This window comes from Paraprevotella clara YIT 11840 (assembly GCF_000233955.1).
Lineage (GTDB): Bacteria > Bacteroidota > Bacteroidia > Bacteroidales > Bacteroidaceae > Paraprevotella > Paraprevotella clara.
On record NZ_JH376661.1, the window covers coordinates 115,343 to 170,078 of the forward strand.

41 protein-coding genes and 5 tRNA genes (1 of these 46 only partly in view) are annotated in these 54,736 nt (G+C 49.9%); 12 read left to right on the forward strand and 34 right to left on the reverse strand.

What is annotated here, in order from left to right; genetic code table 11:
- The 18 genes from rpoC to HMPREF9441_RS16795 form a co-directional block, all read right to left on the reverse strand.
- On the reverse strand, positions 1 to 2,715 hold the 5' portion of the coding sequence (gene rpoC / locus HMPREF9441_RS16710; RefSeq protein WP_008623167.1) for a DNA-directed RNA polymerase subunit beta'. The gene continues 1,563 nt to the left of window position 1, outside the view; only the first 2,715 of its 4,278 coding nucleotides appear in the window; its start codon is at positions 2,713 to 2,715; the stop codon falls past the left edge of the window.
- Between the two features lie 29 nt (positions 2,716 to 2,744).
- Positions 2,745 to 6,560 carry a DNA-directed RNA polymerase subunit beta gene (gene rpoB / locus HMPREF9441_RS16715; protein ID WP_008623168.1) on the reverse strand — a complete coding sequence of 1,272 codons (3,816 nt, stop codon included), beginning with the start codon at positions 6,558 to 6,560 and terminating at the stop codon, positions 2,745 to 2,747.
- A 106-nt stretch (positions 6,561 to 6,666) separates the two neighbouring features.
- Positions 6,667 to 7,044, reverse strand: a complete 378-nt coding sequence (gene rplL / locus HMPREF9441_RS16720) for a 50S ribosomal protein L7/L12 (RefSeq protein WP_008623169.1) — start codon at positions 7,042 to 7,044, stop codon at positions 6,667 to 6,669.
- 38 nt (positions 7,045 to 7,082) lie between these two features.
- A complete protein-coding gene (gene rplJ / locus HMPREF9441_RS16725; RefSeq protein WP_008623170.1) occupies positions 7,083 to 7,601 on the reverse strand; it encodes a 50S ribosomal protein L10 in 519 nt (172 codons plus the stop codon).
- Positions 7,602 to 7,615: 14 nt separating this feature from the next.
- A complete protein-coding gene (gene rplA, locus HMPREF9441_RS16730) occupies positions 7,616 to 8,314 on the reverse strand; it encodes a 50S ribosomal protein L1 (protein ID WP_008623171.1) in 699 nt (232 codons plus the stop codon).
- Between the two features lie 21 nt (positions 8,315 to 8,335).
- A complete protein-coding gene (rplK, locus tag HMPREF9441_RS16735; RefSeq protein ID WP_008623172.1) occupies positions 8,336 to 8,773 on the reverse strand; it encodes a 50S ribosomal protein L11 in 438 nt (145 codons plus the stop codon).
- 55 nt (positions 8,774 to 8,828) lie between these two features.
- The gene (gene nusG / locus HMPREF9441_RS16740; RefSeq protein ID WP_008623174.1) at positions 8,829 to 9,374 is read right to left on the reverse strand and encodes a transcription termination/antitermination protein NusG; all 546 of its coding nucleotides are present in this window, start codon (positions 9,372 to 9,374) and stop codon (positions 8,829 to 8,831) included.
- Between the two features lie 8 nt (positions 9,375 to 9,382).
- Positions 9,383 to 9,574, reverse strand: a complete 192-nt coding sequence (gene secE / locus HMPREF9441_RS18145) for a preprotein translocase subunit SecE (RefSeq protein ID WP_008623176.1) — start codon at positions 9,572 to 9,574, stop codon at positions 9,383 to 9,385.
- 15 nt (positions 9,575 to 9,589) lie between these two features.
- Positions 9,590 to 9,662, reverse strand: a tRNA-Trp gene (locus tag HMPREF9441_RS16750).
- Between the two features lie 43 nt (positions 9,663 to 9,705).
- Complete coding sequence (gene tuf, locus HMPREF9441_RS16755; RefSeq protein ID WP_008623178.1) at positions 9,706 to 10,887, reverse strand: elongation factor Tu; 1,182 nt, start codon at positions 10,885 to 10,887, stop codon at positions 9,706 to 9,708.
- A 47-nt stretch (positions 10,888 to 10,934) separates the two neighbouring features.
- Positions 10,935 to 11,006, reverse strand: a tRNA-Thr gene (locus HMPREF9441_RS16760).
- A 10-nt stretch (positions 11,007 to 11,016) separates the two neighbouring features.
- A tRNA-Gly gene (locus HMPREF9441_RS16765) sits at positions 11,017 to 11,089 on the reverse strand.
- Positions 11,090 to 11,128: 39 nt separating this feature from the next.
- Positions 11,129 to 11,211: transfer RNA gene (locus HMPREF9441_RS16770), tRNA-Tyr, on the reverse strand.
- Positions 11,212 to 11,234: 23 nt separating this feature from the next.
- A tRNA-Thr gene (locus tag HMPREF9441_RS16775) sits at positions 11,235 to 11,308 on the reverse strand.
- An 89-nt stretch (positions 11,309 to 11,397) separates the two neighbouring features.
- Complete coding sequence (gene hpf / locus HMPREF9441_RS16780; RefSeq protein ID WP_008623179.1) at positions 11,398 to 11,697, reverse strand: ribosome hibernation-promoting factor, HPF/YfiA family; 300 nt, start codon at positions 11,695 to 11,697, stop codon at positions 11,398 to 11,400.
- A 12-nt stretch (positions 11,698 to 11,709) separates the two neighbouring features.
- The gene (locus HMPREF9441_RS16785) at positions 11,710 to 12,591 is read right to left on the reverse strand and encodes a tyrosine recombinase XerC (RefSeq protein WP_008623181.1); all 882 of its coding nucleotides are present in this window, start codon (positions 12,589 to 12,591) and stop codon (positions 11,710 to 11,712) included.
- Between the two features lie 66 nt (positions 12,592 to 12,657).
- Complete coding sequence (gene rpsU / locus HMPREF9441_RS16790; RefSeq protein WP_008623183.1) at positions 12,658 to 12,849, reverse strand: 30S ribosomal protein S21; 192 nt, start codon at positions 12,847 to 12,849, stop codon at positions 12,658 to 12,660.
- Between the two features lie 175 nt (positions 12,850 to 13,024).
- Entirely contained in the window at positions 13,025 to 14,017 is a 993-nt protein-coding gene (locus tag HMPREF9441_RS16795) for a malate dehydrogenase (protein WP_008623188.1), read from the reverse strand.
- Positions 14,018 to 14,147: 130 nt separating this feature from the next.
- Between HMPREF9441_RS16795 and HMPREF9441_RS16800 the strand changes: the two genes are divergently transcribed.
- The 5 genes from HMPREF9441_RS16800 (at position 14,148) to HMPREF9441_RS16820 (ending at position 20,255) form a co-directional block, all read left to right on the forward strand.
- Positions 14,148 to 15,980 carry an aminopeptidase P family protein gene (locus HMPREF9441_RS16800; protein ID WP_008623189.1) on the forward strand — a complete coding sequence of 611 codons (1,833 nt, stop codon included), beginning with the start codon at positions 14,148 to 14,150 and terminating at the stop codon, positions 15,978 to 15,980.
- Between the two features lie 3 nt (positions 15,981 to 15,983).
- Positions 15,984 to 16,568 carry a gamma carbonic anhydrase family protein gene (locus HMPREF9441_RS16805; RefSeq protein WP_008623190.1) on the forward strand — a complete coding sequence of 195 codons (585 nt, stop codon included), beginning with the start codon at positions 15,984 to 15,986 and terminating at the stop codon, positions 16,566 to 16,568.
- 19 nt (positions 16,569 to 16,587) lie between these two features.
- On the forward strand, positions 16,588 to 17,097 hold the full coding sequence (locus HMPREF9441_RS16810; protein ID WP_008623191.1) for a PH domain-containing protein: 510 nt from the start codon (positions 16,588 to 16,590) through the stop codon (positions 17,095 to 17,097).
- Between the two features lie 296 nt (positions 17,098 to 17,393).
- Positions 17,394 to 20,042, forward strand: coding sequence for a hypothetical protein (locus HMPREF9441_RS16815; RefSeq protein ID WP_008623193.1), 2,649 nt, complete (start codon positions 17,394 to 17,396; stop codon positions 20,040 to 20,042).
- Positions 20,043 to 20,069: 27 nt separating this feature from the next.
- Positions 20,070 to 20,255 carry a hypothetical protein gene (locus HMPREF9441_RS16820; RefSeq protein WP_008623194.1) on the forward strand — a complete coding sequence of 62 codons (186 nt, stop codon included), beginning with the start codon at positions 20,070 to 20,072 and terminating at the stop codon, positions 20,253 to 20,255.
- A 644-nt stretch (positions 20,256 to 20,899) separates the two neighbouring features.
- On the opposite strand, the gene HMPREF9441_RS16830 is transcribed toward HMPREF9441_RS16820, so the two are convergent.
- Positions 20,900 to 22,120, reverse strand: coding sequence for a 3-deoxy-D-manno-octulosonic acid transferase (locus HMPREF9441_RS16830; RefSeq protein ID WP_008623200.1), 1,221 nt, complete (start codon positions 22,118 to 22,120; stop codon positions 20,900 to 20,902).
- Entirely contained in the window at positions 22,117 to 23,634 is a 1,518-nt protein-coding gene (gltX, locus tag HMPREF9441_RS16835) for a glutamate--tRNA ligase (protein WP_008623202.1), read from the reverse strand. Before gltX ends, HMPREF9441_RS16830 begins: the two co-directional genes overlap by 4 nt.
- 97 nt (positions 23,635 to 23,731) lie before the next feature.
- Here gltX and HMPREF9441_RS16840 point away from each other — a divergent pair, with 97 nt between their 5' ends.
- Positions 23,732 to 25,795, forward strand: a complete 2,064-nt coding sequence (locus HMPREF9441_RS16840) for an HD family phosphohydrolase (RefSeq protein ID WP_008623204.1) — start codon at positions 23,732 to 23,734, stop codon at positions 25,793 to 25,795.
- A 10-nt stretch (positions 25,796 to 25,805) separates the two neighbouring features.
- On the opposite strand, the gene priA is transcribed toward HMPREF9441_RS16840, so the two are convergent.
- The 10 genes from priA to HMPREF9441_RS19130 form a co-directional block, all read right to left on the reverse strand.
- Positions 25,806 to 28,283 carry a replication restart helicase PriA gene (priA, locus tag HMPREF9441_RS16845; RefSeq protein WP_008623206.1) on the reverse strand — a complete coding sequence of 826 codons (2,478 nt, stop codon included), beginning with the start codon at positions 28,281 to 28,283 and terminating at the stop codon, positions 25,806 to 25,808.
- 115 nt (positions 28,284 to 28,398) lie between these two features.
- Positions 28,399 to 29,037 carry a porin family protein gene (locus HMPREF9441_RS16850; RefSeq protein WP_008623208.1) on the reverse strand — a complete coding sequence of 213 codons (639 nt, stop codon included), beginning with the start codon at positions 29,035 to 29,037 and terminating at the stop codon, positions 28,399 to 28,401.
- Between the two features lie 90 nt (positions 29,038 to 29,127).
- Entirely contained in the window at positions 29,128 to 30,195 is a 1,068-nt protein-coding gene (gene porN, locus HMPREF9441_RS16855) for a type IX secretion system ring subunit PorN/GldN (protein ID WP_021980219.1), read from the reverse strand.
- 43 nt (positions 30,196 to 30,238) lie between these two features.
- Positions 30,239 to 31,801 carry a type IX secretion system motor protein PorM/GldM gene (porM, locus tag HMPREF9441_RS16860; RefSeq protein ID WP_008623211.1) on the reverse strand — a complete coding sequence of 521 codons (1,563 nt, stop codon included), beginning with the start codon at positions 31,799 to 31,801 and terminating at the stop codon, positions 30,239 to 30,241.
- Between the two features lie 26 nt (positions 31,802 to 31,827).
- Positions 31,828 to 32,763, reverse strand: a complete 936-nt coding sequence (porL, locus tag HMPREF9441_RS16865) for a type IX secretion system motor protein PorL/GldL (protein ID WP_008623213.1) — start codon at positions 32,761 to 32,763, stop codon at positions 31,828 to 31,830.
- Between the two features lie 21 nt (positions 32,764 to 32,784).
- Positions 32,785 to 34,221, reverse strand: a complete 1,437-nt coding sequence (porK, locus tag HMPREF9441_RS16870) for a T9SS ring complex lipoprotein PorK/GldK (protein ID WP_008623215.1) — start codon at positions 34,219 to 34,221, stop codon at positions 32,785 to 32,787.
- 2 nt (positions 34,222 to 34,223) lie between these two features.
- Entirely contained in the window at positions 34,224 to 35,174 is a 951-nt protein-coding gene (locus HMPREF9441_RS16875; RefSeq protein WP_008623217.1) for a PorP/SprF family type IX secretion system membrane protein, read from the reverse strand.
- A 163-nt stretch (positions 35,175 to 35,337) separates the two neighbouring features.
- Positions 35,338 to 35,559 carry a DUF2795 domain-containing protein gene (locus HMPREF9441_RS16880; RefSeq protein ID WP_008623219.1) on the reverse strand — a complete coding sequence of 74 codons (222 nt, stop codon included), beginning with the start codon at positions 35,557 to 35,559 and terminating at the stop codon, positions 35,338 to 35,340.
- Between the two features lie 69 nt (positions 35,560 to 35,628).
- A complete protein-coding gene (locus HMPREF9441_RS16885; protein ID WP_008623221.1) occupies positions 35,629 to 36,186 on the reverse strand; it encodes a cob(I)yrinic acid a,c-diamide adenosyltransferase in 558 nt (185 codons plus the stop codon).
- 12 nt (positions 36,187 to 36,198) lie between these two features.
- Entirely contained in the window at positions 36,199 to 36,804 is a 606-nt protein-coding gene (locus tag HMPREF9441_RS19130; protein WP_244949826.1) for a hypothetical protein, read from the reverse strand.
- A gap of 613 nt (positions 36,805 to 37,417) precedes the next feature.
- On the opposite strand from HMPREF9441_RS19130, the gene HMPREF9441_RS18165 reads away from it, so the two are divergent.
- Positions 37,418 to 39,424 carry a DUF4954 family protein gene (locus tag HMPREF9441_RS18165; protein ID WP_087943221.1) on the forward strand — a complete coding sequence of 669 codons (2,007 nt, stop codon included), beginning with the start codon at positions 37,418 to 37,420 and terminating at the stop codon, positions 39,422 to 39,424.
- A gap of 12 nt (positions 39,425 to 39,436) precedes the next feature.
- Positions 39,437 to 40,522 carry an OPA3 family protein gene (locus HMPREF9441_RS16900; RefSeq protein WP_244949827.1) on the forward strand — a complete coding sequence of 362 codons (1,086 nt, stop codon included), beginning with the start codon at positions 39,437 to 39,439 and terminating at the stop codon, positions 40,520 to 40,522.
- A 30-nt stretch (positions 40,523 to 40,552) separates the two neighbouring features.
- Here the strand turns inward: HMPREF9441_RS16900 and HMPREF9441_RS16905 are convergent, their stop codons facing one another.
- Together HMPREF9441_RS16905 and glmM are read right to left on the reverse strand one after the other, a co-directional pair.
- Complete coding sequence (locus tag HMPREF9441_RS16905) at positions 40,553 to 43,060, reverse strand: DUF4982 domain-containing protein (RefSeq protein ID WP_009392382.1); 2,508 nt, start codon at positions 43,058 to 43,060, stop codon at positions 40,553 to 40,555.
- Positions 43,061 to 43,089: 29 nt separating this feature from the next.
- Positions 43,090 to 44,475: a phosphoglucosamine mutase gene (gene glmM / locus HMPREF9441_RS16910; protein ID WP_008623233.1), complete on the reverse strand. Its 1,386-nt coding sequence runs from the start codon at positions 44,473 to 44,475 to the stop codon at positions 43,090 to 43,092.
- A gap of 117 nt (positions 44,476 to 44,592) precedes the next feature.
- Here glmM and HMPREF9441_RS16915 point away from each other — a divergent pair, with 117 nt between their 5' ends.
- The 4 genes from HMPREF9441_RS16915 to HMPREF9441_RS16930 all read left to right on the forward strand — a co-directional run bounded on the left by HMPREF9441_RS16915 (position 44,593) and on the right by HMPREF9441_RS16930 (position 50,954).
- Entirely contained in the window at positions 44,593 to 47,535 is a 2,943-nt protein-coding gene (locus HMPREF9441_RS16915) for a hypothetical protein (protein WP_008623234.1), read from the forward strand.
- Between the two features lie 30 nt (positions 47,536 to 47,565).
- Positions 47,566 to 48,933 carry a Na+/H+ antiporter NhaA gene (gene nhaA, locus HMPREF9441_RS16920; RefSeq protein WP_008623235.1) on the forward strand — a complete coding sequence of 456 codons (1,368 nt, stop codon included), beginning with the start codon at positions 47,566 to 47,568 and terminating at the stop codon, positions 48,931 to 48,933.
- A gap of 143 nt (positions 48,934 to 49,076) precedes the next feature.
- Positions 49,077 to 49,595 carry an RNA polymerase sigma factor gene (locus tag HMPREF9441_RS16925; protein ID WP_008623237.1) on the forward strand — a complete coding sequence of 173 codons (519 nt, stop codon included), beginning with the start codon at positions 49,077 to 49,079 and terminating at the stop codon, positions 49,593 to 49,595.
- Positions 49,596 to 49,622: 27 nt separating this feature from the next.
- Entirely contained in the window at positions 49,623 to 50,954 is a 1,332-nt protein-coding gene (locus tag HMPREF9441_RS16930) for an anti-sigma factor family protein (protein WP_008623238.1), read from the forward strand.
- A gap of 79 nt (positions 50,955 to 51,033) precedes the next feature.
- On the opposite strand, the gene metG is transcribed toward HMPREF9441_RS16930, so the two are convergent.
- On the reverse strand, positions 51,034 to 53,073 hold the full coding sequence (gene metG, locus HMPREF9441_RS16935; protein ID WP_008623239.1) for a methionine--tRNA ligase: 2,040 nt from the start codon (positions 53,071 to 53,073) through the stop codon (positions 51,034 to 51,036).
- A gap of 833 nt (positions 53,074 to 53,906) precedes the next feature.
- Positions 53,907 to 54,736 (reverse strand): BF3164 family lipoprotein (locus tag HMPREF9441_RS18175; RefSeq protein ID WP_008623253.1); only part of this gene is annotated, 830 nt, incomplete at its 5' end.

Consider the following 54,736-nt stretch of genomic DNA (forward strand, 5'->3'; position numbering starts at 1 on the left):
AGCCAAGTTGCGGCCATAGCACTTCATGCAGACTCCCTTACGGCTCTCGCAAGTCAATACGGAACGGATTTCCACACTCTCGATCGGAGAGTCTTCGATTTCCTGTGCCTTGTCTTCCGTGATTTCCTCCCCGGCGGAAACAATCAACTTACCCGTCGTAGGATTGATAATATCATGCACGGACACACGTCCTAGAATACGTTCGTAAAGTGAAGAAATGACTTCATCGCCGTTCTTCAAAGCCGTACATACCAGACCGCGCAACGTACCGCAATCCTCTTCCGTGATAATCACGTCGTGGGATACGTCTACAAGACGACGCGTCAAGTAACCGGCATCGGCTGTCTTCAAGGCCGTATCGGCCAAACCCTTACGGGCACCGTGGGTAGAAATGAAGTACTCCAACACGCTCATGCCTTCCTTGAAGTTGGAAAGAATCGGGTTTTCGATAATCTGGGCACCTTCGGCTCCGGCTTTCTGGGGCTTGGCCATCAAACCACGCATACCGGAAAGCTGGCTGATCTGTCCGGCAGAACCACGGGCTCCGGAATCCAACATCATATATACGGCATTGAAACCCTGGTCGGCTTCTTTCATGGTCTTCATCAAGACCTTGGAAAGGTCATTGTTGACGTGTGTCCAAGTATCGATGACCTGGTTATAACGTTCGTTGTCCGTGATGAAACCCATACCATAATCATTGGCAATGCGTTCCACTTCTTCGTTTCCGCGACGAACCAGTTCCTCTTTTTCTTCCGGAATGATAATATCACCCAAGTTGAACGACAAACCGCCCACGTATGCCATACGATAACCCAGATTCTTGATACCGTCCAGGAATTCGCAGGCACGAGCCACACCTACCGTCTTGATCACGTCGGTGATGATGCCGCGCAAAGTCTTTTTGGAAATGATGTCATTGAAATAACCGACTTCTTCCGGTATGATTTCGTTGACAATCACACGGCCTACGGACGTTTCCACCATCTTCTTTTCCAGCTCGCCATTCGCATTCAGGTCCTTTACCACAACTTTAATAGGCGCATGAATGTCTACACGCTTCTCATTGTAAGCAATGATAGCCTCTTCGGGACCATAGAATGTCAAACCTTCGCCCTTAGAACCGGGACGGAGCTTGGTAATATAGTACAAGCCCAACACCATATCCTGAGAAGGCACCGTAATCGGCGCACCGTTTGCCGGATTCAGGATATTATGAGACTGCAACATCAGAATCTGAGCTTCCAGAATCGCTTCGTTGCTCAAAGGCAAATGCACAGCCATCTGGTCACCGTCGAAGTCGGCATTGAACGCCGTACAAGCCAACGGATGCAACTGGATAGCCTTACCTTCTATCATCTTGGGTTGGAAAGCCTGGATACCCAAGCGGTGCAATGTCGGAGCACGGTTCAACAACACCGGGTGTCCTTTCATCACGTATTCCAAAATATCCCAAATCACAGGCTCCTTGCGGTCTACAATCTTCTTGGCAGACTTCACGGTCTTCACGATACCGCGTTCTATAAGCTTACGGATGATGAACGGCTTATAAAGTTCTGCGGCCATCAATTTAGGCAGACCACATTCTCCCATCTTCAACTCCGGTCCTACAACGATAACCGAACGGGCTGAATAGTCCACACGCTTACCCAACAGGTTCTGACGGAAACGGCCTTGCTTACCTTTCAACGAATCGGAAAGGGACTTCAAAGGACGGTTGGCATCCGTCTTTACCGCACTGGACTTGCGGGAGTTGTCGAACAAGCTGTCCACGGCCTCTTGCAACATACGTTTCTCATTACGCAAAATCACCTCGGGAGCTTTGATTTCAATCAGTCGCTTCAGACGGTTGTTACGGATAATGACACGACGATACAAGTCGTTCAAGTCGGAAGTGGCAAAACGGCCGCCATCCAACGGAACCAACGGACGCAGTTCGGGCGGAATCACCGGAAGGATTTTCATAATCATCCATTCGGGCTTATTGCGTCCCCGACTGGCACGGAAAGACTCAACCACCTGCAACCGCTTCAGGGCTTCGGTCTTACGCTGCTGGGCCGTATCGGCATTGGCACTGTCACGCAATTCGTATGACAATTTATCCAAATCCAAACGGAGCAAAAGGTCATAAATGGCCTCTGCACCCATCTTGGCTATGAACTTATTAGGATCCGAATCATCCAAATACTGGTTCTCTTTGGGAAGTTTCTCCAGATAATCCAAATATTCATCTTCGGTCAACAAGTCATTGGCTGCGATTCCTTCTTCGGCCAGCACGCCCGGCTGAATGACTATATAACGTTCGTAGTAAATGACTGCATCCAGCTTCTTTGTCGGTATTCCCAACAGATAACCGATTTTGTTCGGTAACGAACGAAAATACCAGATATGAGCCACAGGCACCACCAATGCAATGTGTCCTGAACGTTCGCGACGTACCTTCTTTTCTGTTACTTCCACGCCACAACGGTCGCAGACAATACCCTTATAACGAATCCGTTTATACTTTCCGCAATGGCATTCATAATCCTTCGTCGGACCAAAAATACGCTCGCAGAACAAACCGTCACGTTCGGGTTTATAGGTACGATAGTTAATGGTTTCGGGTTTCAAAACCTCACCATACGAATTTTCCAGGATTTCTTCGGGCGAAGCCAATCCGATGGTTATCTTCGTAAAGTTACTCTTTATTTTAGATTCTTTTCTAAAAGCCATATTCTGTTATTAATAAAAGAGTTCAACTGTTATTCAAGCGTAATGCTCAACCCCAAGCCTCTCAGCTCGTGGAGCAACACATTCAGTGATTCCGGAATACCCGGAGTTGGCATCGGCTCGCCCTTGACAATCGCTTCGTATGCTTTCGAACGGCCTACCACATCGTCCGACTTGATAGTCAAAATTTCCTGTAGCACATGAGATGCACCGAACGCCTCGATGGCCCAGACTTCCATTTCTCCGAAACGCTGCCCACCGAACTGCGCCTTACCTCCGAGCGGCTGTTGGGTAATCAATGAATACGGACCGATGGAACGGGCGTGCATCTTGTCTTCTACCATATGACCTAACTTCAGCATATAAGCAATACCGACAGTGGCCAACTGGTCGAACTTCTCACCGGTCTCACCGTCATACAACTGCGTAGAGCAATAGCGCGGTAAACCGGCCTTATCGGTCCATTCACACAAGTCATCCAACGTAGCACCATCGAAAATCGGAGTGGCAAACTTCACTCCAAGTTCTTTTCCGGCAGCCCCTAAAACAGTCTCGAAAATCTGACCGATGTTCATACGAGAAGGCACACCCAACGGATTCAAAACGATATCGACCGGCGTTCCGTCAGCCAAGAACGGCATGTCTTCCTGACGTACGATTTTTGATACGATACCCTTGTTTCCGTGACGTCCGGCCATCTTGTCGCCGACACCGATCTTACGTTTCTTGGCGATATAAACCTTAGCCATCTGAATGATACCCGAAGGCAATTCATCACCAATCGTAATCGCAAACTTCTTACGTTTCAGTTCGGCATCAAGCAACTTGTATTTCTTCAGGAAGTTTATAATCAGTTGAGATATCAAACCGTTCAGATGCTCGTCGTCCGTCCAGCCACTTAACTGTATCGTCGTAAAATCGAGTCCTTCCAAAGCGGAAGCCGCAAACTTACGTCCCGAAGCAATCACGTCGCTACCCATATAATCTTTCACGCCTTGTGAAACCTTGTCTTTCGTCAGCTCCAACAATTTGTCTATCAAAATGGCCTTCAAATCTTCAACCTTGCTGTTGAATTCCTCGTCTATTTTCGGAAGAATCAGTTTGTCCGCAGCCTTGGCAGCACGTGTCTTGATGGCACGGGAGAACAACTTCTTATCTATCACCACACCATTCAATGACGGAGAAGCTTTCAAAGAAGCATCCTTCACATCACCGGCTTTATCACCGAAAATGGCACGCAGCAGCTTCTCTTCGGGCGAAGGATCGCTCTCACCCTTCGGAGTAATCTTACCGATCATAATATCACCCGGCTGAATGCGGGCACCGACGCGGACAATACCATTCTCATCCAAATCTTTAGTAGCTTCTTCGCTTACATTCGGAATATCAGCCGTCAACTCTTCCACTCCACGTTTCGTTTCACGAACTTCCAACGAGAATTCTTCCACATGGATTGAAGTCAAAATATCTTCGCGTACCACGCGCTCGTTCAGCACAATGGCATCCTCATAGTTATAGCCTTTCCATGGCATGTAAGCCACCAAAAGGTTCTTACCCAAAGCCAGTTCTCCTTGCTGGGTAGAATAACCTTCCGTCAAAATGTCCCCGGCTTTTACGCGTTGGCCTTTATCGCAGATAGGACGAAGGTCAATCGTCATATTCTGGTTTGTACGACGGAACTTCGGGATGCGGTATTCTTTCAACGCAGGCTCGAAACTTACGAACTCTTCTTCTTCCGTACGGTCGTACAAAATACGAATGGTCGTAGCGTCCACATATTCAATCACGCCATCACCCTCAGCCGTAATCATCGTACGGGAATCCTCACATACCTGTTTTTCTATACCGGTACCTACAATCGGAGATTCGCTACGCAACAAAGGCACGGCCTGGCGCATCATGTTTGAACCCATCAACGCACGGTGCGCGTCGTCATGCTCCAAGAACGGAATCAAAGATGCGGCAATAGAAGCAATCTGCTGCGGAGCCACGTCCATCAGATTCACATCAGAAGGGGGAACAACCGGATAATCGTCATCCTGACGACACTTTACTTTCTTACGGATAAACGTACCGTCATCATTCAACGGTGCATTACCCTGTCCGATAATCTTGCCTTCTTCCTCTTCTGCTGTCAAATATTCAATACCGGTTTCCAATGATAAATCAACCACTCCGTCTTGCACCTTACGGTAAGGGGTTTCAATGAAACCGAGGTCGTTAATCTTGGCATATACACACAAAGAAGAAATCAAACCGATGTTCGGTCCTTCAGGAGATTCGATAGGACACAAACGGCCATAGTGTGTATAGTGTACGTCACGCACTTCGAAACCGGCACGTTCACGAGACAAACCGCCAGGACCGAGGGCAGACAAACGACGTTTGTGCGTTACCTCTGCCAGAGGGTTGGTCTGGTCCATGAATTGCGAAAGGGCATTGGTTCCGAAGAAAGAATTAATCACGGAAGAAATGGTCTTCGCATTAATCAAGTCCGTCGGAGTAAAGACTTCGTTGTCACGTACATTCATACGTTCCCGAATCGTACGACTCATGCGAGCCAAACCAATAGCAAACTGATTGCTTAATTGTTCGCCTACAGTCCTTACACGACGGTTGCTCAAATGGTCGATGTCATCGACAAGTGCCTTTGAGTTTATCAACTCTATCAGATACTTGATAATCTCGATAATATCTTCTTTCGTCAATACGCGGACATCCATATCCGTAGAAAGATTCAGCTTTCTATTGATACGGTAGCGTCCCACTTCACCCAAATCATAACGTTTCTCTGAAAAGAACAAGTTATTGATGACCTCACGTGCACTGGCATCATCTGCGGGGTCGGCGTTACGCAACTGACGGTAAATGTATAATACAGCTTCCTTTTCAGAATTACTCGGGTCCTTCTGAAGTGTATTGAAGATGATAGAATAATCAGACGTATTTATCTCTTCCTTATGCAACAACACACTTTGAACACCGCTATCTAAAATGATACAAATATTGTCTTCGTCCAATATAGCTTCACGGTCTAAGATGACTTCATTACGCTCTATTGAAACCACCTCACCCGTGTCTTCATCCACGAAATCTTCAATCCAGCTCTTCAGCACACGTGCAGCTAACTTCTTACCAATGTATTTCTTTAAATTGGTTTTCGTCGCTTTGACTTCTTCCGCCAAATTGAAAATCTCCAGAATATCCTTGTCGTCCTCGAAACCTATGGCACGCAACAAAGTCGTAACAGGCAATTTCTTCTTACGGTCGATATACGCATACATGACATTATTGATGTCTGTAGCAAATTCAATCCATGAACCTTTAAATGGAATGATACGTGCCGAATATAGTTGCGTCCCATTCGCATGAATACTTGAACCGAAGAAAACACCCGGAGAACGATGTAATTGGGAAACTACAACTCGTTCAGCTCCGTTAATAATAAAAGTTCCATTATCGGTCATATAAGGAATAGGACCTAAGAACACATCCTGAATAACCGTATCAAAGTCTTCGTGATCCGGGTCGGTACAATACAACTTCAATTTGGCCTTGAGCGGCACACTATAGGTGAGCCCACGCTCTAAACACTCTTCAATTGTATAGCGGGGAGGATCAATATAATAATCAAGGAACTCCAAAACGAAGTTATTACGCGTATCGGCAATTGGGAAATTCTCTGAGAAGACTTTATATAAGCCGTCGTTTTTACGTTTCTCAGGAGGAGTATCCAACTGCAGGAAGTCCTTAAACGACTTCAATTGCACATCAAGAAAATCCGGATAAGGCATCGGACTCTTAACTGTTGCAAAGTTAACTCTCTGATTTACAAGATTAGAAGACATCTATATTATTATTAGTTGAACTTGTTGATAGTTTTAGACACAAAAAGGTAAAGAACCCTCTACCAGAGGATTCTTTACCGATAAACCTGCTAATACAGGCTTTTAATTACTTCAACTCGATTTCAGCACCAGCTTCTTCGAGAGTCTTCTTCAAAGCTTCAGCATCAGCTTTCGGCATTCCTTCCTTCAATACGCTGGGAGCACCGTCAACCATTTCTTTGGCTTCTTTCAAGCCAAGGCCGCAAGCTTCTTTCACAGCCTTAACTACCTGCAACTTAGCTGCACCTGCACTCTTCAATACTACATCGAAAGAATCTTTTGCAGCAGCAGCTTCAGCGCCACCAGCAGCAGGACCAGCAGCAACAGCAACAGCTGCAGCAGCAGGTTCAATTCCGTACTCATCCTTCAGGATAGTTGCCAATTCATTAACTTCCTTAACTGTCAAATTTACCAATTCTTCAGCAATAGCTTTCAAATCTGCCATTTTTATTCTATTTTTTATTTGTTTGATACTAATTTAATTTATTCGGGTCTTTCACCGAGAGTTTTGAGAACTCCATGAATAGTGTTTCCACCTGATTGAAGAGCAGAAAGTACGTTCTTCGCCGGTGACTGCAACAAAGCCACAATCTCAGCAATAACTTCATCCTTGCTCTTGATAGCCGTAAGAGCTTCGAGTTGGTCTGCACCTACATAGAAACCTTCTTCAGCATAAGCCGCCTTCAATGCGGGCATTCCATCCTTAGTAAAATCTTTCAACAACTTTGCAGGGGCATTTGCCGTGTTTGCAAACAACACAGCAGTCGTACCCTTTAAGCAATCGTACAAAGGAGTATAATCTGTCTCAGCTGCTTCCAAAGCTTTGTGAAGTAATGTGTTCTTCACAACTACCATTTTAATTTCAGACTGAAAACATTTTCTTCTCATCGCACTGGTTGTCGCAGCATTCAATCCCGTCACATCAACCAGATAGAAATGAGCATACTCATTCAAGACTTCGCCAAGCTGGGCTATAATATTACCTTTATCTTCCTTTCTCATGATTCAATTACTTTTTAAATTTCCTCAACAGCCTTCGGGTCAATCTTGATACCGCGGCTCATCGTACTTGAAAGATAAATACTCTTAATATAGGTACCCTTAGCGGCTGTAGGTTTCAACTTATTGATAGTTGAAATAAACTCTTTCGCATTCTGTGCAATTTGCTCAGCAGTAAAAGAAACCTTACCTATAGAAGTGTGTACAATACCTGATTTATCTACTTTAAAGTCAATCTTACCTTGTTTCACTTCTCTTACAGCCTTGGCCACATCCATAGTTACAGTACCACTCTTCGGGTTAGGCATCAATCCACGAGGACCGAGTACACGACCGAGGGCACCAATTTTTCCCATTATTGAAGGCATAGTGATAATGACATCCACGTCAGTCCAACCGCCTTTTATCTTCTCGATATATTCATCAAGACCTACATAGTCAGCGCCTGCTTCCTTAGCAGCAGCTTCAGCATCCGGAGTACACAAGCAAAGAACCCGCGTAACTTTACCCGTACCATTTGGCAGAGACACAACACCTCTCACCATCTGATTGGCTTTACGGGGATCCACACCTAAACGTACATCAATGTCTACGGAAGCATCAAACTTGGTTGTCGTAATATCCTTAACCAACTGAGAAGCTTCTTTCAAAGAGTATGCTTTCCCTGCTTCAATCTTGTCAGCGACCAACTTCTGATTTTTTGTCAGTTTACTCATTTTAATTGAAGATTTTAATTATTAACCCGGGAAGTCTCCTTTTACAGTGATACCCATACTTCTTGCTGTTCCTGCAACCAATTTCATCGCAGCTTCTATTGTAAAGCAATTCAAATCAGGCATTTTATCCTGAGCGATCGTACGCACTTGCTCCCAAGAGATTTCAGCAACCTTTTTACGATTCGGCTCTGCAGAACCACCTTTTAACTTCGCAATCTCCATCAACTGTACTGCTACGGGAGGAGTCTTTACGATAAAGTCGTATGACTTATCAGTATAATAGGTGATTACCACCGGGAGCACCTTGCCGGCTTTCTCCTGCGTTCTGGCGTTGAATGCTTTACAGAAATCCATGATATTGATACCCTTGGAACCCAAAGCAGGACCTACTGGGGGTGATGGATTTGCAGCGCCTCCTTTAATCTGTAATTTGATTAATCCAGCAACTTCTTTAGCCATTTTTTTGTTATTTATTGAATTTGATATTCAAGAACAATACGCGTAACAAAACGCATCATTCTTTCTCTACTTGCATAAAACCTAATTCCAACGGCGTTTTACGGCCGAAGATCTTGACCATTACTTTCAGCTTCTTCTTTTCGTTATTCACTTCCTCGATTACGGCAGAAAAACCACTAAAAGGTCCTTCTGTTACCTTAACCGTTTCCCCTTCAGTATAAGGTATCAACACTTCTTCTGGTACATCTTGCATTTCGTCAACAGCACCTAAAAGACGATTAACCTCAGACTGACGCAACGGAGTAGGGTTACTATTAGATTCACCCAAAAAGCCCAATACGTTTGGTGTATTACGCAACAATACAGGTATCTCACCCACTAAAGCTGCTTCTACCAACACATAGCCCGGTAAATGATTACGCTCCTTAACAATACGTTTACCATTACGAACCTGAACTACTTTTTCTGTCGGTATCAACACCTGAGAGACGAATTTTCCAAAGTCACCTTTTTTAATTTCGGCATCAATGTACTCCTTCACCTTGCTTTCCTTTCCACTCACGGCACGCATAACGTACCATTTCATTTCAGTATCAGCCATCTCTCTACTTAATTAGGATAAATAACTTCCATTGCGCTTTGGAACACGAAGTCCATAGCGAAAACAACCAGTGCAATGAGTAGGGAAGCAGATAATACTACGACTGCACTGTTAGTAAGTTCTGAACGAGTCGGCCAAGTTGTTTTATGGACAAGCTCATCATAAGATTCCTTACAATATTTAAAGATCTTCTTAAACATATTCTTTATTATTAGCACGGGAGGAGAGGCTCGAACTCCCGACACCCGGTTTTGGAGACCGGTGCTCTACCAACTGAGCTACTCCCGTAAGTGGCTCTCCCCTAAGAGAGAGAGCCTATGATGACCTTAAATTAGTCAAAAACTTCAGTAATCTGACCAGAACCTACTGTACGTCCACCTTCGCGGATAGCGAAACGCAAACCTACGTTCAAGGCTACCGGATAAATCAAGTGTACTGTAATTTCTACATTATCACCCGGCATTACCATTTCAGTTCCTTCCGGCAAGTGAATTTCACCTGTACAGTCCATAGTACGCAGATAGAACTGAGGACGATATTTGTTTCCGAACGGAGTGTGACGTCCACCTTCTTCTTTCTTCAAAACGTAGATAGAAGCCTTGAAACCAGAGTGAGGAGTAATAGAACCCGGATGAGTAATTACCATACCACGCTTGATTTCTGTTTTATCGATACCACGAAGCAACAAACCAACGTTATCACCAGCTTCACCTTCGTCCAACAACTTACGGAACATTTCTACACCGGTAATCACAGACTTCTTGTCTTCGCCCAAACCGAGGATCTGAACTTCATCACCTACTTTCACGACACCAGTCTCAATACGACCAGTTGCTACAGTACCACGACCAGTAATAGAGAATACGTCCTCAACCGGCATCAAGAAAGGCTTTTCAACGTCACGAACCGGCTCCTGAATCCAAGTATCACAAGCGTCCATAAGTTCCATTACCTTATCTTCCCATTCAGGAACACCATTCAAGGCACCCAAAGCAGAACCACGGATAATCGGAGTATCTTCTTCGAAGTCATAAGCTGCCAACAGCTCACGCATTTCCATCTCAACGAGCTCCAACATTTCTTCATCGTCAACCATATCGCACTTGTTCAAGAATACGACCAAACGCGGAACGTTTACCTGACGAGCCAACAAGATGTGCTCACGAGTTTGAGGCATCGGACCATCAGTTGCAGCAACTACAATGATAGCACCATCCATCTGCGCAGCACCAGTTACCATGTTCTTTACATAGTCGGCATGTCCCGGGCAGTCAACGTGTGCATAGTGACGGTTTGCAGTTTCATACTCAACGTGTGAAGTATTGATAGTAATACCACGCTCTTTTTCCTCGGGAGCGTTATCGATCTGATCGAACGATTTTACTTCTGACAAACCTTTCTTTGCCAATACTGTAGTAATAGCAGCAGTCAAAGTAGTCTTTCCGTGGTCTACGTGACCGATAGTACCAATGTTTACATGAGGTTTGGTACGCTCAAACTTCTCTTTAGCCATAGCTTTTTCCTTTTTATTTAATTAATGAATAATCTAATGCTCATCCGAGCTGTTACCGAGACTTGAACTCGGGACCTCTTCCTTACCAAGGAAGTGCTCTACCGCTGAGCTATAACAGCAAAAAATTAGAGCGGAAAACGGGACTCAAACCCGCGACCCCCAGCTTGGAAGGCTAGTGCTCTATCGACTGAGCTATTTCCGCAGTTTCATTATTTAGCCTTTTCAAGACTTTCAATGAGCGTGGGCAAAGATGGATTCGAACCACCGAAGGCGTAAGCCAGCAGATTTACAGTCTGCCCCATTTGGCCACTCTGGTATTTGCCCTTTTTTCGCATTAGCTTTGTTTGAGCCTCTTGTCGGATTCGAACCAACGACCCCGAGATTACAAATCACGTGCTCTGGCCAACTGAGCTAAAGAGGCGTTTGCAGCCTACACATCTAACGACATGCCTTAAACGGCTGCAAAGTTAAGTCTATTTTTTGAAATCACAAATAAAAATCTCTTTTTTTTTAATGATCTCTTTGTTTTTCCTTATATTTGGACAATTGGCGTACCAACGCATCCAAACAAACATCTACTGCTTCTTCAAATGTGTCGCAAACTTTCTCCGCGAAAAACTCTCCTGTCGAGGCCAAAACCTTGATGGATGCCTCTTTATTCATGGAGGTTTCGGGCTTTACGACCTTTAATGACACCTCTACCTTTCTTATTTCTTCGCTAAATTTTCCGAACTTTGCTACTTTCTTCTCGATAAACTCTTGGAGTTTCTCTGTGGCATCAAAATGAATTGCCTGAATTTTTACTTCCATAGTCTTGTCTTTTTAAGCTCTTGGATGAGCCTGGTTATACATTTCTTTTAATTCCTCAAAAGTTGTGTGCGTGTAGATCTCCGTAGTAGAAATACTCTCATGCCCCAACAACTCTTTTAAAGATTCTAAATCTGCATGATGGTTCAGCATCGAGGTTGCAAAAGTATGCCGTAATACGTGCGGACTCCTTTTCTTCTGTGTAGTCACCATTCCTAAATAATGCCGTACAAGATTCCGCACCTTTACATTCGTAAGCCGCTCTCCCTTTTCGTCCACGAACATCGCACCCCCATCTTCCATACCTAAAGATGATTTCTCATCCAGATATGTCCTGAGCAATGCTTCCAGTTCTCTACCGAAAGGAACAATCCTTTGCTTATTCCGTTTCCCTGTCACTTTTATCACGCCTCCCCACAAATCCACATCCTGATTATTCAGGCCTGTCAACTCAGAAAGGCGGACTCCTGTCACATAAAACGTATTCACTATCAGCTTATCTCTTTTGCCTAAGAAATCACTGCCGAAGAATTCACCGTCTAACAGGCGATCCATTTCACTTTCTTTTAGAAACACCGGCAATGGTTTCTTCTTCTTGGGGCCTTGTATATTTCTCACAGGATCTACTTTTATCCAATCCCGTTTCAATAAATACCGATAAAACGTACGCAAGGCACTTAATCTACGGTTAACCGTAGTAGCCGTACGACCTGCCTCCATCATCGAGACCATCCAATCTCTCACGACATCTCCGTCTATCGTTTCCCAAGACAATGTGGAATCCACCTTCTTATAATACGATTCAAACGCATTCAAATCGTCGCGGTATTCTTCGACCGTCCTCAACGAATAATTCCGTTCAAGCGTCAAATATTCCAAAAAAGCTTCTGTCCACATACCTCGTTGCTTTTACGACAACGAATATAGGAAATAAAAATGAAAGTTCAAAGAAAAACAGCTAAATTATTCTTCTACACGTTGCATTTTCTGAACGTAAATCGCACGTTCTTTAGCGAGTCTGTTGACCACTGAAGGTTTGTCAAACTGTTGTCTGCGTCTCAATTCCTTTACGACACCAGTCTTTTCAAATTTTCTTTTGAATTTCTTCAGCGCTCTCTCGATGTTCTCGCCTTCTTTTACAGGTACTACAATCATGTTTTTTTGTTTTTAATAATAATGTATGAATACTATTTTTGCAAAATGCGGTGCAAAATTAAACAATGTTTTTTGAATCGACAAAGAAAACACGTTTTTTCTATGACACAAACCTTAAAAAAGGTGCATATCCCGTCGAGATATGCACCTTCTAAACCTTATTGGCATCAACCGATTACAGATTCGGATTGATTTTGCTCCATTCTGAAATAGCAGGAACAATATTCAATGTCACGAGTTCGTCGCGCATCTTGCAAAGGTGTGCGTAGCTGGCATCCAATTTGGCAATTTCTTCGGCCGTTCCTTCGGGCATCGTATAATGACAGCCGTTTGCGTCCAAGGTCGTATTCATAGCCATCATGATATGATCGTACTTGTCTGTCTTTACGTATGTACCGGCCGGCCAACGGAACTTCTCACCACCCATAGCCGCACGAATCATTTCTACTGAAAGATAAGAAGGGCTCTGGAAAGAAGAACGTCCGCGGAGTTCGATTATCTTAGCGCCTCCCTTGGTCACGTCCACTTTCATGGTTTCCCATTCTTCTGCCGTAAACGCATCTGTTCCGATCAAGTCGTTCAAAGGCTTGCCGTCAACCTTCACGGCCGAACCGAACACAGCCATCTGCTCGCCATGACCGCCGTATGTAGCACAACCTGTCACCTTGCTTTGCAACACGCCGAACTTCTTGGCCAACGCGCTCTGCAAACGAGTAGAATCCAAACCGGCCAAAGTCGTCACCTGAGAAGGCTTCAAACCGGAATAAAGCAAGGTCACCAAACCGGTCAAGTCTGCCGGGTTGAAGATGATGACCACATGCTTCACATCGGGGCAATAGGCTTTGATATCCTTACCGAGCTGTTCTGCGATTTCGCAGTTGCCCTTGAGCAAATCTTCACGGGTCATACCCTGCTTACGAGGAGCACCACCTGAAGAAATGATATACTTGGCATCTTTGAAAGCCTCAGCCACATTGGTCGTAGCCGTGATGTTCACATTGTCGAAACCGCTCTGGCGCATTTCTTCTGCCACGCCTTCAGGAGAGAACACGTCATACAAGCACAAGTTTGAAGTCAAACCCATCATCAGGGCAGTCTGTGCCATGTTCGAACCGATCATACCGGCTGCACCGACAATCACCAATTTGTCATTCGTCAAAAATTCCATACTCTGTTTTTTATATATGATACAATTAGAAGTTCTTTATTACGCACACAAAATTAAAGAAAAAGGTTCAGACTTACTAATTAAAAAGCGGAATATTTTTTTTCTTAAACAAGAATAATATATTTTTGTAATGCACAAATGGCAAAACAGTATCATGAATAAAAACATCAATAAAAGAGTAGCCGAATTAAGGCTCCATTTACGGAAAAACGGATTGGCCGCCTATATTTTCCCCAGCACAGACCCGCACCATAGCGAATACCCTCCCGAGTATTGGAAAACACGGGAATGGATTTCCGGCTTCAACGGTTCTGCCGGAACGGCTGTCGTCACATCGGACGATGCCGCACTGTGGACCGACTCCCGCTACTTTATCGCAGCGGAAGAACAACTGAAGGACACTCCGTTCCGCTTGATGAAAGAACGTTTGGAGGGCACGCCGTCCGTCACGCAATGGCTGGCGGAGGTTCTTCCGCCGGGAAGCACCGTGGGCATGGACGCATGGACCAACTCCGCAGACGAAATCCGCATCATCAGGGAAGAGCTCACCCATTGCGGACTGCACCTTGAAATAGCAGACCAACCGGCTGACACGCTGTGGAAGAACCGTCCGGCTCTACCCGATTCACCGGTCAGAATACAACCGCCCGCCTTCGCAGGCCGTAGCATAACCGAAAAACTCGCACTCATCCGCGAGGCCATGGCCGGGCGGCAAGCCGACGGGCTGATTCTGTCCACCCTCGACGAAATAGCCTGGACGTTGAACCTGCGCGGCACGGACGTACATTGTACGCCCGTATTCGTAGCTTACACATGGATTACCCCCTCCCGCTGTACCTTATATATAAATAAGGTGAAACTCACGGAAGAGGTTTCTGCCCATCTGAAGGAATACGGTGTGGAAACACAGAACTATACCGACATCCTGCCCGACTTGTCACGTTTTGACGGCAAGCGGATATGGACAGACTGCCAAACCACAAACTACGCCCTCTGCCGGAGCCTGCCCGAAACATGCTCCGTAGTAGACGCGGCATCCCCCGTGGGCTTGCTCAAAGCCGTAAAACATCCGGCAGAGGTGGAAGGCTACCGCCGCGCCATGCTGCGCGACGGTGTGGCCATGGTGAAATTCCTGAAATGGCTCATACCGGCGGTACAGGCCGGAGGACAGACAGAGCTTAGCATCAGCCGTAAACTGGAGGAACTGCGCAGTGAACAGGATTTGTTCTGCGGTAACAGTTTCGACACCATTGCCGGATATGCCCACCACGGTGCCGTAGTCCATTACGAACCTACTCCGGAAACCGATTTGGAACTCCTACCGAAGGGACTGTTGCTGCTCGACTCGGGCGCGCAATACGAAGACGGCACGACGGATATCACCCGCACCATCGCCCTCGGCCCGGTGAACGAGGAGGAACGCCACGACTATACCTTAGTATTGAAAGGACACATCCGACTGGCCCGTGCCAAGTTCCCGCAAGGTTGCAGCGGCACGCAACTCGACGCTTGCGCCCGCTATGCCATGTGGCAGGAAGGCATCAATTATCTTCACGGCACAGGACATGGTGTGGGTTCCTGCCTGTGCGTGCACGAAGGTCCTCATCAAATCCGCATGAACTATATGCCGTCCCCGCTCCTCCCCTACATGACCGTGACCAACGAACCGGGCATCTACAAAGAAGGGCGGCATGGCATACGCATCGAAAACACGCAGATCATCTTGCCCTATCGGGAAACCGAGTTCGGCACATTCCTCCAGTTCGACCCACTCACCCTCTGTCCCATCGACATGAAACCGATAGACTGGTCCTTGCTCGACACGGAGGAAATCGAATGGCTCAACCGTTACCACAGCCGGGTGTACGACCAATTGGCTCCGTTGCTCGACCACGAACACCGCACATGGCTCCGCGAAGCGACCCGGCCATACGAATACACAAAACCATCTCAAAAATCATAAAATATGGCATTGATTAAGAAACTCAACAACTTGACTCCCAAGTTCGGCAAGCACTGCTACTTCTCCGAAGGGGCAGCCATCATAGGCGACGTCACCATGGGCGACGACTGTACCGTATGGTTTAACGCCGTCCTGCGCGGCGACGTACATTTCATCAAAATCGGCAACCGCGTGAACATCCAAGACGGCTCTTGCCTGCATACGCTTTACGGCAAAGCCCCCATCGTCATCGGCGACGACGTGACCGTGGGGCATAATGTCACGCTGCACGGTTGCGAAGTGAAAAGCGGTGCCCTCATCGGTATGGGGTCCACCATTCTGGACCACGCTGTCGTCGGTCATGGCGCCATCGTAGCCGCCGGCGCCTTGGTCCTGAAGAATACGGTCATCGGTGACGGCGAGCTGTGGGGAGGCGTACCGGCCAGATTCATCAAGAAGGTAGACCCCGAACAAGCCAAGGAACTCAATGTAGGCTATGCCCAACACTACGTCATGTATTCCGACTGGTACCGCCGTTCGGATGCCCATCCCGAACACACACATTACTGCACCACATCGGAAGAGTATGACGAAGCTACCCAACGGTAATACGTCAACATGTGAAATCATGAGAAAATTCAAATCCTCTTATTCTATCGGACTGCTATGCACCACATGGTTCATGTCTTTCATCTTGCTGACAGCCGCCGCTACGGCCATCTGCCGGCTGATGAAAGGACAAACCGGCATAGGACTTGCAGTGGCTCTGTACGCCTGTATCTGTCTTGTCATCGTAGCATTCATATATTCCTATTTTAACCAAATCAAACAGGTAGAAGTGACAGCAGACAAGGTTGTCATCAGAAAAGTATACGGTGCCATAACCATCCCCCGAAAAGAAATCCTATATGCCCGCCACAGAAAAACGCTCACCCGTGCCATCAAAAGTTGGGGTGTTTATGGGCTTTTCGGACTCACCGGAGAGTTTTGGGAAGATAAGACAGGACAGTTCACCGTAGCAGTCAAAGACACCCAATCACTGATTGAAATTAAAACATCAAACCAATGTTACGTCGTCAGTTGCGACCGCTATGAAGAGGTGTTGAAGCTGCTGGAACAAACCGAATACCCACTTTAGACTGAAACATAAGGTTATATCCCAACACGGAACTGTACCCCAAAAGTTTTTGTCTAACTTTTGGGGTGCAGTTCCGTATTTGTGCCCACTTTTTTACCCTTAGCTCTACGTCCCTTACATCCTATTTTTGCATTTTCGTCACTCCCCAAGCACATTTTCCCCGGTTTTCATTTGAAAATGAAACCATTGTTACATTCCGTGCAACCAAAAGCACATTCAATATCCGGCAAACAGAATAATTTTACCACCGGTTAATCACACATCATAACCTTATATATAAACAAAAAAATTTAGACATGAAAAAAACAAGTTTTTTTGCGATGTTTCTCATGGCGGCATGCTGCGCAAAAGCAAGTCCGAGAAACGTCGCTGCAAGCTTTCCTGTTTCTCCAAACGACAACGGGGAATTTTCCGAAGAGATAATTTTAGAAAACAAGTTCGACAACGGCAACACCGAGGGTTGGAACATTGAAGGAAAGTGTAAAACATCCAACGGAGTAGTGGAATTCTATGAAAACGCGTTCAATTTCCACCAAACTCGGACAGGGCTATCGAACGGATGGTATCAAATCACAGTCAATGCTTTCGGGCGAGACAGAAATTCGGATGGCGGAACGGCCCACCGAGACCGGAACGAAAGCCTGTTATGGGAAATCTATGGAAACGATTACGCACTTCCGGTCAAAAGCCTATATGAAGAAACAGGAAGCACCGGAAGCGACAACGGGCAATATCCGTTCACCACAGCGGAAGCCAACCAAAACTTCGAGAATGGCCGATATGGCAACACGGTCAACGTATTGGTGACTGACGGAACGTTGGATTTCGGAATAAGAGGGAGAGAAGGCGGCCAAGGCAGATGGTGCTGTTTCGACAATTTCAAACTGATATATATAGGTAATGACTTGTCAAGCCTCTATCAGGCCATGGCCGAAGAAGCTTTAAAAAATGCCGGAAAAATAAGCCAACCCTACAAAAGCAAAATAGAAAAAACAGTAGACGAAACGAAACCTTCCGGTGAAACAGAAGAACTCCTGACGGCCATAAGCACGCTCAACCAAACCATGCTTGAATACATCGACATGCACAACGCATTGGCCGAAGCCCGTTCCAAAGAGACCTTCGAAAAGGGGCAACTGCTTTTGTCCACTTCCAAATCTACCGGTGAAGCCCGTACAAACCTGGAATCATCCCTGTCCGCCAGCAGGGAAAGCCTTGAACAGGCGACTAGCCCTGAAGAGGTACGCATGGCACAGCAGCAAATGGAAGAGAGCTTACAAAGATTCCTTCACACTTCGCTCCCACGGAATGTGAAAACAGACGTGACAACCATACTGAAAGACGCCGAATGCCAAGACAACACTGACCGATATTGGAACCGGAGCGGAAAGGCTGGCGGATACGTGGAAGACATCCCAGCCTTCAAAAGTGACCTTTACAACGGGAAAGGTATCTCATATTGGAACTCCGAACCCGAGAACAACCGTATGCTCGTCTGGCAAGAAACGCAACCCATCCGCCCGGGAAAATACCGTTTCACGGCTTATGCAGCCGGAGGCACATGGAGCAACGGGAACGTCAATTCGGGCAACAACGGGGGATTATACCTCTTCATCAACGAACAAAGCGTGGAAATTACCACGGAGACCTTCGGAGTTTACTCCGTGGAAGCAGAAATTCCATCGAATGAAACGAATATAACAGTCGGGCTCAAGGCAGGCGACAACAACACCGTGACATGGGCTATCTTGGCCCAAACCCATTTGGAGTATTTAGGGACATCGGACATCACGTCTACTTTCCTGAAAGACGCAGCCTGCCAAGACGGTACGAACCGATATTGGGAACGCAGCGGCAGTGCTTCCGGATACATCGAAAATATCCCTGCCTTCCACAGCGAAGCATACAACGGAGCCGGTGTCTCCTACTGGACTGGGATCCCGGAAACCGGTAAAAACTTGATTTGGCAGAAAACACAAGCCGTCCTTCCCGGAAAATACAGGTTCTCTGCCTACACCGCCGGATGTGTCTGGGGAAGTGGAAACCGGAACTTAGGATACGATGGCGACCTGTATCTCTTTATCAACGACCAAGAAGTACCTCTCACATCCGGAACCTTCGAGCGTTATGCCGTGGAAATCGAAATCCTCACAGAGGAGACAGAATTGACCGTAGGCCTCAAAGCCGGAGAGAAGAACACCGCCACTTGGGCAATTCTTGCCCAGACCCGACTGGAATACTTAGGCAATGAAGCCATCCTGAAAGAGACCGACACGCAATACGGCATAGCAAAAGACACTTATGCCAACGTCGTGTTAGAACGTTCCTTCGTTCCCGGAAAATGGAACACGTTCTGCATACCTTTCGACATGACAGCCGGGCAAGTCGCTAAAAACGGACTGGGCGAATTGAGACGACTGGTTGAAACCACACAACAAGACGGCAACGTCGTGCTCCGGTTTGACAAGGCAGAAACGGTAGAGGCAGGCCAACCTTACCTCGTACGCCCCACCGGAAACGTGACCGAAATCAAAGCCGACGAAGTGTACCTCCACGCCGGACAACCGAACAGCTCTACAGCGGACGGCGTCTCGATGACCGGAAACTATGCAGCCACCACGGTTCCACAAGGGGCTTACTTCATCAACGACGACAAGTTCTATCTGGCCGACACGGATAAGGTGAAGCTGAAAGGCTTCCGCGCATATATCAATGCAGACCAGACTGCGGCCATGGCAGGTGTCAACCGCCTGCTCATCGACATCGACGGCAAGGTGACCGGCATAGAAGAAATAATATCCGACGGGACAAAAGACAGTAAAGAACTTGTAGACGTGTATACCATAAACGGCATAAAAATAAAAAACGACGTGAAAAGAGCCGATGCCCTCGAAGGGTTGGAACACGGTATCTACATCATAGACGGAGAAAAAATAATCAAATAAAAAAACGTATAATAAACAAACAAAACAATGGAAAAGAAAATATATGAAATGCCCCACGTGAAAGTTGTGAAAATGGAATCAAACGGTATGATGGCTTGTAGCGGAATAAATGGTACCGGTGACGGTTTAGACCTCGATTTCGGAGGCAATGCGTCCGATAGCGGTATCAGCGATGCTTATTCCAACCGAAACAACGGTTGGGAACTCTGGTAATCTGTTTCTTTAAACACAATCACTCTAAAAGGCTGTCCTACGCACTCATGTAGCGGCGGCCTTCTCTTTCTCTCATATTTTTACAGTACAACCTTTAAAACGGCTCCAGAATCGAATATTTTCCCCCTTCGGGAAAGCCAAAGGAAAATACACCAGCCACGCACGGTTGCCCCTCGTACAAAAAGAAAGCCTGCACCGTCTTCCGGTGACATCCGTACCCGTAGGCTCCGCAGAACCGGGCGACAGCACTTTCGCCGTGACACAAGAAACAAGGAAAGGAGGAGCATCATGCTCTTATATTTTGAGCCGTGAAGTTCATGCAAATAGCGAAAAAAAGAGGTAAAAATCCGATTGCAAGCCCCTAAAAATGCCGTTTGGAACACTTTGATTTTTCAATCTCATGAGAATGATTTTTCGTTTGGAGCAGAACGATTTTCCAATTTGCTTCAAACGAAAGACAACAAACCTCGAAAAAGAGGGGAAAACTCCCTCAAAACGCCCCCAAAATACCGCATTTTACTCTCTTTTTCCCGGAATCGGACATACAGACGGGAGCTGTTTTTGCCGATTTTCAGCCTATCAAAACACAAAAAAAGCGGACAAACGCCCGCTTTTTCCAACTTGTATCCTATCTGATTCATCCTTCAGAATTTCACACTATCGAAAATCAAATCCGACGCTCCGGCGTTCCGCTCGATATACTGTCCGGCAATCCGTCCCCGCTCCGCCAAGAACTTCCCGTCGGAAAGCAGACGGTCCATCGTCCGACCGAAGGTGTCTGCATCCGTCACTTCCATACAACCGCCCTCGCGCAACAAATCCTGCGCCTCACGGAACTTACGGTTGTTCGGACCTATAAGCACGGGTACACCATATACCGCCGCCTCGGGCACGTTATGGATGCCTACGCCGAAACCACCGCCCACGTAGGCCATCTCGCCGTAACGATAGATGGACGAAAGCAAACCGTACCCGTCGATAATCAAGCAATCGGCACGGGCGGCACTTTCTTCCGTGACACGGGAATAACGCACAAACGGACGGCGCAACTTTCCCTCTATCTCCTTCAAATGGTCTTCACTGACCACATGGGGCGCCAACACCAGCTTCATTTCCGGATGAGCGTTGAAGTAAGGAATAATCAAATCCTCATCCGGTGCCCATGAGCTTCCGGCCACCAACACCTTGGCATCTTGCTTGAAAGCTTTCACCAACGGCAAATCCTTGGCCTGCCGGCAAATGTCCAGCACACGGTCGAAACGCGTGTCTCCGGCCACGGTGACGTTCGTGATGCCCTTGCGTGCCAACAATTCGCACGAAGTTTCGTTTTGCACGAAGAAATGGGTCACACAACGCAGCACATCGCTGTAACTGCGCCCATACCAACGGAAAAACACTTGGTTCTCACGGAAAATACTGCTCACGCTGTACACCGGAATATGACGACGGCGGCAAGCATGCAGGTAATTGTTCCAAAACTCATATTTGATGAAGAACGCCATGCGCGGACGAGCCAACCGCAAAAAGCTGCGCACATTGCCCGGTGTGTCGAACGGGAGATAGCACACCACGTCCGCCCCCTCGTAGTCCTTGCGCACTTCATAACCCGAAGGAGAGAAAAAGGTCAGCAATATCTTGTACTCCGGATGCTCCCGCCGCAACCGCTCCATCAGCGGACGCCCCTGTTCGAACTCGCCCAAGGAAGCGGCATGAAACCAAACATACATTTCCTCCCGGCGGATGTTTTTCCGCAAGATACGGAAAGTATTCCATTGCCCTTTCACCATCAGCCACGCTTTCTTGCGGAAAGGCGAAACCAACACGACTGCCAGGGCATACAGATAAAGCGCGATCGAATATATCATTTCAGAATCTCTACGGCTTTACGCATTCTACGTAATGTTTCCTCCTTCCCAAGGAAAGCTGAAAGCTCATACATGTCGGGGCCCTTTCCTGTGCCCACCAAAGCCACACGCCAAGGATTCCAAGGTTTCTTGCCTGTCTCTTCCGCCCAACGGTCTACGGCCGCTTTCTGTCCCTCTACCGAGAAATCATCCAGGCCTTCCAGCAATGCGGCCAGTTCGGCCATGTCGGCCGCCGCCGTTTCCGTCCAGTTCTTCCGCACGAACTTGTCCTCGCGGTCGTACGCTTCCGGGGCAATGAAGAAGAAGTCGCAAAGGGGCCACAGTTCTTTGATGAAATTGATTTTCTTCATCTTCATCATGCCCACCACGGCTTCTACGCGTTCCATCGGTACTTCTATCCCATTCTCGCGCAGTATCTTGTCGAAAGCGGGAGCCAATTCCTTGTTGTCCTTCATCAGGATATATTCACGGTTGAACCACAGGCCCTTCACATAATCGAACTTGGCACCGGCCTTGCTGCATTTGGTGATGTCGAAAAGCTCCACCAGTTCGTCCAACGACATGATCTCTTGGTCTGTTCCCGGATTCCAACCCAACAAGGCCAGGAAATTGATGACAGCCTCCGGCAGATAGCCGCTCTCACGATAACCGGAGGACACTTCGCCCGTCTTGGGGTCGTGCCATTCGAGAGGGAAAACCGGAAAGCCGAGACGGTCGCCGTCGCGTTTGCTCAATTTTCCCTTCCCATCGGGCTTGAGCAACAAAGGCAAATGGGCGAACTTCGGCATCGTGTCAGCCCATCCGAACGCACGGTAAAGCAGGACATGCAACGGAGCCGAAGGCAACCATTCTTCACCGCGAATCACGTGGGTCACCTCCATCAGATGGTCGTCTACGATGTTGGCCAGATGGTAGGTCGGCAATTCGTCGGCACTCTTGTAAAGCACCTTATCGTCGAGAATGGAAGAGTTGATGACCACATCGCCGCGAATCATGTCGTCCACATGTACGTCCTCGCCCGGCTCTATCTTGAACCGGACAACGTACTGCCGGCCTTCGGCCAGCAGCCGCTTCACCTCGTCAGCCGACAACGACAGCGAATTGCGCATCATGCCGCGCGTAGAGGCATCGTACTGGAAATTCTGGATTTCCTGCCGCTTGGCCTCCAGTTCTTCCGGCGTGTCGAAGGCGATATAAGCCTTACCGGCATCCAGCAACTCCTGCACGTATTTCTTGTAAATGTCCCGGCGTTCCGACTGACGGTAAGGACCATGATCCCCACCGAAACTTACTCCTTCGTCGAAAGGAATGCCGAGCCAACGGAAAGATTCCAAAATGTATTCCTCCGCTCCCGGGACAAACCGGTTGGAGTCTGTATCCTCGATACGGAAAATGAACTCGCCGCCATGCTGGCGTGCAAAAAGATAATTGTATAAAGCCGTACGTACACCGCCTATATGCAAGGCTCCCGTGGGACTGGGAGCGAAACGAACCCTTACTTTTCTCTGTGTCATAACAACATTTGTGAATATTGTGCAAAAATACTACTTTTTATTTAAACGCCCCGTATTTTTTTCGTATTTTCGCCCTATATAAAATACGGAAAAAGAGATGAACAGACATAACCAACAAAACAGCCTTACCCCGAAGGCTTTGATTTATAGAATCGTCATCACGGTCACAGCCTTGTTTATCGTGTGCCTGTACATGCCGCGTGACGAACGTTCGACCTACCAGTTCGACGTGGGCAAACCTTGGCGTTACAGCCAGCTCATCGCGACCTACGACTTTCCGATATACAAAAGCGCGGAAACCATACAGACGGAACAGGACAGTATCTTACAGCATTACGAACCTTATTTCGCCATCGACGAGACCGTGGGGAAAGAACAGATAGAAAAGTTCAAGGCCACCATAAACGGACAGAAACCGGCCACCATACCGGCCAACTATCTGGCATACGTGGAAAACAAACTGGAACATATTTACGCGCAGGGCGTCATGGACACGGAGAATTTCGACCAAATGCACAGCGATGAAGTGGCGTCTATCCGCATATTCGCACAGAACGTGGCCAAGGAACAACCGATGACTCAGGTCTTCTCGCACAAAACCGCATACGAATACCTTATCGATTTGGGAGAAGACAGCTTGCATTATGACCGCAGAGTATTGCGGAAATGCAACCTGAGCGACTATATCGTACCCAATCTGACCTACGACAAGACAAAATCCGAAGAATCCCGGAAAGACTTGCTGTCTTCTCTTTCCTATTCGTCCGGTATGGTCATGAGCGGGCAGAAAATTATAGACCGAGGGGATATCGTGGACAAGGAAACATACGACATCCTCACTTCTCTGGAAAAAGAATATACCCGCCGAAACACGTCCAAAATGCAGACGCATACGGTATTGCTCGGCCAAATGCTTTACGTGGCTCTCATCATTGCCTGCCTGACGTTGTACTTCAACCTGTTCCGCCGTGACTATCTGGCCAACACGCGCCACATCCTGTTCATCGCCTCCATGCCGGTCATCTACCCGTTGATAACTTCATTCCTCATCAAGCATAACCTGTTCAATGTCTACATCATCCCGTTCGCCATGGCTCCTATTTTCATCCGGGTGTTCATGGATTCCCGGACGGCTTTTGTGACTCACGTGGCTACGGTGCTCATCAGTGCCATATCCCTGAAATACCCCTACGAGTTCATCGCCACACAGCTTGTGGCGGGCATGGTGGCCATCTACAGCCTGAGGGAGCTTTCCCAACGTTCGCAGCTTATCCGTTCGGCATTTTATGTCACATTGGCGTCCATAGCTTTTTACATGAGTATGGAACTTATTCACGAAAAAGACTTCGCACGCCTGGAGTATGGCATGTATATCTATATTATCATCAACGGCATCCTCTTGTTATTTGCCTACCCGTTGCTGTTCTTGTTCGAAAAGGTTTTCGGCTTCACCTCCAACGTGACTCTTGTCGAATTGTCCAACACCAACAACGAACTGCTGAAACGGCTCTCGGAAGTGGCTCCGGGCACATTCCAACACTCCATGCAGGTGGCGAACCTGGCTACGGAAGTGGCGAATAAAATCGGTGCCAAGGCGCTGCTCGTCCGAACCGGAGCCTTATACCACGACATCGGAAAGATGAACAGTCCGGCCTACTTTACGGAAAACCAAAATAACTTCAATCCTCACGATCGTATCAGTTACGAACAAAGTGCGGCGATTGTCATCAGTCATGTCAAGGACGGACTCAAACTGGCCGACAAATATAACCTGCCGCAAGTCATAAAGGATTTCATCTCGACGCACCACGGCAAAGGCAAGACCAAATACTTCCTGATTTCATACAAGAACCAGAATCCGGACCAACCGGTAGACGAATCCCTTTTCACTTACCCCGGTCCGAACCCGTTCACGCTGGAACAGGCCATTTTGATGATGGCGGACTCTGTGGAAGCCGCTTCCAGAAGCCTGAACGAATACACGGAAGAGAGTATCAGCGGACTGGTGGATAAGATCGTGGACAGCCAAGTGCAGGAAGGATTCTTCAAAGACTGCCCCATCACGTTCCACGACATCACCGTGGCTAAAGACGTGTTCAAAGAAAAGCTGAAGACGATTTACCACACGCGTATCAGCTATCCGGAACTGAAAAAGAAATAAGCGTCCTGCCTTACATGGGGTCTACGTCATAATAGATTTGGGCACTGCGGTAATCGGGATGTGCCATCAGGTTTTGGCGGAGATAAAGCAACTGTTCCCGAACCTTGGCCAGAGAAGCTCCGAGTTCTACTTTCACTACGATTTTACGGATGTAGAGCAATTGGATTCGTGCCACGGGCGGCGCGTCAGGCCCTAAAATACGGGAACCGAACACCTGGCGCAGACGGCTCCCCATTTCAGCAGCCAGATGATCGAGCACATCTGCCCGCTTATGTTTCATATAGACATAAATCAAACGGCAAAAAGGAGGATATACAAACATCTGACGCTCTTCCATCTGCCCTACGTACAACCCGAAATAGTCATGTTCCGTCACTTGACGAATGAGAGGCAGATCCGGACTCTTGGTCTGCAGGATGACACGTCCCTGCCTGCTGCGGCGTCCGGCGCGCCCAGCCACTTGTGCCATCAACTGGAAGGCGCGCTCAAAGCTTCGGAAGTCCGGGATATTAAGCATGGCGTCGGCATTCAATATGCCGACCACGCTGACTCGTTCGAAATCCAATCCTTTGGTCACCATCTGCGTTCCGATAAGCACATCAGTCTTTCCGCTTTGGAAATCCTCCAAGATTCCTTCGTAGGCCGAACGTGTACGGGTCGTATCCAAATCCATCCGGGCCACGGCGGCCTCCGGAAAGACTTGATGTACGGCATCTTCCACCTTTTCCGTACCGAACCCTCGCTGCACCAGCTCCGTACCTTCACAGGCCGGACAGCGAGTCGGCACGTTACACGTGTAGCCGCAATAATGGCAAGTCATTTGGTTCAGTCCCTTATGGTACGTCAGGCTGACATCGCAGTTTTTGCACTTGGGCACCCAACCGCACGTGTGGCATTCTATCATCGGAGCGTAACCTCGCCGGTTCTGGAACAGTATGACCTGTTCCTTGTTTTCCAATGCCCGGCGCATCTCCTCCAACAAACGCGGCGAGAACGGACCGGCCATGCGCCTTTTGCGCTGTAGCTCTTTAATATCCACCACCTCGACTTCCGGTAAACGTACTTGTCCGAAACGTTCGGTCAGCTCCACCAAACCGTATTTGCCCATGCGGACGTTATAATAAGTCTCCAACGCCGGAGTCGCCGTACCGAGCAAGGTACGGGCACCGTACATCCGAGCTAACATGATCGCCGCATTCCGGGCATGGTAACGCGGCGCAGGCTCCTGCTGTTTATAAGATTGTTCATGCTCTTCGTCCACTATGACCAACCCCAGATGCCGGAAAGGCAAGAAGACGGACGAACGAACGCCTACAATAATATCGTAAGGCTGTTCGGACAACTGCTTTTGCCAAATCTCGACACGTTCGGCATCGGGAAACTTGGAATGGTACACGCCCATACGGTTACCGAATACGCGATATAACCTGTCCGTCAACTGGGTGGTCAGCACAATCTCCGGCACCAAGTAAAGCACCTGTTTCCCTTCGGCTATCATCTGACGAATCAGATGAATGTAAACCTCGGTCTTCCCGCTCGATGTCACTCCGTGAAGCAGGCATACCGGATGACGAGCAAAAGCTTCTTCCAGTTCCCGGAACGCCCGTGCCTGTGCCTCGCTTAAAGGAGAAACACCTATCGTTTCGGTGACCTCCGTATGCGCCAAACGGCCTATCTCGTATGGATAGGCCTCCAATACGCCCTTCTCTTCCAAAGCACGGCAAATCGCCAGACTGCCACCAACAGCTTCTACCAGGGCTTTCCGCCCCACCTCCGCCAGCATCTTCGGATTACGCAACCGGAAAGCCGTTCCGGCACCTGCCAGCTCTAAATACTTTAATAAAAGGGACTGCTGTTTGGGTGCTCTTCCTAAACCCTCAAGCAATTCATGAAGTTTGTCCTCGTCAAAATAGGTTTCCGATAAGCGCACATGTACTTCCGTACGTGGCTTATAGCTGCGTTTGACTTCCTCTTTCATGGCAAGGACACCCTTGTCCATCAAAGACCTTACCACCCGCAACACCCGAAAATCCTCACATTCTTTTTGAAGTTGCGTCACGGTCGGTTCGGAACGCCTCGAAACCCAAGTAACGACCCGTTGCTCCCGTTCCGACAATACGGCATTTCCCGCATATTCACTGTTTACCACCACCTTGCTCTCGCTTTCCAGTTTCATACCGGACGGCAGGGCAGCCTTATACACATCCCCTACGGCACAAAGGTAATAGTCTGCCAACCATCTCCAAAAATCCAACTGCACCGGAAGTAAAACGGGATCCGAATCAAGTATCTCCCACACGGTCTTCACGGCATAACCTTGCGGCTGCCGCCCGTGAACGTCAACCACAATAGCCGTATAAAACTTTTTGGCTCCAAACGGCACGATAACCCTGCAGCCCGGCCGTACCGCCGCCTGCTGCTCTTCGGGCAAAGCGTATGTATAAGCCGCCGACAAAGGAAGAGGAAGAATGACATCTACAAACTTCATACGCACGGATTTTAATGCGTTACAAAAATACGACAAAAGAAGCTAACAGACAAAAGGAAAGCCGTCCGCTTCATGCAGACGGCTTCCGTTTATTCCATTTTTCTATCGGACTACATTAAAACAGGTAAGCCAAACGAACTTGCCATGTGTTGTTCTTTACGTCAAACTCTTTTATGACATCGCCCACACCGCCTAATTTTCCGGTCTCACCCATGGCGATATTGTAAGTCACACCTACTTGCAAATGGCTAAGCAGCGTCACACCGGCTCCCACATTCCAACTGAATGTAGAGCGTTCCAAACTTCCGATACTTTCACCGGCATACTTTAAATTACGGCTCCCCAGATACCAATTGTATTGCGGACCTGTAGCCAAATAAACGCCGACCAGACTGCTAAAGCCAAAATTATACCTTAAATTAATGGGGATCTCCACGTAAGGCATGGATTTGTTAGGCGTACTCCCGTTGACATTCTCCCCGTCTACTTCACCTGAAAAGTCCATCTTCATGTACTTCTGGGAATAGAGAAGGGAAGCATCGATACCCAAACCGATGACCGGCATGGTCATCTGCACTTTCGGTCCGACGAACCATCCCGTACGATTGGAAGCATCGAACAAGCCTCCGTCACCTTTTATACTTGCCTTACTCAAGTTCACACCGCCTTCAAGTCCCCACTTGAACTGCGCATTGGCAGGTGCCGCCCATAAAAACGCCACCATACACATCAATACTGCACTTAATTTCTTCATAGAAGTTTGCTTTTTATTTCTTATCGAAAAACAAAGATAGCAACTGTTTGCCGTACTTTCAACTTTTTCCGAAAATATATCTCTTTTTTATTATCTACGTTGTCTGCGTACGGTCACTCTGGGCGTGGAGGCTCCTCCCCCTCCGGAACTCCCCCTACGCGTCTTGGAAACCTTAGTCTTTTCTGCCTTTGCCTTTTTCGAGTCGTCCGACGATGCCGAAGCACGACGCGAATTACGTGTAGTTCGGGAAGCTTTCTCCTTTTTCGTTTCTACAGCCTCCTTGGCTGCCGTTGAATCTACAGCCACCGAGTCGTCATGCCCCCAAACATGTTTTTCAAAGTCGGAAAGTTGTTTCTCTATCCGCTTCTGTTCGTTGGCCATGGCACTGTCCGTCTTACAATAGTTAGCCAGCACCTTCCCCTGCATGTTGTTCGTCTTATAAATCTTTCCGTCATACAGATTCATGGAGAAATAATCCGCCGCCGTCATGTTCGTCACGTTGTTATAATTGCTTGCCATCATCGTGTGACGGGCCAAATACGTACTGATATCATCATATTTGAGCCAGAACAAAGGATATGGGGTAGCCTCTCCGCCAAAATCATCTCCGCGCATAAGCACTGGGCATAAGGCCGTGACTTTCGTACGGAACGTCGAGGTCCTTTGGTCGAAATAAGAGCTCTCCTTTATATAATAACGGGAAACTTCAGCCGAGGGAATATCGCTGGCATTCACACGGGGACGCCCGTTCTGCTCCTCGTAATATATATGGTAACGCTCTAACAATTCTTTCACGTCCACCTTATCGCGCGAAGTAAAAGACTCGTTACCGTCCAGTTTATATTGGTATGCCGTAATCTTTCCCGTCAGCAATAAATCGAACAGATACGTAAACAGGTTTATCTGGCCTGCGGAAGGCTCCACCGGATAATACAGGGGGGCGTTCTTGTCCAGCGTCAGATCCAACTGACGATACACATCGCGACGCCACACCACGTCCTCAGGCACTTCCACCGCCACGGGGAACTGCAAACTGGCACGGTCTACGGTTTTCTCGGCCTTGTCTGCATCATTGGGTTTCACCCTGCGGCGAGCCGGCTGCGCCTCCGCCTGCACGTACAGGGCAACTCCTAACAAAACAAAAAACAGACGTTTCATCCTTATCTTATTTTTACTCATAGTCTTCATTTCCATCCATTCATTAGTTGACAATCACTTCCATAGAGCCGTCGAGCGTCCGCTCCGCCCCGTCGGGGCCTACGGCTCTTATACGGGAAATATAGAACCGTTTTCCACGTCCCAACGAACGGAACATCGAACGTTGCTGTTCAGTGAAAGACGCGCTGTTCGACACCGCCGGTACGGCGTTACCCATATTGTCGAAAAACACCGTCTCGAACCCTTGCACCCGGAACTCTATATTCAAAAGTCCGTCGTCAATAGCTGCGCCGATGCCTTTCGTTCCCATCAACATTTGTTTGGACAAACGCCCGCCACGGAAACGGTTGCTGCCGCCTTCCGCCGCATACTCTATATAAGCCGACGGGTCGGGCAACTTACGCACACGAAAGGCAAACTGTCCCATCTTCTGCATACGTCCCTCCATATTGGCATTGACCGTAATCACGGCATCTTTGCCCACTTCTGCCGGTCGGGCTATATATTTGCCCGCCCCTGTGGGCTGCAACACTCCTCCGCTCATGGAAGCCACCACCTTATTGGCCGGAACCCCGGGAATAGACACGCTCATAGGGTTCTCATATCCGGCATACAACACATTCATCAAGTCTGCCGACACCGTAGCCGAAGGAGCCACCACGGTGTAAGGCTGAGAGAAGTCCCTGCGCACCATCTGGCCACGCCCGTCCATCATCTCGATATAACCTTTCAGCGTATAATCGCCCGTACTACTGCAAACCGTCTCATACAGCCCGCCCGGTGAAGTGATTTGCCGTCCGTTGACATATACCGTCGGACGTTGGGTCGTATCCACGGCAGCCATGATGATCTGGGCACTGAATTTCCCGCCTTGTACCACCGTACGTGAAGCCGGTATCACAAATGCATTCAACTCGTTCACACGCAAGTCTTTCATGTCTATATTGGCCACCAAGGCATGAAGCACCTCTCCTTCGGCATACCGCACATCACTCTGCAATTTGGAAAGCAAAGTAACGGCCGCAGCCACCGGCGTATTCTCAAACATATACTCCTGCCAATTCTTCCCTAAAGTACCGGCCTTGTTCGGAACCTCCGTACTCAGGTTGTCCGCAATGATTTTCTTCTGCGTCTCGTCTGTCAACATGCCGACGATGCTTTCACGAAAACTGTTGATGGCCGCGAACAACCTCTGTCCTTCTCCTCGGCGCGGTGCCAACATCACATGGGAAGCCGCCTCCAGATCCTCCTTGTTCTGCACGTCTTTCACGTCGCCGTCTTCCCCGTCCGCCTGCTTCACGATACTGACCTTCAGGGCTTCCGCATAATTATATAAGGAGTCTGAGATTTTCTTCACATACTGTGCCTTGTCGAACCATTCCTTCACTTTGGCCGGATTGGCCTCCATCTGTCCCTGCAAATCCTTATAAAGGGCTTCGTTGGACGCAGAAGCGTTCGCCGTAGTCCGCAGAAGGCTGTCTTCCACCAATGAAAAACCGTTCAACACGTCGGAAGACACGTTCAGGGCCAACATAGCCATCAGCACCACATACATGAGGTTGATCATCTTCTGACGCGGAGACATTCTATTTTGCTGGGATGCCATTTCGTATTCCTTTCTGATTAATCCGTTTATTCTGTTATCGAACCGCCCGGTGTATGCTTCATGTTCACCGTCAAGGCCTGAATCATACGGTTGTAAATGCCGTTCAATTCTTCTATCTGACGCGCCATCTTGCGGGTCTGTTCATTGATTTGGTCTATCGTGCCCACCTGCGTACTGATACTCTTCAACTGCATCTCGTATATCGTATTGATGCCCGTCAGCGTACGGTTCAGATTATCCATCTCCTTGGCATCACGCGTCATGTGTTCAGCCTGTTCGGACACACGCGCCAAGGTTTCGGTCAACGTCTTCAGCTCTTCCACATAATTTTCAGCCGCCTCCTTCATTTCGGGAGTAGAAGCGTTACGGGCATCTTCAAGCACTTTCGCAAAAAGTTCTGCGTTGGAAGCATTCACCATATCGGCCAAAGCCTTTATATCCAACGCCTGCTGCCCCACGCTACCCTGCACGCCTTGTGTTCCGCCGCCTGCTGCGCCAGACACGTCCGGATTTACAGTAGCCGCTGCCCCGGAAAGAGGGATGCCTCCATTTCCTCCGACTACGACCGGCCCTCCCACGACTATGGGCTGGGATACCCCTCCACCGGACACAACCGGTTGGGGCACTCCACCTTGCGCAACCTCAGGAAGGTTCCCGGCTTCCTTTTCGCCGACAGCCTCTTCGTCCCAATCCTCTTCATCCGAAGCCAGACTCACCCGGTCTTCATCGCGCTTCAGTTCTGCCGGACGGTCGAAACCGGAGATGAAAAACACCAGAACCTCCGTACCCATACCGATGAACAACATCGCATTGGCCCCGGGAATATGAGTCAGTTTGAACAAAGCTCCAAGAATGACCACGGCCGCTCCCCAACTGTACGCATAATTCAGGAATGTCTGCCCGGCTACCGACTCAATCCAATCCTGAATACGGATAACTATATTTTTTCTATTCTTAGCCATATCTTAACTTCTTTTGTCTTTTTATTTACGTTTATTGGTTGTCCCCGACACAGAACGCACGCAACGGAAACCGATGTACGAGCGCGGTTGGTTTTGATATTCGTATGAACGCCATACGGAACGTATCATGGATTCCGGGTCTTTCCACGAACCGCCCCTCACCGACTTCTTCTTCAGGCGATAAGGATCTTCTTTCGCGGCATTGTATTTCAGTTCCGGATTCATGTCGCTCATGCCGTCCACACCCGATTCGGTGTACACCGTACTCGTCCATTCCGCCACATTTCCCGCCATGTCGAACAAACCGTTGGAATTGGCCGAATAGGAACCGCATTTGGACGTTATCAAGCTCCCGTCGTCCGTATAGTCCCCACGGTCGGGTTTGAAGTTGGCATAATAACAGTCTTTCTCGCTTTTCACCCCTTTTGTCTCCCACGGGAACAAGGCTCCTTCGGGACCACGTGCGGCAAATTCCCATTCCACCTCTGTCGGCAAACGGTAAGGCTGTATCTGACTGGCTGCGGCTCCCAAGCCACGTTTCAGGAACTCCGTACGCCAATCGCAGAAAGCATTGGCCTGTTCCCAGGTCACACCGACCACCGGATAATCGTTATAAGCCGGATTGGAGAAGTATTGCAACATGTAGCGTTCGTTTTCCGCATTGGAAAAATCGTTCACCCAACACGTCGTATCCGGATAAATATTCACGATATAAGTATTCAGGAAATCATGCAGTCCCGAAAGCGGGCGGGTGATGGTTTCACGCACGATACGCCCTTCGTCGTCGATGTAAGCTGTATCCTTAGAAATCATGACCACTTCGTCCGCATCCACGGCATGGTCGGTATTCAGGTTGCGTTCATCCGGATTCAGGCGGTGCTTGCGCAAAGCGGCAGCGGTATAATCGAACACCTCATAACGGTAATTCATCTGGCGCGCATCCAACATCCGCTCCCCCGTGGCCGGATTCGTCACGTACACGCTTTCTATCGCCCTCAACTCGTCTTCGTTCGGGCGTTTCCAGGGTATCGGCTTTTTCCAGTTCAGATAAGGAGTCACCGGATTCCCGAACTTGTCCTCCTCTATCTTGTAGGTCTCGTCGCCCGCGTATGCCGGATCGGCCAGGCGTTCGCGGATAATAGAGTCGCGCACCCAAAAGACAAACTGGCGATATTTGGCATTCGACACTTCGTTAGCGTCCATCCAGAAGCCGTCGACCGAAATTTCCCGGGTAGGAATGGTCATTCCCCACAACGAATCGGTTTCTTCCGTACCGATTTTCAATGAACCTTTCTTCACGAAAACCATCCCGTAAGGAGTTGGTTCACTGTAGGCCGTTCCCCCGACACCGGTCACTTCTCCACCCGTGGCGGTGGATGCCGAACGGGGACCCAGACAAGCACTGAACGCCAGACCTGCCATTATGCCCCATATCAACCCACAACACTTCATATTCATTATTATAATATTCTTACGCTTTTATGTTTATTCTTTCCTTTCTTGAACAGATTCAACTCCGTCTTATAGCCGATGATGATCTCATGACTGCCGTTCAATGCCCCGATGCCGGCCGTGTACATTTCGTACGCATAACCGAGATTGATGCCATGAAAGTCTCCGCCGAAGAGGAAACTGACCGAATTCATCGGACTGTACGACACTCCGCCGTACAACTCATGCTTGCTGCCATGATAAGCGATGCGTCCCGTCATATCCGCCCGGAAACCTACGGCATCGGAACGCAGCATGGCGGTCGTATGTATGGTATATAACGGACTTTTAAGCCGGATATTGTACCCGCCCGTCAAATAATAAGAAGGAGAGACCTTAAATTCGTTCACTTTTTCCTCTCCCAACGTGACGGTGGGCGAGGTACAGTGCATCATGGCAAAACCGGCGTACCACGACTTACGGGCATACTGGATGCCGAAATTCATATCGAAACCGGCCCCGTTGGCCTCAGCCGTAGGAAAAGCAGGGTCGCCGGACTCTCCCAAATCCAACTCTCCCCCGTCGAACGTCTCACTGAGCATGGACAAATGGATGCCTCCGCTCAGTTTGCCTCCCCACAAAGGCTGATGGTAAGCATATTGCAGAAAAAACTTCTGGTGCTTGAACAGACCGATCTGGTCGTTGGTGAACCCCACTCCGGCACCGTGCCTCGCGCTGATGAAGAACAACGGCAGGTCCACGTAAGCAAACATCACGGCGGGGGCGTTTTCAAAGCCGGTCATCTGCATGCTGTAAGCTCCTTGAAAGTTCAGCATGGGAGACTGCCCCGTCGCTGCGGGGTTATAAAAGGGCGTCATGGCCCAATAATTGACAAAAGACGGGTCATACTGAGCCTTGGCCCACCGGGGCAACAAGCTCAATATCAAGATGAACCCTATCAGTTTTCCCTTTGTCTTCACTGTCTCTACAACCGTTGTACCTTAAGAAAACAGAATCTTTTTCTTTTTATTGTCCGGCATCGCACGAAAATCGCGGTTTCAGGTAAAACAATGGAGCGGATGCACACTTACACCCGCTCCAGTAATCATTTCAGGTTTTCCGTATTTCCAAGTCCGACGCGCATCAATATTCGTCCTCGTTGAAAAGAAAATCCTCCTTCGTCGGATAGTCCGGCCAAACATCTTCTATCGTCTCATATATTTCGCCTTCATCCTCTATTTCTTGCAGATTCTCGATCACTTCCAAGGGAGCGCCAGAACGCATCGCATAATCAATCAGTTCATCCTTGGTGGCAGGCCATGGCGCATCTTCTAACTTTGAAGCCAATTCCAGTGTCCAATACATAGTCCTTAATATTTATAACAACTTCGTTTTTCTATTTTGTGCGCAAAAATAATAATATTTTCGATACCATCAACGTTTCTTCCACACAATTTCATCTTTCCCCTCAATAAATAGCATTTTACGGGACAGCACAAACAGATAATCGGACAAGCGGTTGACATACGCACAAACCTCCGGCATCACCGGCGCACTTCCGGACAGTTCCAGGATACGCCGCTCCGCCCTGCGGCACACGGTGCGGCAGACATGGCACACGGCCGCCCCCCGGGAGCCGCCGGGAAGCACGAACCCCCGCCACCCGGGAAGCCCGTCTTCCGCCTCATCTATGGCCTGTTCCAGACGCGTCACGTCTTCTTCCGTCACCACCTCCCGGCCAAGCTTTTCCGCACGTGAGGGCGCCGTAGCCAGATAGGCTCCTATCGCGAACAAGTCACATTGGATGCCTGTCAGGAACTCGCGGTCTTCCTCACGTTCCAAATAAGTAATCAATTCGCCGATGTGGGCATTCAGCTCATCCACCGTCCCATACGCTTCCACTCGGACATCCGTCTTGGACACCCGCACGCCCCCGCTCAGGCTGGTCATTCCCCCGTCGCCCGTACGAGTATATACTCTACTTTTCTTCATCCTTCCGTATATTTAAAAATTCACAATATAATCTTGCCGTTGCTTGGAACGGTCATAAAACACAAGACCGTAGTCGTAGAGGTCGAAAGTTACCACGGCTTCCGGCAAGCGTTTCACGTCGTTCCACGCCTGCAAAGCCGCTTTTGAAGCCCGTATGCCGAAAAGGAGGCACACCGAACACCTTGTCGACGGACGCGAGACCACAGCCGTCCAATGCCGGGGCGCAATCCCCCTGCCCACGACCATCAGTTCCTTCTGCCGCACGAAACCTCCGTTCTCCCGCACCCTCACCTTCCAAAACAAGTCTTGACATACCGCGGCCGAACGGCATCCCGCTGCCAAGTAAGCCGTTTCCGCCTCGCTCACGTGCCCATATATCCGGATCAGGGAGGGATGCACGTAATTGGACAGACGGAAAAGAAACTTGCGGCATTTCAACCGATGCAAGCCCCCGCACAGGCAAACCACGGGATAACGTTTCTTCAACTCCCGGTAGGCGTAATATTCCCCACGCTCATACACCACATACGTCAGGAAGTCGAACGCAAAGGGAGAATGCACACCGTATCCGCGCCGATGCCTGAACCTTTTCAACCAAATCCATTGTCTGTAGAGCATTCTTGTATCTTAATGTTTGTTCTTGCCCAACAAAGTTAGCACAAAAAAGCACTCCGTATTGATATAAATCAAGAAAAAGCCGTTTTTTCGATATTAAAAGCCGGATATTTTGCCGGAAAACCGAAACTCCCTACCTTTGTATCGTGTTTTTCATAGTATTAGATTTAAGGTTAACAAAGGTTGGGTCAGAGCGCTGACCCTTTTTTTATGCCCTACGGTGAAGCCTTAAAAAAACAGGACATTACAGTCTCGCATCTCCGCTCTCTCCGCACATCACGCAACCACCTCACCCACAATAAAATACAAACCTACAGAGAACGGCAAAAAAATCTCCTGCAAACGATTTTCCAATCTCCTGCGAACGATTTTTCGTTTGGCGCAGAACAAAAAATCATTTGCCGCAAGGTAAATCCGCCCACTCCTTGAGGCAGGATTTCATTTGACAAAGCCCTGCTTCCAAAGTCCGGCACGCCCACCCACGGTATGCACTTCGCAGCCCTCCCCGTCCGGGGTATCTTGCAAAAAAATAAGGCAAACCTCACTGACTTTCAAAAAAAAAACGTTTCTTTATACCTCCAAACAGGAACTTGAACAAACCAGCATAGAAAAAGACATGGAACTACAGACGCATACCGACACTGCATACCGACAACTGCTTCCCACCGAAATCCGACAACTGGAACAGCAAGGCTGCACGGCCGAGAACTGGCAACTGATTGAAGTCCATCCGGATATCGACCTTCGCCATCTGGCGTACGTGCATTTTTCCGGCTCCAACCGTATCGGGAATTTCCAAAAGACCGTCACGCTGCCGGGCGGAATCACGTTCCATACGGGTATCCGCCATGCCACGCTGCACTGTACCACCGTGGGCGACGACTGCCTGATAGCCCACGTCCACGGGTATATCGCCCATTACGACATCGCCCCGGGCTGCATCATCCTCCATACGGACACCATTGCCATGACCGGCCCGTCTGCCTTCGGAAACGGCACGGAACTCCATGTCATGAGCGAAAGCGGAGGACGGGACATCCTCATTCACGACCGCCTGTCGGCACAGGAAGCGTACATGCAAGCCATGTACCGCCACGATGCCTTGTTTACGCAAAACCTCCGCCGGTTGGTTTCGGACTACGCCGCACGGCAAACCGGCAACCGCGGCAAGATAAGCGAGGGCACACGGATACTCCGCTGCGGCCTGATCCGCAACGTGAAAATCGGGCCTTGCAGCCGTCTGGAAGGTGCCGTCCGGTTGGAAAACGGCACGATATGCAGCCATCCGGACGCCCCTACCTTCGTGGGTGACTTGGTCATCGCCCGTGATTTCATCCTGCAAACCGGTTGCCATGTCACCGACGGCGCGACGCTCACCCGTTGCCATGTAGGACAAGCTTCTTCCATCGGGCACGGATTTTCCGCCACAGACTCCTATTTCGGTTGCAACTGCCAGGCGGAGCAGGGTGAGGCATGCGCCATCCTGGCCGGTCCCTATACGGTGACGCACCACAAGTCCACGCTGTTGATAGGCGGCATGTTCTCGTTCATGAACGCCGGTTCGGGCACCAACCAGAGCAACCACGCCTACAAGCTCGGCCCCCGACACCACGGTGTGCTGGAACGGGGATGCAAAACCGCTTCGGGCAGCCACATCTCGTGGCCCGCGCATATCGGAGCGTTTTCGCTGGTCATGGGACATTGCGCCCCCGGTACCGACAGCAGCGAATGGCCATTCTCTTATCTCGTGGAGCAAGGCTCGTCCCATTACGTGATTCCCGGCATTACCCTGAGGGGCGTGGGAACGCTGCGCGACATCGGGAAATGGCCTGCACGCGACGGCCGCCTGCCCCAAGTGCCTCAAACGGACCGGGTCTCTTTCGAAGCATTCTCCCCTTATACGATGGGGCGGGTGTTCCGGGCACGGATTACCTTGGAAGAACTAAGCGGACGCTTCGACGCGGATACCCAAGAAATCACATGGAACGGCCTGCGGCTCAAAGAGAAATCGGTGAAGCAAGGCATAGAATGGTACCGGCTGGCTTTAGACCGTTACTTGGGCGAACAACTGATCCGGCAATTAGAGGCGCATGAGGGCATGCCCTCGGACGGGCTATGCGAAGCCCTGCATCCCCGTGCGGCATGCAGCGACCGTTGGGGAGACATCGGCGGCATGCTGGCCCCCATAAGCGAAATCAACGACATTACCAGAATCATCGCCACAGGACAACTCGACCGCATAGAGAAATTGGGAGAACGGCTCCGGCTTATCCATGACCGGTATGACGACTTCGCCTGGGCTTGGACGTGGAACCTCTTGCACGAGATATACCCCGATGCCTATGGCAAGGACTTTATCCCGTCGCTCTGCCTGCCCGTCATCCGGAAATGGGAAACCGCCGCCACGACACTCAACCGGCAGATCATAGCCGATGCCACAAAGGACATCTCGACAGGTTCCCTTGCCGGTTTCGGTATCGACGGCGGCGAGGAAACCGCCGTGGACGACGCGTTGGCTGTCCGGGGCACCGTACAACAATGCGGTATCATCCAAGAGTTGGAAAAACAACAAACGGAAATCAAAGAAAAGGCCGGATACTGGCTGCATAAATTAACTCTTTAACCCCATACGACTATGAACAGACAGCAAAACCCTTCACCGGAAAACCGTACTTCACGTGTAATGACAGCGTGGCCGGACGCCCTGAAACTGTTCTTTTTCGGCTTCTGGATGTTTTTCGGCATTTATTACGGCGACGTGCTTTACATCGCCCAACAGTACAGTTTCTTCAGCACAGCCCAAGGAGCCATGCGCCCGCTATGGGAAACCTCTTACGGTTCGTTGTGGATTATCGGGCGTGCCTTGCTCCAAGCGTTCCATTCGCCTTTTTGGGGCGGTGCCCTTCTCTCGGGCATGCTTACCCTCATCTCTTGGCTGTCCGGTTACGTCTTCAGGTTGCGCGGCCGGTTCGGATACCTGAAATACATCCCGGCATTCGTTTTTATTTATGTGGTCGTCTACCACGGTTTCGATGTTTACTATCAGGCGGAAACGGGCAAACTGCTCGGCATTCCTTTCTGCATCCTCCTCATTCTGGCCTGCCAAGCCGCCTTCGTACGTTCTTTCAGCCGGAAAAAACTCTTGGGGTTGTTCACCCCACCGGCTTACAACCGTCCGCTCGACGAATGGAAAGCCATGGGATTCATCCTCATTTTGGGAGCCGGTGCCGTGGGTATGAACGAATGGTACCGCCCCTACGTACGCCCTACCGCCAAGATGCAGCGCGAACTGGAACGGCAGGACTGGAAGGGCATGCAAGCCACCGCTTCCCGCTCCGACCTGACCTACAGCACGGTGGCGGCTTACTACGCCATTTCGCGAATGGAAGACGAAAACGACGTGCCCAAGGTACCCATAGACATGTTACCGCCGACAAGCCGCCCCATTTACCTGCATAACCGCGACGGTAACCTCGAAAACGCCCGGAATTACTTCCTGATGGACTACTGCATCGCTTCGGAACAATACCCCATCGCTTACGAACTGGGCAAAGCGGACTTGAATACCAACGGCCCGTCTCCGCTCCTGCTCAAACAGATGGTACGGATTTGTCTGGCCTTACATAAAAAAGAAGAAGCACGTTCTCACCTGAACGTGCTCCGTACGCTTCCTTTCGAGAAGGATTTCATCGAGACCTACGCCCCGGAGGCACAGGAATAGAAAAAAGAGAGTTCCTCCTCCCCTCCGGGCTTATTCCGTCCGCTTGACAGACAAGACCAGTTCGGCGGACTTCAGTCCTTTGGCTTCCGCTTTCAGGCGGATAGTTCCGGCTTGTCCCTTTTCCGCCACGATGGCGGTCATCTGTCCGTTGAACACCGGCATTTGCGGCCGGCCGAACGGTTCAAGACACACGGGGTTGCCGTTGGCTCCGGCCTTGTAATACCCGGCTCCACGGACAGAAAACTTCACCGTATGCTGTGCGTCGGGACAGAGGTTGCCCTCGCGGTCCACCACGCTGACCGTGACAAAAGCCAAGTCCTCATCCCGCAAATCCGCGTCCAACGTGTCCTTGTCGGCCTTCAATACGATGCGGTAAGGCTTACCTGCCGTACGGACGATCTGCTCCGCACGCTTCCGTCCGTTTTCGTCGTAGGCCACAGCCTTCACCTCGCCCGGCTCGTAGCGCGTGCCCATCCACATCAGCCGGTAACGTTTCTGGCGGGCCAAAGCACGGCGTGCCTCATCGTTTTCCGTCTCGTCGAGCTTGACGGTGGTGTCTTTCGTACGTTTCCCTTGGCTCTTGCCATTGATGAAAAGTTCCACCGTAGGGTAATTGGTGTACACGAATACCGGGGTCACCTCGCCTTCACGCCCCGGCCAGTTCCAGTGCGGAAGGATGTGCAAGGTTTCCGCTGCCTTGTTCCATTGGCTGCGGTAAAGGTAATAACGATCCTTGGGCAGGTAAGCCAAGTCGATGATACCGAACAGCGAAGAATGGCTGGGCCAATCGTCATAATACGGCGTCGGCTCGCCCAAGTAGTCGAAGCCTGTCCACACGAACTCGCCCATATCGTAGGGCAAATCCTCGGACAAGATAAAGTTGTCCTCCGGCAAGTCGCTCCACGGGCAATGTTCCACATCGTAGGAAGACGACTGGTGGTCGTCGTATTTCGCCCCGGCCTTGCGTTCCACAGGGAACTTATACACGCCGCGCGAGCTTACCGTAGAAGCCGTTTCCGACCCCAACACCACCCGTTGCGGCAATGCCTTATAAGCTTTCTGGTAAAGATTGGAACGGTAATTGAAGCCCGGGATGTCCATGATGGCCGCCACGTGGCTCTTGATGGCGGCATCCACACGGTCCATGCCTTGCGTGCAGGGCCGCGTGGGGTCTTCGCGGTGCACGATGTCCTGCATCATCCGACAAAGCTTTGCTCCCTGCGCCGAACCTTGGTCGGGCACCTCGTTGCCGATGCACCACATCACGACCGCCGGGTCGTTGCGGTAATGACGCACCACATTCACCAAATCGCGTTCCACCCACTCGTCGTAGTACTTGTTATAACCGTTGGCCATTTTCTTGGCTTTCCACTCATCGAAAGTCTCCACCATCAACAGCATCCCCATCTCGTTACAGGCTTGCACCAGTTCCGGCGACGGCATGTTGTGCGACGTACGGTAAGCATTGCTGCCCATATCCTTCAGCATCTTCAGCCGGTAACGGATGGCCTGCATGTTCACCGCCGTGCCCAACGGTCCCAAGTCGTGATGATTGCACGTGCCATGGAAAACCAACTTTTTCCCGTTCAACAGGAAGCCTTTTTCGGGGACGACTTCAATCGTACGGATGCCGAACGTAGTCTGGTAGGTGTCGCTCAAACGTCCCTGATAGTACACCTCCGTGTCCGCCCGGTAGAGGTTCGGATGTTCGCAATCCCACAACAGGGGGCGGTCCACCACGAAATCCTGTTCGAGCACGCCTTCGTCATACAGCGACAAGACGGTTTCGCGCTCCGCCACTTTTTGTCCTCCGGGAGCACGCAGAACGGTTTTCAGACGGATGTCCTTGCAGTCCGTACCGTCGGGATATTCCAATTCCGTACGCACCTTCACTTTCGCAAAATCCTCACGCACCGTCGGCGTAGTGACAGTCGTACCCCATGTACGTACCCCGACTTTGCCCGACACGACCAGATGCACGTTCCGGTACAACCCGGCCCCCGGATACCAGCGAGAGCTTTCGGGTTCATTCTCCAAGCGCACCGCCAACACATTGTCTTTTGCGTTCACGGCATCCGTCACGTCGAAATAAAAGGAATTATAGCCATACGGCCAATTCCCCACCTTCTTTCCGTTGACATAGACTTGCGCGTGGCTCATCGCCCCGTCGAACATCAGCACCACGCGCTTGCCCGTACCGAAACCGGGCACGTCGAAATGCAGCCTGTACCAGCCTACGCCAACGAAAGGCAGTCCTCCCGTACGTCCGGACTGGTTCTGGGCTTCTTTCTGTCCGTCCTGCTCGATGGCCATGAACTGCCGGTCGTTGTTCGCATCGAACGGCCCGCTTATCGCCCAATCGTGGGGCACGGACACGCGTTCCCACTTTCCGTCGTCCACCTGCACTCCGCCGAACGACTCATTGTCCGCACGGGTAAACCGCCATCCGTCCCGCAACAGCACCGTTTCCCGTTCTCCACCGGCCTGCATCCCCAAGCAGAAGAGCAAGCCCCACACATACAATAACAGTTTTTTCATATTTCTCAGGTTAATGATGAACAGGTTCGTCAAGCCAGCGAATAGACCACGTCCATGACTTTCCGCCCGATTTCCTCCGCCTCGGCCTGCGTGGCTGCCTCGGAATACACACGGATAATCGGCTCTGTATTGCTTTTACGCAAATGCACCCATTTGTCGGGGAAATCAATCTTCACTCCGTCGATGTCGTTCACCTCTTCATCCTTATACATGTCTTTTACTTTCTCCAGAATGGCATCCACATCCGTCTCCGGCGTCAGGTCGATACGGTTCTTGGCCATGAAGTATGACGGATAGGTGGCACGCAGTTCGGACATTTTCTTTCCCGTCCGGGCCAGATAGGTCAGCACGAGGGCGATGCCGACCAATGCATCACGCCCGTAATGCGCCTCCGGATAAATCACCCCGCCGTTACCTTCCCCGCCGATCACAGCACGGGTCTCTTTCATCTTGGCCACCACGTTCACCTCGCCGACCGCAGCCGCGCTGTATTCCCCTCCGCGCATACGGGTCACATCGCGCAAGGCACGGGTGGAACTCAAGTTAGACACCGTGTTCCCCGGCGTATGCTGCAACACATAGTCCGCCACCGTCACCAAGGTGTATTCCTCGCCGTACATCGTCCCGTCCTCGCAGAACATGGCCAGACGGTCTACGTCCGGGTCTACCACGAATGCCAGGTCGTGGCCGCCTTTTTGCATCAAAGCCTTGATGTCGCCCAAGTTCTTTTCCAAAGGTTCGGGGTTATGGCCGAAGTTCCCCGTCGGCTCCGTAAACAGCCCCGTGACCTGCTCCACTCCTAATTGTTCCAACAACCGGGGCAGGATGATGCCGCCCACGGAATTGACGGTGTCTATGGCCATGCGGAAATGCGCCTTGCGAATCGCCTCCACGTCCACTAATTTCAGGTTCTTGACCAAGTCGATGTGCTTTTGGTCGTACGTCTGGTCTTCCCGATAGTGCCCCAGATGGTCCACGTCGGCATATTCAAACGCCTCTTCCTCGGCCAGACGCAATACTTCGTTTCCCTCCTCTTGATTGAGGAATTCCCCTTTTTCATTCAACAGTTTCAAAGCATTCCACATCCGGGGGTTATGCGAGGCCGTGATGATGATGCCGCCGCAGGCTCCTTCCATCGTCACCGCAAGTTCGGTGGTCGGCGTGGAAGCCAGTCCGATGTTGACCACATCGAACCCCATGCCCATCAGTGTGCCACACACCACGTTCTTGACCATCTCGCCGGAAATGCGTGCATCCCGTCCCACCACGATGGTATTGCTCTTCACCGTAGTCGTCCGGCGAATCCATGCGGCGTATGCAGATGTAAACTTCACAATGTCCAATGGATTCAGCGTGTCGCCCACGTGGCCGCCGATAGTTCCGCGTATACCTGAAATAGATTTAATAAGTGTCATAATAAGAGTCTTTATGTGTATAATTGAGTTTCATAATAATTTTACTTGGGGCAAAGATAGATATAAAAACAATAAACGGCGGACATCACCTAAGAAATTCTTGGTAGAAATTTATTGATGGGAGATTTTATTACTATCTTTGTACTTATCAAACCTAAACGAAATATCATGAAACGTAACATTGCACTCGGTATTGCATTTTGCTCTTCTCTCTTCGTATGGGGACAAGGGGAAAACGCAGCGCAAACCTCTGCCACCCCAGAGGCTTTAAGCCAGAAAGTAGAAAAATTCGGCACGGCCATTCCCCAAGAAAAAGTCTTTCTCCACATCGACAACACCTGCTATTTCGTAGGCGACACGATATGGTATAAAGCCTACGTCACGCGCTCAGACCGGCAGACCCTGACCGACCTCAGTAAAATATTATATGTAGAACTGCTCACACCCGACGGTTACTTGGTAGAACGTCAACAGGTGGAAATGCCGGACGGAACGGGACACGGGGCTTTTACGCTTACCGACTCCCTGTACGCCGGATATTATGAATTAAGGGCATACACCCGTTGGATGCTGAACTTCGGGCAGTATGAACACCCGCATTCAAAATGGTCGGAACTGATGTTCTACTTTAAATCAATGGCCAAAGACTTTTTCCGGGATTATGATAAGATTTATTCACGCGTATTCCCGGTATTCGACCAACCGCAAACTCCCGGAGATTACGTCAAAGACATGACGCTCAGGCCGATGCGAAGATACTTCAAATCCGACAAAGGCAAGCCGAAACTCGATCTCCGCTTCTATCCCGAAGGAGGAGACATCGTGGAAGGCACTACCGGAAGAGTAGCGTTCGAAGCCAACACCGAGGAGGGAAAACATATCGACATCGAGTTATCCATACAGGATAAAAACGGGAAGGAAATTGCCCGGACCAAAAGTACGAACCGGGGACGCGGCATATTCACTTTACCGGACATACCGGCTGGAGAGAAATATAAAGCCGTATTCCGATACGAAGGATATGATTATACATACGCATTGCCCGAACCGGAAAAGGAGGGCTGCGCCATGGCTGTCGTACAAAAAGGGAAGGTCGTCAACGCCTCTATCCAATCCTCCGGCCTTCCGGACCCGAAACCGATTCTCGGCCTGCAGGTCATGCACAACGGCGTATCGAAAGCCTATTATGACATCAAGCTCGACGACGGCGGCAAAGCGACCGTCGAAATTCCGTCCGACCAGCTTCCTACGGGAGTAAACCAGTTTACGCTGTTCGACGGGAAAGGACGTGTGTACGCCGACCGCCTGATATTCGTCAACCACCACGAATATGACACACCGCAATTAACCGTCGACGGGGTAAAAGCACAATACGAACCTTTCGAGCCCATTTCCCTGCAACTCCAACTGACGAACCCGACCACCGGCACGCCCAATGTGTCATTGGCGATACGGGACCATGCCACGGACGAACTGACATACGACAACGGCAACATCCTTACGGAAATGCTGTTGGGAAGCGAACTGAAAGGTTTCGTCGAGAATCCGGGTTACTACTTCGAAGCGGACGACAGTATTCGTCGTCAGGCACTTGATCTCCTCATGATGGTACAGGGATGGCGACGTTATTCGTGGAAAACCATGTCGGGCGTCGAACCCATGACCGTCCAGCACATGCCGGAACAACTGCAAACCATTTCCGGTTGCGTGAACAGGATAGAAGACTTCCGGTTGGCCTACGGAACGTATGTCAAAGAAGAAAACTGGTTACCCGGAACAGGAACCATGCGCGCTCCGGACACTTCCGTAGAACGGGACGCCACCATAGAAGACATCATGGAAGCCGCAGACCACCCGAACCAAGAAAACAATGGACTTGAATCCGGCAACACCACAGACAATAACCCGCTGACCCAAATGCTTCAGGACAACCAACGTGATCCGTTCACCACGGGCTCTATCATGAGCAACCTGAAAGAAGAAGTCAATGTATGGCCCACATTCATACAAGGCAACCAGACCATGGACCTCATGCAAACGACGGAGAATGGAATGTTTTATATGAAGACGCCTTTACTTTATGACAAATACATCCTGTTCCTTCCGGCTGCGGACAAAGATAAAGGAGAAGACTACATCAAGGACAAAATGAAGAAAGACTTCACCAACGAGGAGGCTTATCCGGACTATTTTGTCAAATTAAACCGGTTCAATCCCTTATTCCCCAAACCGTACAGCTATTACCAAGATGCGCCGCGCTATGACGCAGACGAACGGTTCGACAGCCAAGGCGGCCAAACATCTTTCACAGACCGCCAGCTTGCCACGATAACCGTACGCACCAAACGGGGAGGACTGCGCAAGCTCGACCTTAGCAAACCGGCCTTGGTAGTCGACGCTTACGAGGCATTCAACCTCACGGCCGACTATGGCATGAGCACCGGCACGCACAACTGGGTCACCTTTCCGCAGCAAGTCGCCCTGACCTATATCGGAGATATGGGCATGGACAGGGACTATTTCCTACAAGTCCGGTATGACGGCAAACCGATAAACCTGAAGAGTACCCGCAAGAACGTTGCCCCACAGCGCATGCTCAACGGCACGCAGATTGAGATTCCCCCCGTCATCACGGCCGGAGAAGGCAAAATGGAGGCTTACAGACACCTCCGAAACTTGGACAAGCTTTATATTTACACGGATTACGCTCCCCGCGAACAAGGCAGCTCCAGGTACAAAGGCGACAACCAACCGGATGTCATCATCGACTACCGTCTATTTCCCAACGACGGCTACCAGCCGACATACCGTGACCGACGTTACGTGTTGGACGGATACGCCGTATGCGAAGACTTCTACAGTCCCGACTACAGCCAAAAGCCCCTGCCGGATACGAAAGACTACCGTCGTACCTTATATTGGGTCCCGAACGTGAAATTCGATGCCGCAGGAAAGGCCACCGTCAATTTGTATAACAACAGCAAACCCACGGTACTCAGCATCCAAGCCGAGGGCATTACGACCACGGGCACCCCCATCGTATGGAATAGCAAAAATTAAAACCAGAACTTACCCCCAATCCCTAAAGCCATGAGGAATTACACTTTTCTTAGCATGTTCAGGAAATACGTGAACTCCAGTCTGATTCTGATTATCGTCACGATTGTGGCCATGATAGTGGCCAATTCCGGTTGGGGAGACGCCTACCGTTCCTTGTGGGAGAAGCCGGTCAGTTTCTCTATCGGTAACTTCAATCTGTTCAGCCACGGTAAAGAAAGCCTCAGCCTGATGGACTTTATCAACGATTTCCTCATGGCTTTGTTTTTCTTTTCCGTGGGGCTGGAAATCAAAAGGGAAATCCTGGTGGGAGAGCTGTCTACACTGAAGAAAGCCTTGCTCCCCATCATCGGAGCCTGCGGCGGCATGGCCATCCCCGTACTGATTTTTTTTCTCACCTGCCCTGACGATGCCCTTATGCTACGGGGGACGGCCATCCCCATGGCTACCGACATCGCGTTCTCATTGGGGGTACTCTCCATGTTCGGCAAACGGGTTCCCATCGGCCTGAAGATATTCTTGGCGACGTTGGCCGTGGCCGACGATTTGGGCGGCATTCTAGTCATTGCAGTTTTCTATTCATCCGAACTACATTTGCAATACCTGGCTTATGCCGGTATCCTACTTGTGATTTTAGCCATCGGCAACCGACGCCACGTCATATCCAAGATGTTCTACATCGTCATCGGAACATTTGTCTGGTACTCCCTGCTGAATTCCGGCATTCATGCCACCATAGCCGGAGTGGTCGTAGCATTCTTCGTTCCGGCACGCCCCGGAGTCTCCGCCCTTCACTTTGTCAAACATCTGCGAAACAAAATCAACCGTTTCCCCATAGACCAGGCAACCACCAACCACAAGGGGACTACTATCCTGTCCAATGAGCAAATCATGTTGCTCAAAAACATAGAACATGCCTCGGACCGTACGATTAGCCCCTTACAGGATTTGGAAGACGCTTTACAGAACCCCATCAACTATTTCGTGATTCCGGTCTTCGCATTCGCCAATGCAGGAGTGAACTTGGAAGGCATCAGTATGGACAGTCTGCTCAACGGCGTAGGCCTGGCAGTCTTTTTAGGATTGGCCGTCGGGAAGTTCGTAGGCGTATTCTCGTTCTCCTGGCTGGCAGTCAAGTTGGGATTCGTCCAACTGCCCCAAGGCTGCAACTGGAAAAACTTTTTCAGCGTCTGCATGCTGACGGGCATCGGTTTCACCGTTTCCATGTTCATTGCCGACCTCTCCTATTATAATATAGGTATAGAGGGCGGCACGCTCCTCAATGATGCGAAACTGGGCATCCTTTGCGGTTCCATCGTAGCCGGTGTTTTAGGCTGGATACTGCTGGCAGTCAATCTTCCCCGGCAAGACCTTGGAGAGCACAATGAAGACCTGCCTTAAACAGAACCCTTATTTTTCCGCGTAAAAACGGCCTTTTTTCTTTTTTTATCCCCGAGATACAAAAAAAGAAGGCAGTTTTTACGTCTTTTACCGTCCTGCTGCGTCATTATTACAGATTGCAGTCTAAAAAACATGAATGAAATATGAAACAAACCCTAAACAGTCATCCGGAAGAGGAACCGAATCGGGAGATAGCCGCATTGATGGAGAGCGAAAGACCTCATTTGCTGCGATACGCCTGTTACCGGCTGGGGAACGTGGACGATGCCGAAGATGCCGTACAAGACATTTTCCTGCAACTGCATACTAAAAGACAAGATGCAGGAGGGCAGCCCTTGGCAGACTTGCGCAGCTACCTCTATCGAAGCCTTTCCAATTTCTGTACCGACCGGCTACGCCGACGGCAGGTACGAGCATTCGTACCGATAGAACAAGTGTCGCACATCTGTGAAGAACAAGTGGAAAACTTCGAACGAGAGTTCCGGCTTATCTCGACCCTGCTGGCGGGAATCCCCGAAGAACAAGCCGAAGTCATCCGGCTCCGCATCCACGGCAACAACAGTTTCTCAGACATTGCCGCCATTTTGGACATTCCGGTCACGACCGCCAAATCCCGATTCCAGTACGGAATCGAAAAAATCAGAAAAGGAATCAAATCCTAAAGTACAAAACCCTAAAAACAGAACATCATGAAATGTGAAGATTTTAAGAAATATATGGCCGACTTATGCGACAAGCAAACCGACCCGGCCATTACAGAAGCTTGCAGACAACACATGAAAGAATGTGCCGCATGCCGTGCTTATTACGAAGACTTCATGCACACGGTAAACTTACTTACACCCAAATACGCCCCCTCGTTCGGGAAAACCCAACCGGCCGTCAGCATCTCTCCTCTTCAGACGACGGCTAAACCGAAGAAGCATCCGTCACACAAATGGATACAAATAGCGGCAGCCGTGGCCATCTTCATGGCAGGATTAGGCACGGGACTCAGCAACTTCTTCTCAACCCAAGCAGAGGCTGTTCCTTCCATCCCCCTCATTTTCGACCAGTCTATCAAGAGTTCACGTAGTGCGGCCAGCTTCTCCATGTCGGTTTACGCCCGTACTACGCCTAACGAAAATTTCGCCTACATCAATCCGAAATCCGGCTTCATGAGAATCAGCCTGGAATCCTTGCGCCAAAACCAAAAGACATTCTGGCGGTTGGAAAAAGAAGGAGGACGCACCATCGTTTCCGACGACGGGAAACAATACATGTGGACCACAGGCGGCCTTGCCGTATGTGGTGACGAAAAGTGCAATTTCGCAGAAGGGTTTTCTTCCTTGCTTCGTCCGGAAACACTCTTGGAGCAACAAAAAGCGGCACTATCCGGCAACCCGCAAGCACACGCGGAAATGACGGAGACCGATTCCACCATCACCATCGTGACCCACACCGATGTGTATGGCAACGCCGTCAGTGCGTCCTTACTTGAGAAAGAAGAAAAAAGCTACCGGTGCACAACGGAAAATGTCTTCTCCAAACGGGACGGTCTGCTGCAACAGGTGCAGATTTGGTGGGAACGTGACGGCCAAAAAACATTGGTGTTGAAAAGCGAACATATTGTCTACAACTTGCCACTCGTCCCCAGCGTGCTCGTGCAACGCCCCGACACCACACAAGTGACCTGGCTGTCGGCCAATACCCCGTCCGTCAAAGACCCGGCACACCTGAGAAAACTAACGAACGAAACCGCACAGGAAGCCGCACAAAGAATCCTGAAGGCCCTTACCGACGGCAAGCCCCAAATGGCCGGCGAAGCACTCTACTATTACACGGCCCAACTTCCTACACTCACCGAAAACATGAAAGGCTGCAAGGTTTCAGCAGTCAGCCAAGCCAAAGAAAAGAAAGACTATAAAGGCGTCATCGTGTTCTACAAACTGACGACTCCGGACGGAAATACTGAAAACCGCCATATCGCTTTGCGTCGCGACAACCCACAGGGAATATGGATGGTAGACGGCGGACTATAAACAGAAAGGAGAGGAACCGGCCACGGTATCCTCTCCTTTTATGAAATACAGTCCATCGTCATTGACGGTCCTGCCAGAGTCAGCAGACCTCAGAACCGGGCTTCACCTCACGGTCTACAGTAATGACACTCAGCGACTCGTCATAGTTCAGCGCCGAAAGTATCATGCCTTGGCTTTCGATGCCTTTCAATTTGCGGGGAGCAAGATTGGCAATGAAGCAAACCTGCTTGCCCACCAGTTCCTCGGGCTTGTAGAATTTGGAGATACCGCTCACAATCGTGCGGTTTTCCAACCCGTCGGCAATCTTGAAGCACAACAGTTTGTCCGCTTTGGGCACTTTGGTGCATTCCAACACCGTACCCACACGGATGTCCAGCTTCTGGAAGTCCTCGAATGCGATATTCTCGCGGATGGGCTTGGCCTTATAGTTGGCTTCCTCGTTGGCTTTTTTCGTGTCCAGCAACTTCTGTACCTGCGCTTCGATTACATCGTCTTCTATCTTCTCGAACAACAATTCCGGTTTGGCCAACCGGTGGCCGGCCTGCAAGAGGTCCGTCCGTCCTAACCGGTTCCACTCGAAACTTTCCATATTCAACATCTTGCGGAGCTTCTCGCTGCTGAAAGGCAGGAACGGCTCGAAAGCGATGGCCAGATTGGCCGTGAGTTGCAAAGAGATGTAGATAATGGTCTTCACCCGCTCAGGATCGGTCTTCACCACTTTCCAAGGCTCGCTGTCGGCGATATACTTGTTACCGATGCGCGCCAGGTTCATCGCCTCCTTTTGCGCGTCGCGGAATTTGAACGCGTCGAGCAATTCTTCCACCTTCGCTTTCACGTCCTTGAACTCATCCAGCGTCTGGCGGTCATACTCCGTCAGCTCGCCGCAGGCGGGCACCACACCGTCGTAATACTTCTGCGTAAGCTGCAAGGCACGGTTCACGAAATTGCCGTACACGGCCACCAGTTCGTTGTTGTTACGCGCCTGGAAGTCCTTCCACGTAAAATCGTTGTCTTTCGTTTCCGGGGCATTGGCCGTCAGCACATAGCGCAACACGTCCTGCTTGCCCGGAAAATCGCGCAAGTACTCATGCAACCACACCGCCCAATTACGCGAGGTGGAAATCTTGTCGCCCTCCAGGTTCAGGAACTCATTGCTCGGCACGTTGTCCGGCAGGATATAGCTTCCCTCGGCCTTCAGCATGGCCGGGAACACGATGCAATGGAACACGATATTGTCCTTCCCGATGAAGTGTACCAGACGGGTTTCGGGATCTTTCCACCACATCTCCCACGAATCGGGCAGCAACTCCTTCGTATTGCTGATATAGCCGATGGGCGCATCGAACCACACATAAAGCACCTTGCCCTCGGCACCTTCCACCGGCACGGGAATGCCCCAGTCCAAGTCACGGCTCACGGCACGGGGCTGCAAACCCATGTCGAGCCAACTCTTGCACTGCCCGTACACGTTGTTACGCCATTCCTTATGGTCTTCCAGAATCCACTGGCGCAACCATGCCTCGTGCTTGTCCAACGGCAGATACCAATGCTTCGTCTCGCGCATCACCGGTTTCGAGCCGCTGATGGCACTCTTGGGGTTGATCAGGTCGGTGGGAGACAGCGACGTACCGCACTTCTCGCATTGGTCGCCGTATGCCCCCTCTGCATGACAATGGGGGCATTCGCCCGTAATGTAACGGTCGGCCAGGAAAGTATGTACCTCCTCGTCGTAATACTGCATGGAGGTTTTCTCCACGAACTCGCCCTTGTCGTACAAGGTACGGAAAAACTCCGAAGCCGTCTCACAATGCACTTTGGACGTCGTGCGCCCGTACACATCGAACGAAATGCCGAATTCCTCGAAAGAGTCCTTGATGATTTTATGGTAACGGTCTACCACGTCCTGCGGCGTGATGCCCTCCTTCTTGGCCCGGATGGTGATGGGCACGCCATGCTCGTCGGAACCGCCGATGAAAAGCACGTCTTCCTTCTTCAAACGGAGGTAACGCACGTAAATGTCTGCCGGAACATACACCCCTGCCAGATGACCGATGTGCACCGGACCGTTGGCGTATGGCAAAGCCGACGTGACGGTTGTTCTCTTGAATTTCTTTTCCATTTTTTATATTTTAAGCAATTATATCCTACACTATCGGGTATTAGATAAACCACTCACGCTCGGCAGAAGCAAGCAAGCTTGCCTCTGCTCTCGCTTAATCGTGGTTTTCATGGCACAAAGTTACGGAATTATTCCTAAATCTCAGGCCAAACCTCCCGACAAATGCCATACGCCGGACACTTGATACCAACGGAAGCCACCTTGCCCTCCTGTTGCACGGAAAAGGCCGACAAGTGACAAAATGTAAGCCATCTGTCTTTTTCATTCAAAAAGAAAATGAGATTTTGTGTGCCAATAAGTTGACTTTTACGACTGACTGAATACATTTATTCACAATTCTCTGCTATTTTTTACTTGTTTTAAGCCAAACAGCGATTCAATCTCAGCCGAACGAAAAACCGTTCGGCTGAAAAAACACTTTTTTTGTCCGCACGTCGCAGCGAAGAGTTCCGCCCAAAGGACGAACAAACACTTGAAAACGGGACGCACACGTGCCTCCACAGCCTCTTTCCACTCTATTTGATGACGCTTCGCTGTCAAAAGCGGCATGTCAAAATGACGCGCAAACGCCGCCCCATACTTGCGCGCCCTTTACTTTTCTACGGATGTCCTGCCCTCCGACAGGACAAAAAGAAACGGAAAATACCCGGTGGCTGACAAGCAGCTTCTCCACTGACGCACGAGAATCGCGTATTTTCAAAAGCCCCCGCGCCCGAGGCCGTACGAAGGATTCTCGCAAGGCGTAAATTAACAAAATGAAAGAAGGACTTTTATTTCATGCTTTGGATTAGCAAATTGTGAACCTTGTCACCTTTAACGAGGCTGTTGCATTTTCATATCCCTGCCTTTATCAGTTTTATTTCCCCATCCTTATTTTCCACAAAAGCCCAAAGCCATCCTTTATCGACAGTCATACAATGTATATTGACAATATCCGACGGAAGGCAATATCTATGCACGCATTCCCCGTCAAAATCAAACTTCAAGATTTCATTGTACCGCTCTTCCGGCCCGGCTAACACGGCGTAAAAACAATCATTTGCCACATGCAGGGCATTAAATCCGACTACTGTCTCCGGACATACGACGACACAAACCGGGACTGCCCCTTGGGCAATGGAATATTTCGGAGCATAGAAGCCTTTCACCAACTTATGGCTTATTTCTTCCCCACTCAAAGACAATATCTCAAAGGCCGCCCCTATCCCGGTGGTTATGACAATATGTTTTTCATCCGGAGAAACACCAAAAGACGCCAAATTACCCCAAAGCGACCTGTTGTTCTCTTCTTTTTCGTCCAAAACCGGGAAATCCGAATATGTGGCAAGCACCTTTGATTGATTAAAGATTTGAATCCTATTCTCAGGATGGTTACCAAATCCAAGGAAACGGTTGTCTGATAAAGCCAAGACCTGATAGAAGCGATGCTCCACGGGGCGTTCGCTTTCCACTTCTTCCATTCTTATCACATCTTGAACAGGATTGCCTACACCCAATGCCTCTTTTACGGAAAAGCAAACAGTATATTGTGTATTGTAATCGTACACGCAACAAGTCTTCTTATCCTTAGACAAGGACAATCCTTGCGGCAAGATAAATTCTCCGTGCGCCCGTCCCCATTCACCAAAACTTTTAACTACATACCCTTTCGTATGAATAAAAT

Bases quoted from the DNA above. Each gene is read 5' to 3' on its own strand.
- porL (WP_008623213.1), bottom strand. From the start codon at position 32,763: ATGGCTAAGAATAGAAAAAATATAGTTATCCGTATTCAGGATTGGATT.
- glmM (WP_008623233.1), bottom strand. From the start codon at position 44,475: ATGACACTTATTAAATCTATTTCAGGTATACGCGGAACTATCGGCGGC.
- nusG (WP_008623174.1), bottom strand. From the start codon at position 9,374: ATGGCTGATACTGAAATGAAATGGTACGTTATGCGTGCCGTGAGTGGA.
- HMPREF9441_RS16815 (WP_008623193.1), top strand. From the start codon at position 17,394: ATGAAAAAAACAAGTTTTTTTGCGATGTTTCTCATGGCGGCATGCTGC.
- HMPREF9441_RS16810 (WP_008623191.1), top strand. From the start codon at position 16,588: ATGAGAAAATTCAAATCCTCTTATTCTATCGGACTGCTATGCACCACA.
- HMPREF9441_RS16830 (WP_008623200.1), bottom strand. From the start codon at position 22,120: ATGATATATTCGATCGCGCTTTATCTGTATGCCCTGGCAGTCGTGTTG.
- rplA (WP_008623171.1), bottom strand. From the start codon at position 8,314: ATGAGTAAACTGACAAAAAATCAGAAGTTGGTCGCTGACAAGATTGAA.
- HMPREF9441_RS19130 (WP_244949826.1), bottom strand. From the start codon at position 36,804: ATGCTCTACAGACAATGGATTTGGTTGAAAAGGTTCAGGCATCGGCGC.
- HMPREF9441_RS16900 (WP_244949827.1), top strand. From the start codon at position 39,437: ATGAACAGACAGCAAAACCCTTCACCGGAAAACCGTACTTCACGTGTA.
- HMPREF9441_RS16820 (WP_008623194.1), top strand. From the start codon at position 20,070: ATGGAAAAGAAAATATATGAAATGCCCCACGTGAAAGTTGTGAAAATG.
- hpf (WP_008623179.1), bottom strand. From the start codon at position 11,697: ATGGAAGTAAAAATTCAGGCAATTCATTTTGATGCCACAGAGAAACTC.
- rplL (WP_008623169.1), bottom strand. From the start codon at position 7,044: ATGGCAGATTTGAAAGCTATTGCTGAAGAATTGGTAAATTTGACAGTT.
- HMPREF9441_RS16885 (WP_008623221.1), bottom strand. From the start codon at position 36,186: ATGAAGAAAAGTAGAGTATATACTCGTACGGGCGACGGGGGAATGACC.
- HMPREF9441_RS16795 (WP_008623188.1), bottom strand. From the start codon at position 14,017: ATGGAATTTTTGACGAATGACAAATTGGTGATTGTCGGTGCAGCCGGT.
- rpsU (WP_008623183.1), bottom strand. From the start codon at position 12,849: ATGATTGTAGTACCTGTAAAAGAAGGCGAGAACATCGAGAGAGCGCTG.
- porM (WP_008623211.1), bottom strand. From the start codon at position 31,801: ATGGCATCCCAGCAAAATAGAATGTCTCCGCGTCAGAAGATGATCAAC.
- rplK (WP_008623172.1), bottom strand. From the start codon at position 8,773: ATGGCTAAAGAAGTTGCTGGATTAATCAAATTACAGATTAAAGGAGGC.
- HMPREF9441_RS16840 (WP_008623204.1), top strand. From the start codon at position 23,732: ATGAACAGACATAACCAACAAAACAGCCTTACCCCGAAGGCTTTGATT.
- tuf (WP_008623178.1), bottom strand. From the start codon at position 10,887: ATGGCTAAAGAGAAGTTTGAGCGTACCAAACCTCATGTAAACATTGGT.
- metG (WP_008623239.1), bottom strand. From the start codon at position 53,073: ATGGAAAAGAAATTCAAGAGAACAACCGTCACGTCGGCTTTGCCATAC.
- HMPREF9441_RS16905 (WP_009392382.1), bottom strand. From the start codon at position 43,060: ATGAAAAAACTGTTATTGTATGTGTGGGGCTTGCTCTTCTGCTTGGGG.
- priA (WP_008623206.1), bottom strand. From the start codon at position 28,283: ATGAAGTTTGTAGATGTCATTCTTCCTCTTCCTTTGTCGGCGGCTTAT.
- porN (WP_021980219.1), bottom strand. From the start codon at position 30,195: ATGAAACGTCTGTTTTTTGTTTTGTTAGGAGTTGCCCTGTACGTGCAG.
- HMPREF9441_RS16800 (WP_008623189.1), top strand. From the start codon at position 14,148: ATGCACAAATGGCAAAACAGTATCATGAATAAAAACATCAATAAAAGA.
- nhaA (WP_008623235.1), top strand. From the start codon at position 47,566: ATGAGGAATTACACTTTTCTTAGCATGTTCAGGAAATACGTGAACTCC.
- HMPREF9441_RS16880 (WP_008623219.1), bottom strand. From the start codon at position 35,559: ATGTATTGGACACTGGAATTGGCTTCAAAGTTAGAAGATGCGCCATGG.
- secE (WP_008623176.1), bottom strand. From the start codon at position 9,574: ATGTTTAAGAAGATCTTTAAATATTGTAAGGAATCTTATGATGAGCTT.
- gltX (WP_008623202.1), bottom strand. From the start codon at position 23,634: ATGACACAGAGAAAAGTAAGGGTTCGTTTCGCTCCCAGTCCCACGGGA.
- porK (WP_008623215.1), bottom strand. From the start codon at position 34,221: ATGAATATGAAGTGTTGTGGGTTGATATGGGGCATAATGGCAGGTCTG.
- rplJ (WP_008623170.1), bottom strand. From the start codon at position 7,601: ATGAGAAAGGAAGATAAAGGTAATATTATAGCCCAGCTTGGCGAAGTC.
- HMPREF9441_RS16915 (WP_008623234.1), top strand. From the start codon at position 44,593: ATGGGAGATTTTATTACTATCTTTGTACTTATCAAACCTAAACGAAAT.
- rpoB (WP_008623168.1), bottom strand. From the start codon at position 6,560: ATGTCTTCTAATCTTGTAAATCAGAGAGTTAACTTTGCAACAGTTAAG.
- HMPREF9441_RS16805 (WP_008623190.1), top strand. From the start codon at position 15,984: ATGGCATTGATTAAGAAACTCAACAACTTGACTCCCAAGTTCGGCAAG.
- HMPREF9441_RS16930 (WP_008623238.1), top strand. From the start codon at position 49,623: ATGAAATGTGAAGATTTTAAGAAATATATGGCCGACTTATGCGACAAG.
- HMPREF9441_RS16850 (WP_008623208.1), bottom strand. From the start codon at position 29,037: ATGAAGAAATTAAGTGCAGTATTGATGTGTATGGTGGCGTTTTTATGG.
- HMPREF9441_RS16925 (WP_008623237.1), top strand. From the start codon at position 49,077: ATGAAACAAACCCTAAACAGTCATCCGGAAGAGGAACCGAATCGGGAG.
- HMPREF9441_RS18165 (WP_087943221.1), top strand. From the start codon at position 37,418: ATGGAACTACAGACGCATACCGACACTGCATACCGACAACTGCTTCCC.
- HMPREF9441_RS16785 (WP_008623181.1), bottom strand. From the start codon at position 12,591: ATGTGGACAGAAGCTTTTTTGGAATATTTGACGCTTGAACGGAATTAT.